A 57,671-nucleotide genomic window follows, 5' to 3' on the forward strand; every position below is an offset into this window, starting at 1 on the left:
TTGTTAGCTTTATAATAATTACCCCTCCGAAACATGTGATTATCTACTTTATAGTACTCCAATTATCACAAACGCCAAGATAACTATTGTCAAACTAACTATCAACACAATACAAACATCACCTCCAATTTCATAGCGCATTTTTACTTGAATGATTAAAGACTGAGGATAATAGGCTTTTCAAATTCAACCCATTTCGCATATCCCTTTTCACTCAAATGAACACCATCAACTGTCAATTCTTTAATCATCATTCCTTCTGAATCTGCAAACTCCTTATACAAATCAATTACGGTATAAATTCCTTTATGTTCATTTTCTTTAATCACCTTATTCACCAATACAACATCGGCATTTATATAGTCGTGATTGGTAGGTAAAACAGTTCGCACGAATATTTTAGTTTCCGGAGACTTACGTTTTATAAACTGAGAGATTTTAAGAATATTATTTCCAACATATTCTGCTGAAGGAACAATCTTATCGTATTTAAATCGTCCATCTCCTTCCTTATAATGTTTATTAAAAAGATCGTTTATCCCAAGTAAAATAAAAACTGCTTTGGGTTTAAAATACACCACCTCATCCAAACGCTTTAGTACACCATCGGTAACATCACCAGCAATTCCCCGGTTATAAATATTAGCAATTCCTATTTTTTCTGTCCAATCCCTACCTTTCTCAGTAATGCTATTTCCAATAAATACAATACCATCAAATTCTAAAGGAGCTTTCTTAAACACATTAATTCGAGCTTTATAATGTTTAATGGTCCAGTCGTTATGATATCTGGATACGACATCCTTGTTTGGATACAGTTTTAATTTATCTTCTTTAGAAAGTTGCTTTTGCGCGTTTAGGTTAATGCCAATTAAAATCAGACTTATCGAGATGATTCCCTTTTTTAATTTAGTATTCATTTTTTGATGTTTTTTTACTGAACTAATATCAAAATAGTATTTATATCAATACCACGTAATCTTGCTATAAACATATACATATTAACTACCATATTACTGTATTTATTACCTATAATCATGGAAAAACATTCAGCAAAAATAACCTATGTATATTCAAATAACTATATCTCAATCATATAGAAATTTAACCTCTATCACCAGCAAATAACCATAAGTAGCTTATACATACTTTTTATTTTAAGTAAATAATATACTTGTTTACCAAAGGAAATGAGAATTTTATCATAAAGATACATCCATCCATAGTTTTATACCGTACTATTTACTGTTGAACAACAACAAGTTTACACATATGAAACAAGGAGTGGAAATCTTTTAATTGATAAAAATGATTTTCGTAAGTGGGGACGAATTGAAAGGGTGAGTTGCATATGGCTTTTATAAAAAAATTTAAGTCCTATGAAAAAGATATTAATTGTTGACGATGCCATTGAATCAAGAATAATAATGAAAAAACTCTTGTCTAAATTTAACTTTGAAATACTCGAAGCTAAAGATGGATTAGAAGGTTGGAATATGATGATTAAAGAAAAACCTGATCTGGTACTATTGGAGCTTCACATGCCAAAGAAAGATGGTTTTGAAACACTTAACGATATTCAGGAAGAATGGCTTGATATTCCCACCATCATATTATCTGGCGATGACTCTCATAAAACCATACATTCTTGTCTTTCAAATGGAGCTGCAGCATTTATTCCAAAACCAATAGATAAAAACTTATTTTATCAGAAAATCAGTGACAGAATGGCTGAGGTTATAATCAATTATAAGTAAGATTAAAGTTCTTTTTGTATAAAAAAAACTACACTTCATTTCATACTTTACCCATCTGATAAATTCGTTAAGAATCTATTCTTATAGAATTTACTATTTTTGTGCCTCATTATATTTTACAAAAGAAAAATGGAAAGTATTGAGAATACCTGCATAAAAGTTGAAGAAGCAATTCAAAGAATTAAAGAAGGAGGAATTGTTGTTGTTACAGATGATGATAACCGGGAAAACGAAGGGGATTTTATTGCAGCTGCAGAATTGATGACTCCGGAAATGGTAAATTTCTTTGTTACGGAGGGACGAGGGCTTCTATGTGTTAGCCTTACCGCTGAAAGATGTCAAGAATTAGAATTGGATTTGATGGTATCGAACAACACCTCAACCAATGAAACTCAATTTACAGTATCAGTGGACCTTTTAGGTGATGATGTTTCTACAGGAATTTCAGCATCAGATCGTTCAAAAACCATACAGGCATTAATAGATCCGGATACAAAACCGGAACAACTTGGAAGACCAGGGCACATCTTTCCTTTAGTGGCTCATAAAGGTGGACTAACTGAGCGTAACGGACATACTGAAGCAGCTATTTTATTGCCTGTACTCGCTGGTTTAAAACCTGCCGGTGCACTAATTGAAGTTATGAATGAAGATGGTACTATGGCGCGCTACAATGATATTAAACTAATATCTGAAAAACATGATATGCCATTAATTACTATTGAGGAGATACTTTTATATTTAAAAGAAAAATCGATCAGTATTTAAGTGATTTATAAATATTTGTCCTCAGGAATTATCTGGGGACAAACTACTTCCTTCATTTGATTTTCCATCTAATTTATTGGATTATTCTTTTTTAAAAGAGACTGTATCAATAATTCAATAAATAAACCCAAAACTTTGTGAATACGGGGGAATTACACTTAAAGCATGGAGTGAATTTTTATCAATACAGCCTCTTTTAATATACTTTAAAACATAAATATCATCTTCTTCCCATCCCCTGGCCATTGCCTAATCCACGACCACGTTTGTTGCTATTACCTCTGCCTCTTCCAAGTCCGCGACCTAAGCCTCTTCCTAAAAGAGTTTCTTCCGAAGTACTATTTTCAGGATTACATTTCCCCATTTTACGACCTGTCTGAGCACCTTTACCTTCAGGGCCTGTCTTATCAAATCTTGGCATAATAACCTCCTTTTCTTATTAAAAATAAATCGTATTGAGAATATTCTCACTACAAATATAGTAAGAATATTTCCATCCAGAAAGCATAACATAGTATTTTCTAGAAAAGGAATTATCTAAATTGTTTAGGCTTCATATTAAGTAAAGCACTCTGAACAGTTTCTTGAATTCTCTTTTTTCTGGTTTCTGGCCTTTTAGCTAAAACAATCCATTGCAAAATACCTTTCCTGAATGATTTACTTAAACTCATAAAAAAGTCTTTTGATCCAGGCATATTATTAAAAGCTTGCTCTAAATCATCTGGAATATTTAAATTTTCAACACTATCAATAATTGACCATGAACCATTATCTTTAGCAATGTTAATACTCCTTACCCCTGCTTTAGTTACTAATCCTAACTTCAACAACCTCTCAATTTTTTCTTTATTGATTTTAGACCACGTACTATTATCCTTTCTCTTACAAAAATATTGTTTATACTTATCTCCATCTATAGGCCTTTTTATACCATCAATCCAACCAAAACAGAGTGCCTGATCTACTGCTTCACTCCAATTTAAATTAGGGCTAACATAACTCTTCTTATAAATGATAAGCCAAACACCATCCTTATTCTTATGATTCTTTTCTAACCAATTTCTCCAATCATCTTTATTTACAGGACAAAATTCTTCGATTTCGGTATTCATGATGTTGTCAATATTTAAAGGATAAATACTTTTAATCTTCCACAATTATAAATCTGGAAAACAACAAGCTCTTTGTTCACAAGTGTTAGTGAACATATTAACTATGGTTATTTTTAGTCAACTTATTTATTAATCCAGTAAAAATAAAACCGTGTAATGGCAACACGGAATACCAGTACAACCTTCCTAACAGGCCTTTGGGACGGAAAGTAGCCGTTTGAACCAGAACCTTATCCTTTATCTGAAACTCTAACCAGGCATCACCGGGCAGTTTCATTTCGGCAAATAACAATAGGCGCATTTCTGATTTATTGGAATAAATTACCCGCCAAAAATCCAGCGTATCACCAGCTTGAATATGATTTAAATTGGTTCTTCCTCTCCTTAATCCTACCCCACCAAATAATTTATCGATAAAACCTCTTAGTCGCCATAACCAATTGGCATAATACCAGCCAGTTTCTCCACCTATCTTCCATATATTTTCAACACACTGCAATTCATCTTTAACCTGCTTTTTTCTAATATCTTTATAACAGCCAAACTCAGGTACTTTTATATATTCTGATATTCTGTAATCCAATCGCCCACTTACGGTAGAATCCTTCCAACTGGATAATATTTCGTTTTGTTGTATTTTATAAAAAGCTCTTTCAATACATTCTTTATACGGTAAGGGATTTAGCTGAAGCAACTTATTAATTTCATTATCCTTGGCAATGACCTCTACCTTCATGCTATCGACCAATGAGGTGGCCAATTTATATGAGGTGGAAGTAATAAAATACAACCAATACGATGATAGTTTTGGCGTCATTACAGGAACTGTCCATATTTTTCTTTTTAAACCACGTACCTGGGCAAACCATAATAGCATTTCTTTGTAGGTGAGTATTTCATTACCGGCTATATCATAGTTATGATTATAGGTTTGTGTGTTTCCTAAAACACCGGTTAGTATTTTAATAACATCCGCAATTCCTATTGGCTGACATTTGGTTCTTAACCACTTGGGCGCAATCATCACAGGTAATTTTTCAACCAAATCGCGAATAATTTCAAATGAAGCACTTCCTGAACCAATAATAATACCCGCTCTTACGGTGGTCAATGCATAGTTTCCTTTACTTAACTCATGTTCTACATTTTTTCTTGATTGAAGATGCTTTGATAATGTTTCGGAATTAACAATACCACTCAGGTAAACCACTTGTTTGGCTTTGGTTTTATTCACTGCCTCCCTGAAATTTATGGCTGATTGCTGCTCAAGTTGGTTATAGTTTGTTGATGCGGACATGGAGTGAACCAAATAATAGGCAAAATCAATATCGTGAGGAATGTTTGATAAGGATTCTTTTTTCGTTAAGTCAAGTTCGATAACCTCTATTTTATTCTTTATTGACTCAGCAACATGAAATTTATTTTTATCACGAACACAACAAATTACAGCATATCCTTTTTCAACTAAAAATGGCAATAACCTTTTACCAATATATCCTGTGGCTCCTGTCAATAAAACTTTATCCATGGTTTTTGCAATTAATACAAGCGTTACCGAATGATGAAATACGATTAGTGACTAAAAGATGACCAATAGTATTGTTATGATTCGGCTTGTTAATAACAGTAGTTTAACAACTTATTACTAAGTGTTGTTTAAAGTTATAAAATCAAATTGTTTTGGCGGGGATGTGTTTAGATAAGAATTGCTATGATACTTTATTATGATCCGTTTTAGTTATTATCAATTCATTAAATAAAATTACAGGAAATAATCCCAGAAAGATTGTTGATAGTAACCAAACTACTTTTCCTTTTATTTGAAGTTGAACCATTAATTTATAAAGTTTTGATGACAATATAATATTTAACACCAGCATAAACCCATAGTTAAGATAAATATGATATGCATTGTAATTTGCACAACTCATTTAGCAAATATTACAAATAATTGTTCAATCAAATGTGCATTGCTGTATGTTTTGTTGCAGTCTGCGAACGTCCACTTTGTCCGCCAGTATAAAGCCTTAATGAGGGAACTTAACTAATAAAATACAGCAAATCTGCCATTAAATTACATAACGTGTTGGCAACTGGTATTTTAATACACTCGTCCTCTAATGGAAAAATCTTTAATATTATAAATTTTAAAATAATCACTTCCTTTTTATTGTAATAATGCAAGATTCGCTTCAACCTCTTCTAATTTTTTATCATCAAACAGTATGTATAAATCAAAAAGAATAATCCAATTATTAAGTATCGTTTCATGAAATGCTGTTTTAGTTAAGATAGATGTTTAGTTGTTTGATTTTCTATTGCATTAGATCTGCTTCGAGTTACAAAGGCTTTGCTTCCACTTACATCTTCATTGCTTCTTATTATTATTCTTTTGCTTGATGCTACATAAGGGCTGCTTCAAGATGTAATAGCTTTGCTTCTATTTACATGTCCGTTGCTTTTTATTGTTTTCCTATTGATTCTTGTTATTGTGGTATTGCTTCATGTAATTCCCTAAAATAACTTGACAGATTTGTACTTAATTATTGTTTGGGCACTGACATTTTTCTACCAATTTCTAGCCGTTATTAATTTTTCAAATTATTCATTGGATTTAATTTTTTTGCTTGTGCCTAACCAAAAGATAAACCCCTCGTCTTTATCGTTCTTACACAATATGTTTTTTCCATTTTACAAGGCGAACCAATATACACAATATTTATTGATAACGGAATAAGCAATAAGTAAGAATACCGGATATATCGTCTGGTATTATTACTTGTACTCAGTGAAGCGTCTCGCTTAGCTATTAAATAAAGGTATCTGGCCTATAATAAGTTCGTTGTATTAATTTTAAAGACAGCAAGTGGCCTGGTTTCTGACGACATAGCGTGTCCGTTGTTTAATTTCCAAGTATTAATTCTATTGTCTTTAATAATTTTACTTCAACTTCTCCATTGAACCGAGTCGAACTATCTATTTTACTTACAACTTTTTCACAGAGTTCCCATTTCTTATATGAAACACCATTTCTTGAAACTAAATCACCTGTAATAGCTATTTCATTATCTGAGCCAAATATTGAATCCATAATTTCATTAGGATAATAATACTCAATACCATTTTTGTCCCAGACCAAAATATTAGATTCGGGGATGCCATATTTTAATAATGTCTGCTTTACACTTGTGTCATGGACTTTATCCAAAACAGCAATTATTCTATTTCTGTAAGGACTTTTTTGCAAGTCTGTAAAAATGTTACCTGCAACATTCACGAGTTCTTTCATTCTGCTATCCGAATTTGCATTTAATATGCTAAATTGAGAATTTGGATACTTAGATTCTAGAACTTTTGTTAAATAGTGTTGGTCGCATTTTCCCTCAGTCAATATAATACAAGAAGGTAAAAACAATGACTCTAATCTATTACCTAATAAAAAGAAATGGATATTATTAAAGTCTGAAATCGTATCTGTTTTAGAAATGTCAATTATATCACCATCTTTTTTGATAGAATAATTATTTGAAATTTTTAATCTATCTAAAAATATTGTTGAGTGTGTAGCAAAAATGAGTCTTTTTATGTGGCCGAAATACTTTTTCCTCTGCTCTCTATCAAATAAAAAATCCGCAAGTATACCCTGAGCTTCTGGACTAATTCCTAATTCTGGTTCATCTATTAAAAATGTGTCATAATCAGTATCTAACATACACGTCACCAAAGTCGTAATTAGTCTAAAGCCACTACTGGTATATGAAATATTGTGTCCATCACAACTTATGTACTTTTGAGACATTGTATTATCCTCAACGGTATATAATATTTTCAAATCAGTCCCAAGGAGATTCTTAACAATTTCAAATAATTTATCTCTTTGCATATCAGACAACTCAGCAATTGCTTGTTGAAGGTTTATAGGCGAGTTATCAATATTTTGTTGTTGATGTTGCCACTGCTGTATAAACTGTCTCCACTTTTCATCTTTTTTGTTGCTTTTGGGAGTGTACATTCCAAGTATATGGAAATTCTGGTACCTAGCTGGTCCAAGATAGGAAGCTTGTTTACCAAAAGATTGAGTTAACGTTTTGAGAATATATGATTTTCCACAATTATTCCTACCCACAAACACACTATAGTCCGCATTTTTAATCTCTTCTATGCATTTTCTTGCTTTTTCTGTAAACGAAGTATTTGGTTTTTGGTCGTACTTATATTTCATCTTTCTAATATTAAAATTTAGTATGATCTCTCTCTTGGATTCAATGGCTAGCAAACTAACGATATACACATTATCTATATCGTTCTTATACAATCTGTTTTTTCCATTTTAAAAGGCCAACCAATATACACAATATTTATTGATAACGGAATAAGCAATAAGTAAGAATGTCTGATTACAAGTTCACAAAAAAAAGATCAATACTTATAAATGATCTTATTATTGCCTTGTTCATAGTATAAGGTTACTTCTCTATATAATATGTGATTACCCTGATATACTGTCTAACATTATCCTGTTATACTGTCTAACATTACCCTGTTATACTGTCTAACATTACCCTGTGATACCGTCTAACATTACCCTGTGATACCATCGAACATTACCCTGTTATACCGTCTGGTATTATTACTTGTATTCAGTGAAGCGTCTCGCTTAGCTGTTAAATAAAGGTATCTGGGCTGTAATAAGTTCGTTGTATTAATTTTAAAGACGGCCAGAGGCTAGGTTTCTGACGACATAGCGAGACGCTATGCCGAACATAGAGACATAACGAGACGCAATGACAAACAATGAGATAATTACCTTACCTCATTTAACAAAAATAACTTTTGGTCGATATACTACACTTTCATAGTCACTAACTTATTTATTCTTCTTTAATAGGTATTTCTTAACACTAACCTGTAAAAGCCCCTCTCTCCTATTAAAGCCCTTAATTTCTTTGCTGCAATGCTTTATTTTTGGGTAGAGATTATAAAAATGGGCTTAATTATTTAGTTACTCCTGTTTTTTATCTCGGTTAAAATAGATTTTATCAGGGTTCTTAAAATGTGGATGCCATTTGAGATTACCTCGCTATCAATAAAAATATGCTTAGATATGAAATATAGATTGACTTTATACTTTTTAGGAATTGTTTTTTCGGTGGTTGCTCAGACCAATAAACCCATAAAAACAACGTTTCAAACGGCTCATGAGTGGCGACCAACCATTGATGTACGTGCCGATGCAGCCATGATATATGGAGTGAATGGTAATCCTACTGATACTGCGAATTACGTATCCTTTGAAAACAGGGTTAAATCGTGGGCCGATAAAGGTTACGAAACGCATTTTATGACCGGTATTGCATGGGGCGAATACCAGGATTACTTTACCGGCAAGTGGGATGGTAAAACACATTTTGATGAAGGACAAGTTCAGCAAAATGGCGATACCATATGGCACGGACCTATGGTTCCTTACATTGTGCCTACTCCAAACTTTTTAAAGTACATTAAAGAGGCGCATATTAAACGTGTTTTAGATGCCGGCATTAGTACAATATTTTTAGAAGAGCCTGAGTTTTGGGCTTTTGGTGGATACAGCGAAGCATTTAAAAAAGAGTGGGCTAACTTTTACGGTTTCAACTGGAAACCTCAGCACGAATCGCCTGAAAACACCTATTTATCGAACAAGTTAAAATACCATTTATATTACAACGCCCTTAACGAGGTATTTACTTACGCCAAAGAATACGGAAAAAGCATTGGGTTAGATGTAAAATGTTATGTTCCTACCCATTCCTTAATTAACTATACCCAATGGCAAATTGTTAGTCCCGAAGCCAGTCTGGCATCTTTATCTTGTGTAGATGGCTATATTGCACAGGTATGGACCGGAACATCCCGTACGCCTAACTATTATAATGGCAATAGAAAAGAACGTGTGTTTGAAACTGCTTTTTTAGAGTATGGCTCAATGGAGTCAATGACTGCTCCATCGGGAAGAAAAATTTACTTTTTAACGGATCCTATTGAAGACAGAGCCAGAGACTGGAGTGATTATATTAAAAACTATGAGGCTACTTTTGCAGCTCAGTTATTATACCCCGGCATAAATAATTACGAGGTGATGCCATGGCCAACACGTATTTACGAGGGTTCGTTTAAAACAAGTGCCGATAGTGATAAACTTGAAAAGATTCCTGGATCATTTGCCACACAAATGCAGGTAATGATTAATGCCTTAAACCATATACCTAAAACAGAACAAAAGCTAAGTGGCTCCCAGGGAATTGGTGTTTTAATGAGTAATTCTATGATGTTTCAGCGTTTCCCAACTTTTAAAAGTTACGATGATCCGCAATTGTCAAGCTTTTTCGGACAAACATTGCCTTTATTAAAACGTGGAATTCCGGTTAAAACAGTACATATTGAAAATGTATCGTTCCCTGAAACATGGAAAGATCTGCAAATATTAGTCATGTCATATTCAAATATGAAACCTATGGAAGCTAAGGCTCATGACCATATTGCGCAATGGGTAAAAGATGGTGGTGTATTGGTATATTGTGGTTCAGATAATGATCCTTACCAACAAATACCAGAATGGTGGAATACTGAAGGAAATAACTTTAAAGCACCATCGGAAGATCTTTTTAGCAAGCTAGGAATTAAAGATCCTTATAACGCAGGTATATACCAGTACGGACAAGGAAAAGTTTGTATTATAAAACAGGATCCTAAACACTTTGTACTAAAACAGGATCAGGATACTGAATATTTAAATACCATAAAAGAGCTATACTTTTCAAAAACAAATAAAGAGTTAGCATTTAAAAACAACTTTTCGTTAAGAAGAGGACCATATGAAATTATATCGGTATTGGATGAAAATAATAGCGAAACGCCTTACGCTGTAAAAGGCAAAGTGATTGATCTTTTTAATCCTGAAATTCCGATTTTAGATCATAAAGAGGTATTGCCGGGCGAACAATCATTTTTATATCATATCGATAATAGTATTGAAAACTTAAAACCGCAGGTTTTGGTTTCTGCTTCGAGAATTTATAACGAAACATTAGAAAAGAAAAAATACTCTTTTGTTGCCAGGAGTCCGATAAACACTACTAATGTTATGCGAATCAGTCTCCCAGAAAAGATAAAAAGGATTCAGGTGAAAGATGCAAAAGGTTTGCCTGTGGAATATTTTGCCAAGTGGGATAAGAACAGCAAAACATTGTTCTTAACTTTTGAAAACAACCCGGAAGGGGTAAGTGTTAGTTTAAAATGGTAATTACAAATAAATATACAATTCGATGAGAATCATATTTTATATCACAATTTTAACTTCTGTTCTTTTTGTTTCCTGTAAGCAGGCTGAAGAAGTAAAAGAGGTTTCTGTTATTCCGCAACCTACAAGCTTAAATTATAGCAATGGTGAATTTGAGTTTAGTAAAGAAACTCAACTCATCACTGATCATACAGAAGATTTTGAAAACGAGATTGCTTTTTTTCAAACTGTTGCAAAAGCTTCAGTGGGTAGTTCTTTATCGGCAACAGAAGGTCAAAGCAAAATATATTTGATAAAATCTGACGAGATTACTGTTCCTGAATCATACAGCATTCAAATCAATTCAAATGAAATTAAACTAATAGCCGGCGATCAAAAGGGTATCTTTTATGCCATTGAAACATTACGTCAAATCATTTCGACTTCGGCAATTACTAAATCTACTGAAGAAACCATTTTACTACCTCAGCTACGCATTCAGGATCAGCCTAAATACAGTTGGAGGGGTATGCATTTAGATGTTTCGCGTCATTTCTTTTCTATTGATTTTCTTAAAAAATATGTTGATGTACTGGCTTATTATAAAATCAATAAGCTACATCTGCATTTAACTGATGATCAAGGATGGAGACTGGAAATAAAAAAATATCCGCTACTTACAGAACAAGGTGCCTGGCGTACTTTTAATGCACAGGATTCTGTATGTATGAAGATGGCAAAAGAAGATCCTTTATATGCCATTGATACCACTCATATCATTCAAAAAAATGGCAAAACCTTATACGGTGGTTTTTATACTCAGGATCAGATGAAAGCCTTTGTAAAGTATGCTTCTAAACGACATGTTGAAATCATTCCTGAAATTGATATGCCGGGTCATATGATGGCTGCCATTAACATCTATCCTAATTTAAGTGCAACAGGAAAATCATCGTGGGGCAAATTATTTTCTACACCGCTGAGTCCCGTAAAAGAAGAAGTTTACACATTTATTGAAAATATTCTGGATGAAGTAATACAGGTATTTAGTTCAGATTACGTACATATTGGTGCCGACGAGGTTGAAAAATCATCATGGATGGAATCAGCACAATGTCAGGCCTTCATGAAAAAGAATGGATTTACTACCGACAAACAACTGCAAGGTTATTTTGTAAACAGAGTAGCAGATTATTTAAAAAGCAAAAACAAAAAAGTAATTGTTTGGGATGATGCTTTGGAGGATGATATTGATTCTACATTAAATGTAATGTACTGGCGAAACTGGATAGGTGGTGTTCCGGAGAAGGTTGCTGCAAATGGCAATCAGATGATTATGGTACCGGGTGATCCCTTGTATTTTTCGAGAATGAGCACGCCTTTATACAATATCTACAATATGAATTTATTGGGAGATAAATATCCTGCAGACAAGATGAATCTGATTAAAGGAATACAAGCTTGCGTATGGTCTGAACGAGTGGGTTCTTATAAAGTAGTTGAAGCACTTGTTTTCCCTAAGTTACTGGCTTTATCAGAAAGAGCATGGTCGAGCGATCAGGTACTTGATTGGGAAGATTTTAAAGTGAAGGTTAAAAATCATATTCCTATCCTTGATAATATGAATGTAAACTATCATTACAAGCCAACTAAAGAGCTCACTCCTATTATGGAAGTGGATACTTTAAATAACAGAATAGGACTTTCATTTATTAGCGAACTAAGTAATCCTACCATTTATTACACCACTGACGGAACGGTTCCTACTAATGAATCAAAACTTTATAAGGGTAAATTTTATATTGAAGGAAACGCAAAAATCTGTGCGGCTGTTTTCACCAACAATCAACCAGAACAACCTTATCTTGAAAAGGAACTGGATTATCATTTAGCTATTGGAAAAGCTGTAAGCTATAACACTCCCTGGAATAAGGCCTATCCTGCAGCAGATACCGGTTCATTAACCGATGGTTACAGAGGAGGAAAAAGTTATGGCGATGGAAAATGGCAAGGCTTTACCACTGATTTAGATGTGGTCATTGATTTAGGTGAAGTAAAACCGATCAATAGTGTTACGGCTAATTTTATGCAAATTACAGGTCCTGGTGTTTATATGCCTGAAAGTTTTGAAGTAAGCATTTCTACTGATGGAAAAACCTATATGAGTATTGGTAAAGATATTAATGATGTTTCTAAAGACGAAAAGGAACTAACATTTAAAAAGTTTACTTGTAAGGCAGATGCTGTAGAAGCACGCTTTTTAAGAGTTGTGGCTAAAAACAAACAACAGGCTTTTATTTTTACGGATGAAATTGTTGTAAACTAAATAAAATAAGACAGGATTTACAGGATTAACAGGATGTTTTATTTCTAAATTGAAATACGAAATCTTCATAATGTAATTCTAACCTGTTAATCTTGTTAATCCTGTCTAAAAACATTAAAGCAAAAAAAGACTCTAAAAGCGATAAAATTATCGCTTCCAGAGTCTTTTATTCATAAAACTAGGATCTATATCTTATCTATTACGATAAGAATTTCTTTCTTAAGTCTTCAACCTGCTCATCATTAATTGGGAATAACTTTCCTAGTGGAGCACCCATCACCAATGATTTAGCACTAAATTCAGCAACTTCCAGTCTATCAAAAGTCTGAAGTAATTTATCTCCTGTTACAATAAATGAATCATTAGCCACAAGAACTGAAGGTACAGATTCACTTAATAATTTAGGAATAGTATCATTACCTGTAAAGTGAGTTCCAAAATCTAAACAAGGAACATCCTGTAAGAAAATCCAGCTTTCAGGGATGGTTCTAACATCAAATTTAACTCCTGTTGTTCCGTAAGCCATCAAGTAAGGAGGCTGAGTAAGAATAATAGAGTTAATATGAGGATTCATCTCATAAATTTTTTGATGTAAAGAAACAGAACGGCTAGGTGTTTTTCCTGGTTCTGCTTTTCCACCTTTCATTTGTACAATATCTTCAGGCGTAATATCCCAACGAGCCACATCAGGAGGCGTAATTAAGAAATCATTGTCTTTCCATCTTACAGACACAGTACCATATGAGCTAATCATTAAGCCCTGATCACAAGCACGTCTTACAATGTCACAGATATTCTGACGAATTTCTCTTTCTTCCGGAGGGTATGAACCTTCATCATTACGATCAATATCGTAAGGAACCTGATCCTGAAACTCTTTAATTTGTGCATCAGTAAGAAATACCGGCTCACCAATTGTTTTAGCGTTGATGATTGTTCTTGCACAAAACTCTAAAGTTTCAAAACGAGTATAAGCATCCATCATATCAGTACCACCTAGTACAGTACCGTGGTTTTCCATGATGATAGCCATTGTTTTAGTTCCTTTAAACTGAGCTGCAATTTTATCACCTAGCTCTTCACTACCTGGCATTCCATAAGGAGCATAACCTATTTCTCCGCAAATATCTTTAGCCTGAGGGATAATATTTGTGTTAGGAATATCTCTTACAATACTAAAAGACACCAATGCTGGTGGATGCGCGTGAATAACAGCTGTTATCTCAGGACGTACATCATAGATCGCTTTGTGAAAAGGAAATTCAGAAGATGGCTTGTGATTACCAATGATTGTTCCATCCTTTTTAACACAAATAATGTCTTTTTCAGTAAGAGTTCCCTTATCAATAGCTGAGGGAGTAACCCAAATGTCGCCGTTTTCATCTTTAATAGAAATATTACCACCAGAAGTAGTAGTCATTCCATTTTTATAAATACGACTGATAACCTTTGTAATCTGCACTCTTGGGTGCATTAATTTTACATCAAGTTGTTTCATAAGTTATTTATTTCAAAAATCCAAAAGTACAAAATTATAATGCCGATTTAAAAATATTAATGGTATCTTCTAAAGTTACTTGCTTAGGATTACCTCCTGCACAAACATCTGCCAAAGCATTTTTAGCCATTAATTCAAAATCGTCTTCTTTTACGCCCAATTCCTTTAATCCTGAAGGTATACCTACATCGGCAGATAACTTTTTAATCGCAGCAATAGCAGCCTTGTTAGCCTCTTCTGTGCTCATACCAGTAGTATCAACGCCTAAAGCTTCAGCAACAGCTCTGAATTTATCACCACAAACAGGTGCATTAAACTCTTCAACATGTGGAAGTAAAATAGCATTACATACGCCATGAGGTAAATCGTAAGTACCGCCTAATTGGTGAGCCATTGAGTGTACATATCCTAAACCACAGTTTGAAAATGCTTGTCCTGCAATAAATTGTCCCCAGGCCATTTTAGTACGAGCCTCAAGGTTTTGCCCATCATTTACTGCATCTCTTAAACTACTACCAATTAATTCAATAGCTTTTAAAGCTAAAGTATCTGACCATTCAAATGCGCCAACTGTAACATAAGCCTCAACTGCATGAGTTAAAGCATCCATACCTGTAGCTGCAGTTAAAGCGGCTGGTTTGTTAAGCATTAAAACACTATCGTTAACTGCGATATCAACCAAACAGTTTTTATCAACCATTACCATTTTAACCTTACGCTTTTCGTCAGTAATAACGTAATTAATGGTAATTTCACTAGCAGTACCGGCTGTTGTATTAATAGCAATAATTGGTAAAGATTTCTTTTTTGAAACATGAATTCCTTCATAATCTTCAATAGAACCACCGTTTGTTGCTAAAATACCAATAGCCTTACCACAATCCTGAGGAGAACCTCCTCCTAAAGTAATAATGCAATCACATCCATTTTCTTTCAGTAAAGCCAAACCTTCGTTAACGTTGCTAACAGTTGGGTTTTGTTTTACACCACTATAAATGACATAATCTAAACCTGCCCCTTTCAATACATCTTCTACTTTTTCAGCTACACCTAGCTTAACCAACACATCATCGGTTACAAATAAAGCTTTGCTAAAACCTCTTGTGGCTAAATCTTCTTTTAATTCTGCCAACGCATTAGGTCCTACAAGACTAAGGGGTGGTAAATAAATTCGTCTACAAGTATCCATTTCTAATTTTTTGAGTTTATATATTTATTTTGACTGTAATTCAATTTTATCCATGTCAAAACCTTCTAAATTTTCGGCAATAACCAATGCAGCCCCTAAAGCACTGGCATTATCAATTTCAGAATTAACCACATTCTTGTCGCTAAAGTATTCCTGAAGCAGTGTTACAAAAATCTGGTTACGCGCAAATCCTCCGGTTACGTAAAATGTTTTAGAAGTATCGTTTTGAGGAATAATTAAATGAAGCGACTTGATACAAAGTTCTGTTAATTCAATAACCATGCGTGCATAGGCCTCGTCAAAAGAAGCGAATACAGATAAATCAACCTGAGCTACTCCCTCTTCAAATTTCTCTATTCCCAATGGGAAGAATTTCATATCTGAACCATAAGATTCCTTGGCTTTTTTAACCAATTCTGCATTGTAAGGAATCGTTCTGAAATACTTTGGATCAACTTTAAAGAAATCATTCAGCTTATCTTTCCACACTTCATGAAAATGCCCCATAAACAAACGCGACGATTTTACCTGACGCTTTTGTGGCGTTAAAAAGCATAAACAATCATTTTTAAGCTGATCACTGGTTAAAGGTTCATTGTTAAATGGATTCATACTGATACACCAGGTACCAGTTGATATCAATATAAATTCTTCTTTTGATTTTTGTAAATAAGGTACCAACGATGCCGAGCTGTCATGAATACCCACTCCTGTTTTAATGGTTTGTCCGGCAATATCTGCATCAAAAACAGTATCATTGGTTACCGGTTCCGGTAAATTAATCCCTTCATCTTTAATCCATGAGTGGTAATTCATCTGATCAAAATCCCACATAAAAGTATGACAACCAATAGATGTAGGCTCTGATGTTACTTTACCGGTTAATACATAAGACAAATACTGAGGGAAGTGAATGATATCCTTAGCCTGATTAAAGATTTCCTGTTTTTCTTTCTTTAACCAAAGCATCTGAATACCTGAGTTTAATAACAAGCCTAATGATGGACTGGCTGTTTTACGGCAAAACTCTTCAACCCCACCATTATTGTTAAACAATCCTTCCTGAATTTCAGGATCAACTTCCTTCAGGTAATTATATATCGGAGTTAATATTTCTCCTTTGTCATCTAAAAAGGCTAGCGATGCCCCATAAGTAGAAAAGTTAATGCCTTGAATATCATATTTCCCTTCTTCAACAATTGTTTTTAATGTATCATCCATCCATTGTTGAATTAAAGCAATGTCGTCACACTCAAAACCATCCTCATCAGTTGATGTTGGAAATTTTTCTTCAAATTGATAAGCTATGCTGAACAGCTGATCAAAAAGCAATATTTTTTTGTTTGTTTTACCGATATCAAATACTGCTATAACTTTAACTTTATCCATCTTATTAATTATTATATCTTATTTTATATTATTCTTCTTCAGCTATTGGGTATACTAATTTGCTTTAGACATTTGTCGTCTGTAATTTTCTACTTCCCAATTGTCAATAAAATCTATTTGTCTGGCTGTCATTGGTCTTGGACCACCAAACGATTCACTCAAATAACTCACCTTCATCATATCTTTAAAAACATCCATCACTATTTGAGCAGATTTTAAACTTTCTTCCACTGCAACAATGCCAACTCCCTTAAAAACAATTACTTTAGGATTGTAACCATTATTGATTTTAAAAGCAGCTACTTGATCTGATAAATTAGAATGCTCTATAACAAACAGGTATTTTGATTTACAGTACACAATATTATCAGGTGTAAACGGAACATTTACTTTTTCAAAACTTTGCTCATTGGCAATAAAAGTTTTTGTTAAATCACTTGAATCAAATACAGTTGCCATACGTTGCAACTCATCGCATGATTCAATACTTTTTTTAATATCCGCTGGAATAATTTCTTTTTGTTCTTGTGTTGATTGCGGATATTGTTTTATTTTTTGATTTAACTTATTTTCTATCTCAGTATAAATCTGATTAATTTCGTCGGTTGTTTCAGCTCCCACAAAAACACCGTGGTTCTCTAAAAAAATAATTTGTGGTTCCTTACCTTTCTCCGTTCTGTATTTTTGAAGCGCTAAATCCACTTCTTTAAACAAAATATAACCCGGATCGGTATATGGAACATAAACCACTTCATCTCCAAACAAATCATTTATAACCTCTTTGGAATTATTGGCACACAACACACCATTAACCAGTGTTGGGTGCGTATGCATAATAAATGCATATCGAATAATTTCATGCATACTAGCTTCAACAGAAGGTCGTTTACCTTCTGGAAACAGGATCGCATTGTGTAGATCTTCTTTTACCTCTTGTTCTCTGGCCGAAACGTTTTCGCTATATTTTTTACCTGATATGATTTGCATTTTTTCACGATCCAAACATACAAATCCATCTTCCTCAATATTGCCCATAGATGTTCCACTGGCTTTCACCCACATTTTTTCATCATTTTTAAATGAGCTGTTTCCTCCCCCGGCTATAATATATTCAGGATTCTGACCATACCTTTGCGATAATTTAACGAGTTGATTTAGATTATTTTCCATTGACTTGACTTTTTAATTATACTGTAGATTTTAAGGGAATTTTATAATAAAAAGTAATCGATTTAAAAAAAAGATGATCAGCTAATAACTACTGATCATCTTTAATAAAACTACATTAACGCTTTGTTTAAACCTGATTAATGAGCTTCTGCTACTTCTGCTACTTTAGCACCATCTCTTTTGGATAGAACATCCTTTTCGTAAGCCTGAACCTCTGCGATATATTCTTCACCAACCGGAACACCTTCTTGTAAACAATAGTAATCCCAAATTGCAGAGAAAGGTTTTGTTTTCAACTCTTCAAGAAGAGCCAGACGCTCAAAATTCTGTCCTTTTTCTTCGTAACTTATTAATGTAGAAGTTGGCTCTAACATAGCAATCATAAATGCTTTTTGTGCAGCACGGGTACCAATAACATAAGCACCAATACGATTGATAGAAGCATCGAAGAAATCAAGACCAACATTAACACGACTCATAAAATCGTTACGAACAATTTCAGAAGCAATTAACTGAATTTCTTCATTTAATGTTACAACGTGGTCAGAATCCCAACGTACAGGACGAGTTACATGTAATAATACCTCATCAACAAACTGAAGACATGAAGAAATCTTATCACCTACAACTTCTGTTGGATGGAAGTGACCATTATCCAAACAAATCATTTTGTTGTTTTTGATAGCATATCCAAGGTAGTAATCGTGAGATCCTACAGTCATAGTTTCAGCACCAATACCAAAAACTTTACTTTCTACAGCATCCTTCATATACTCTTTAGGGAACTCTTTAGCAAAACCTTCGTCTAAAGACTTAGTTAACTGAGCTCTCATTCCATTACGATCAACAGGAGTATCTTTTGATCCATCAGGAATCCATGTATTCAATACACAAGGAGTACCTAATTGCTTACCAATTTCAGCTGCAATTTCACGAGAACGCTTAAGGTGCTCAACCCAAAATTTACGAATTTCTTCATCTTTTGATGATAAAGTAAATCCAGTATCTGCTTTAGGGTGAGAAAAGAATGTTCCGTTAAAATCCATTCCAATACCTTGTTTTTTACACCAGTCAATCCAGCCCTGAAACTGATTAACTGTGATTGCATCACGATCAACCATACCTTCAGAAAAGTCTCCGTATAAAGCATGAACATTTACACGTTGTTTACCTGGAAGAATAGACATAACCTTTTCAAGGTCATCCATAATTTCTTTAATATTTCTAGCTTTTCCAGGATAATTTCCTGTAGCCTGAATACCTCCTGAAAGCTGACCATCTGGATTCTCAGTTCCTGAAACATCATCTGTTTGCCAACAATGTAAACTGATAGCAAGTTGTTCCATTTTCTTTAAAACAGCATCTGTATCTACACCTAATGCAGCGTATTGTTCTTTAGCAATTTCGTAAGCCTTTGTAATTAATTCTTTATTAGCCATAATCTTTTAGTTTAACGGATTTTAAGTAGAGGTCTCACCAAATTATGGGCAGTTAATTACACGGCAAGACCTCAGTATGTTTATTGTTAATTATTTTATAAGACTCTAATTAAAAGTTGATAACGAATGTGGAGAAGATAAGTACTACTAATCCAACAATAAGTACAGTCCAGGTTTTTGCTCCTACTCCTTTCCATTCTCGTAAAATGATACCCCAAACATTACTGAAAGTAACATTCAGCGACATTAGGATACTCCATGAGAACACCATGATTACACTTCCTTCTTCGAAGAAGCTTTTACCAACTCCTAATCCAAAGAATTGCGAGTACCACAATCCCCCTGCTAATGCACAAAATAAAATGTTGTTTATAAATATATTTGCCGGTACTGAGGTATAATCACTAAGTGTTTTATTTTTTACATTTTGAGCTAAGCAGTAAACTGCATTGGTTAAAAATCCTCCTGCAGTAACTAAAAATGTTGCGGGTAAAGTCACGTATAAACTTTTAGCTCCCATTGCCGCTGCAGCATCTGCAATTGGTTTCCCTGCAGCTAAACCTAAGCTGAAACATGCACTCATTACACCAGCTAGTAATGCTACTAATAAACCTTTACCTAAAGCAAAATCTTTTACTGCAGCTCTACGTTCTTCTTCTGTCATATTCTTAGCACGAAGACTACCTGCATAACCAATAATTGCAATACCTGCCAATGCTATACTTACAGCAATTAATAAAACCAAACCTTTTCCGGTAAACAAATCCTGACCTTCCATTAAGGCTGGTATAATTGTACCAAAAGCAGAACATGTACCTAATGAAATGGATTGACCAAGTGCCACACCCAGATAACGCATACTTAAACCAAAAGTTAAACCTCCAACTCCCCATAGTACACCATATCCCATGGTTTTCCAGATTGCACCATCACCACTCATTAAAATTTCACCTAACGAGTGCCCTTCAGGAACTGCTAAAAAGGCACCAAGCAAAGGAAATACCAACCAGGCAAACACACCTTGTGATAGCCAAAAACTTTCCCATGCCCAATTTTTAATTTTATTAATAGGAACATATGAGCTCGATTGCCCAAAGCTTCCTAATGCAATTATTACTAATCCGATTATAAAATTCATACTAAGTAAATTGAAAGATTTTTTTTGTTTATTTAACTTCTGATTATATTTTTAGACAAAAATAGACGGAAGAAAACATGCCATCAATACACAAATTGGCGTTTTATTTGCACTTTTTGGACCAACAATGAAGGACTTTTTTAAATACACTACCGTAAGTGATGAAGATAAAGATTGGGGCTTATATTTAAATGTAGCTGGTAAAGCAACCATCCCTGCCAATATTCAATATCCATTAAAAAATCATCCGAGCGGTTACTTTTTTACATGGAAGAATGGCAGAACGCTAAATGAATATCAGATTAACTATATTACAGAAGGAACTGGTATACTTGAAAATAAAAAAGGAAAATTTCAGGTTAAACCGGGAACTTTAATGATTACTCGTAAAGATGAATGGCACAGATACCGACCCAATAAATCTGATGGATGGGTTGAGAATTACATTGGCTTTGATGGCTTGCTTGCCAACCATTATTTACAAAAAAACCAGGTTTTACATGGTCAATCTGTTATACATTGTGGCGTAAGAGAAGATATAATTGACACCTATTATAAAATATTTGAGCTCATTCAAAATGAAGACCCTGGAAACCAACACATCGCTTCCGGATTAATAATCAAACTACTAGGCTATATTGTAGCTTGGCAAAAACAAAAAGATTTCTCTGGTAAACCAATTGAAAAATTGATACAGCATGCGCGATTTTATATGCGTGAACACATTGAAGATGAAATTGATCTAAAAAAACTTGCGGAGCAAAACTGTGTAGGTTATTCCTATTTTAGAAAGATGTTTAAAAAATACACAGGTATTGCTCCACACCAATATCATATTGATTTAAAAATAATGCGCGCTAAGGAACTGATTCTTACTACAGACAAGAGTTTAAAAGAGATCAGCTACGAATTAAAATTTCAATCCATACATTACTTTAGCCGTCTATTTAAAAAGAAATTGGGTATCCCTCCTTCAGAATTAAGATCTAGTATAAAATAATAACATATCTAAACATTATTTTTTACTTTTTACATTTTTTAACATTAAAGTGTGTGCGCACACACTTTAATGTGCTTATCTTTGTTCCACTTAATTACCATAAAAGTCATATTTAGAAAATTATAAACATACTATGAAAGCATTAAACAATGAAACTGTTCAGGCTCGCAAGACCTATCCTGTAAAAATTCTTCAATTCGGTGAAGGAAACTTTTTACGTGCATTTGTTGATTGGATGATTCAACAAGCAAACAACAAAATTGACTACAACGCCGGTGTTGTAATTGTACAACCTTTGGCTAATGGTTTGGTTGAAATGCTTAAAAAGCAAGATTGCATGTATCACGTTTCTTTACAAGGTATTAAAGATGGTAAACCTGTAGAAGAAACAGAATTGATAGAATGTGTAATGGATGCAGTGAATCCTTATGCTGAATATGCTAAATATGAAGAGTATTTCCTATCAGAAGATTTAGAGATTGTTATTTCAAACACAACAGAAGCTGGTATTAGCAGAATTGATGATGAAGATATCAATGCTTTACCTCCTAAATCTTACCCTGGAAAAATGACTGCTCTTTTATATAAGAGATATAAAAAATATGCGGGTGCTGCAGACAAAGGTTTAAGTGTAATCTGCTGCGAATTAATCGATAAAAACGCAGATATTCTTAAAGAAATAGTTCTGGAACTAGCTGAACAAAATAATTTAGAGGCTGATTTTATCAATTGGTTAAACTCAGCATGTACTTTCAGTAGTACATTAGTTGACCGTATTGTTCCTGGTTTCCCTAAAGATAACATCAAAGAGATTCAGGCTGAATTAGGTTATGAAGATAACTTGGTTGTTGTTGGTGAGTACTTCCACTTATGGGCTATTGAAGCTGGTGAAAATGTTCGTAGCAAATTCCCAATGGATAGTGCTGGTTTAAATGTGGTTTGGTTAGACGACATGAAAGCTTTCCGCGACAAAAAAGTAAGAGTATTAAATGGTTCTCACACAGCTTTAGTACCTGTTGGTTTATTATGTGGTCACGAAACTGTAAAAGAAGCATTTGATGACGAAACTGTTTCTACTTATATCAAAAGCATGGTAGCTGAAGAGGTATTACCTAATATTGAAGGTGATAAAGAAAAATTAGTTGCTTTTGCAGATGAGATTTTAGAGCGTTTCTTTAATCCTTATATCCGTCACTTCTTAAAGGATATCTCATTAAACTCTTTATCTAAATGGGTAACCAGAGATTTCCCAACAGTAAAAGATACTGTTGCAAGTACAGGTAAACTTCCTAAAAAAGTAACTTTCTCACTTGCTGCATTACTTGTATTATATAAACCAGGTAATCCAATCGGTTTCGAAGCTAAAGACACTCCTGAATTATTAGAAATCATTAACTCAGTATGGGCTTCTGATTCTTCTGTTGAAGAAAAAGTACAGTCAATCTTAAGTAATGATAAGATTTGGGGAATTAACCTTGATGAAGTTCCTGGTTTCTCTGCTGCAGTTGCAGGTTATGTTAACAATATTCTTGACAACTCTATTCAATCAGCTTTAGCTGAAATTCTTAAATAACATTTTATAGGACAGGATAGCTTTGCACCATACTGATGCTTAGCTATCCTGCATGGTTTTTAGAGAAATTTGAGATACATCAACTTCTCTAATTTTATTGAATTCACAGCAATAAAACACAATTATTATGAAGCATTTACATATTCAACCAGGCGATAATGTTATAGTTGCACTGGAACCAGTGAGTGCAGGCACCAGCTTTGAGTTTGAAGGAAACACTATTACAGTGGCTTCTGATATTCCTCAGGCACATAAAATTGCCATTGCCCCTATCAAAAAAGGTGAGCAAATTAAAAAATACGGCAGCTCAATTGGTGTAGCTCAGGAAGATATTGAAGTAGGTATGCATGTTCATGTTCACAATATCAAAACTGGTCTTGGTGACATACTTGAATACTGCTATGAACCAGTAGAACCAGATGTAAAAGTAACATTAGAAGAAAAATTTTTTGAAGGTTACGAACGTGCAAATGGAGAAGTTGGTATCAGAAACGAACTTTGGATTATTCCTACAGTAGGCTGTGTTAATGGAGTATCTGAATCTATAGCAAAAAAGTTTACAGAGAAATGTATGAAATCCGGTTTGTTCTTTGATGAATTGGATTATTTCGATGGAATCTATACTTTCCCGCATAACTATGGTTGTTCACAAATGGGCGATGACCATGTGAATACCCGCGAAACACTACAAAACATTGCACGTCACCCAAATGCAGGAGCTGTTCTTGTGGTGGGTCTTGGTTGTGAAAACAATCAGGTGAGTGCCTTCAGAGAAACGCTGGGTGAATACGACCCATCAAGGATTAAGTTTATCACTACTCAGGATCTTAAGGATGAAATCATTTCAGGAGTTGATGTTGTTTCTGAACTTTTTGATGCAATGAAAGAAGACCGCAGAACAAAACAACCTTTGTCTAAATTAAGATTAGGATTAGAATGCGGTGGTTCTGATGGTTTTAGTGGTATTACTGCAAATCCAATGTTAGGTAGAGTTTCTGATTATGTGATTCACTATGGTGGTACAAGCGTATTAACTGAAGTACCTGAAATGTTTGGTGCAGAAACAATTCTGATGAATCGCTGTGAAACCAAAGAAGTTTTCCAAAAGACTGTTGACATGGTTAATGACTTTAAGAATTATTATAAGCGTCATAACCAGGTTATCTACGAAAATCCTTCTCCAGGTAACAAAAATGGTGGTATCACAACGCTTGAAGATAAATCATTAGGTTGTACCATGAAGGCCGGAAACAGCAAAGTTAAGGATGTGCTTAAACATACAGAACGTATTAAAACATCGGGCTTAAACTTAATCAGTGCCCCAGGTAACGACCTTGTTGCAACCACAACTTTAGGAATGTGTGGCTGTCAGATGGTACTATTTACAACCGGACGAGGAACTCCGTTTGGAGGATTTATACCTACAATAAAAGTAGCTACTAACACACAGCTTGCCGAAAGAAAACAAAACTGGATTGATTTTAATGCAGGAAGACTTGTTGATGGTGTAAGCATGGATGACTTAAGTAAAGAGTTTATTGATTTGCTTTTAGAAATTGCCAGCGGCAAAAAAACTAAAAACGAAATCAATGGTTACCGTGAAATAGCAATCTTTAAAAGCGGAGTTACGCTGTAATCAAGAAATAATAAACCAATTACACAATAAAATACTGGTGTAATTGGTTTTATTTGTAATTCTAATAATCGAAAAAACATACATAATGAAAACTTTTATTGATAAAGACTTTATCTTATCAAACGAAACTGCAAAAAAACTGTATCACGAGTACGCAGAAAATCTACCAATTATTGACTATCACTGTCATATTTCACCACAGCAAATTGCCGACGACGTTAAATTTGAAAATATTACTCAAATTTGGTTATACGGTGACCATTACAAGTGGAGAGCAATGCGTACCAACGGTATTCCTGAAAATGAAATTACAGGAGATGTAAGCGATTGGGATAAGTTTTACAATTGGGCAAAAACAGTTCCTTTTACACTTCGTAACCCTCTTTACCACTGGACTCACCTTGAATTAAAGAAACCATTTGGTGTTGAAGAAATCTTAGATGAGAAATCAGCAAAATCAATCTGGGAAGCTTGTAATGCAAAACTTCAAACTCCTGAATTTTCTTGTAAAGGTTTAATTAAACAAGCTAATGTAGAGATCATCTGTACTACTGACGATCCTGTTGATTCATTAGAGTATCATAAAAAAATTAAAGATTCTGGTTTCGAGACTAAAGTACTTCCTACTTGGAGAGCCGATAAAACTATGGCTATCGATAACCTGAATGACTTTAACGCTTACATGAATACCTTAGCTGAAGTTTCCGGTGTAGCAATTGAATCTTATGATGACTTCTTAAAAGCATTACAAATCCGTCAGGATTTCTTTGCTGAAATGGGATGTAAACTTTCTGACCACGGTTTAGATCGTTTCTTCTGTGATGAATATACTATTGATGAAATTAAAGCAATTTTTGCCAAAGCAAGAAAAGGTGAAGCTTTAACATCAGTGGAAATAAACAAATATAAATCGGCTGTATTGTATCAATTAGCAGTTATGGATCACGCAAAAGGCTGGACTCAACAATTCCACATTGGTGCTATTCGTAACAACAACACCTTTATGTATAACAAATTAGGTGCTGACACAGGTTTTGACTCAATTGGTGATGATTTAGTTGCAAGGGATATGTCTAAATTCTTAAACAGTCTTGCTACCGAAGAAAAACTAACTAAAACAATTCTTTACAACTTAAATCCTTCTCATAACGAAGTTTACGCTACTATGTTAGGTAATTTCCAGGATGGTAGTGTTGCAGGTAAAATCCAGTGGGGTTCAGGTTGGTGGTTCCTTGACCAAAAAGATGGTATGGAAAAACAAATGAACGCACTTTCTATGTTAGGATTATTAAGTCGTTTTGTTGGTATGCTTACTGATTCAAGAAGTTTCTTAAGTTACAGCCGTCATGAGTATTTCCGTCGTATCCTTTGTAACCTGTTAGGTGAAGATGTAGAAAAAGGATTAATTCCTAATGATATGGAATTATTAAAAACATATGTTGAAAATATTTGCTACTATAACGCAAAGAACTATTTCAACTTTTAATTGACACTTCGCTAAAATCAATTGTTTTAGCGAAATATAATTACACTAGCTGATCAAATTTAGCGTCGGTAACATTATTGTTACTGACGCTAATTATATATTAACCTGAATTGAATGATATTTTGGAAGGTTTCTAACTGATAAGTGTAAATAATTCAATTCAAATGAAACGAACCATGAGAATAATAATTTTTCTGGTGAGTTACATATGGCAATAAAAAGACCAATTACAGGCACTGGAATAAACCATGTAAATCTGAATATCCAAATTTATTTCAGCGTTCCATCGGCCATTGGAAAATAAATTTATAAAGATGAAAATAAGAATAGTTGATATTGCCAAACAAGCAGGTGTTTCTGCGGGTACTGTTGACAGGATTATTCATCAAAGGGGTAAATTCTCTGAGAAAGCATACGAAAAGGTTCAAAAAGCAATCAAAGAACTTGGGTATGCACCTGATATTTTAGCTCGAAATCTTGCTTTAAAAAGAGAACTGCAAATAGCATGTCTCCTACCCGATCCTAATGATGTAAAATATTGGACTCGTCCCATGGCTGGTATTGACAAAGCTATTTCTGAGTTGTCGTCTTTTAAGGTAAATATCCATAAAATTACGTTTTCGTTAAGAGCCCTAGATTTTAAGGAAGCTTTTAATAAAATATTAGATTTAAATCCGGATGGCGTTGTTTACGTTCCGATGTTTCTGGAAGAATCCAAAATATTTGCCGATCAGCTTCATGATAGAAATATTCCCTTTGTACAAATGAATATTCATCATGCAGAAGCAAATCCTTTATCTTTTATTGGACAAGATCCTGTTGCAGCAGGAAAAGTTGCTGCTTCCCTATGTAATTTAGCCTTCAATAAAGAAGATGAAATTCTAGTTGTATATGTTTCTAAGGGAAAACAGGAATATTCGCATATTAATGATAGAATTGAGGGATTCCTTAATTTTTTCAGAGAAAAAAATATTTCCACTGATAGAATTAAACATCTTCAGTTAAAAGTAGATAAAGACAATGTGGATTACGAAGCATCACTTTGTAATTATTTGAAAAAATCTCCAAACACTAAAATTATCTACGTGCCAAATTCAAGAATACATTTAATTGCAGATATTCTGGAAGAAAATAACATTAAAGACCTGATGCTTATTGGGTTTGACACACTGGAACAAAACATTAAGTACCTTCAGAAAGGTGTTATTGACTTTTTAATTGCACAACAATCCAAAAGTCAGGGATATAATGCAGCCATTATACTTTTTAATTATTTGTTCCGAAAAGAAAATGTAAAAAGCATGAATTATTTACCAGTAGATATCCTGAATAAGGAGAATATTAACTTTTATGAAGGATTACTGGAATAAATATTGTTAACCTATCAAATCACTCAAATAAAATAATTAGCATGAAATCATTAATACTCACTTTCACACTACTCGTTGTTGTAATATTGCCATCAATTGCTCAAAACTTAACCGATGCAAGTTTATTTTTAAGAAAAGACTCTGTTTATACAAATGAAATTCAAGAAGAGTCTGGCGATCTATATAGATCAATTGGTCACCATGGGCCAGCTGTAGAAAATGAGTGGCTAGCCTTACGATTATATTTTAATAATAAAGCTGCTGCCATTGATGTTTATAACAAACAAAAGCCAGGTTTAGAGCTTAAATCTGCAAAATGGTACCCAAGTGCCGAAGAACAAAAAAAAGGATTAGGTGCTGATTATTATAAAGTAGGCGGTACGTTAGGATTAGGAGGAGTAAGACTTTGGGATGGGGAAAATGTTGTATTGTTAGCGCCCGTATCTAATCGTATTGTAAGAGTTAAAAAAGAAGGAAGTATTTCACAGATGGAAATGCTATCAAAAGATGTACCTTACAAAGGAAAAAAAGTGGATATCCTGGTAAGAGTTACGGCCTATTCCGGAATCAGAGAAATGAGAGTTGAAGCTTTTGCTTTAACTGACGAAGATGTGCAATTTGTTACTGGTGTAAACTATCACGAAGGACAAAAAGTAGATAAAGCTGCAAATTATGTTATCTCGTGGGGTTATCATCCTGAAGATGTAGCTGCCGAAAAAATTAAAGTTGGTGCTGCTATTGTTATAAATCCTGATAACTACTCAAAGACTCTTGATGATGGTAAACAACAACTATTTATTACAAAACCAACCAAATATACCAGCCATTGGGTAACTTCTACAATTGAAAAAGATAAAGAATTAGGAACCTTTAAGGCTTTTCAAAAATATGTTAGTTCAATAAAATAAACATTTAATTTAAATACTATTTTAAAGAGGCTTAATGCCTCTTTTTTTGTTTCTATTAATCATGGAATTTTAACACAATAAATTTTAATCATCAATCAAATGTTGTTTATCATGCTATTCAATACATTCGTCAAATAGTTTTCAACAGCCTGTTAATAACATTTTCACATATACAGAAACCTTAATATTTATTTTACCGTATCTCTCCGTAATCTAAACAACACATTTAACTTAATTAATATGAAGAGGTTTCACGATATTAAAATCGGATTGCGGTTAGGCGTTATAGTAACATCCCTGGTAGTTGTTATTTTAGTTATTTTAGGTGTTTCCATTATTAAATTGGAGATTAATACCAGTGAATCTGAGACGAACGAACGGATGCAGGAGCATGTAAAGGACTTAAATTTACTCATTTCTCAAAATATTTCATCCAATCAACAAAACGTTCGAATAGGAATTAATACTGCCGATCAGTTTATTAAAAATCTTGGTAAAATTAAAATTAGTGCAAAGACAATAGCTTTGTCTGCCACTAATCAATTAACCAACGAATCCCGAAAAATTGAAGTACCAGAGTGGACTGTTCAGGGAGAACAAATTCAAAACAGCACTCGCTTTGTGGATGAAATCAAAGATTTAGTAGGGGGAACCGCAACCATCTTTCAAAAAATAGATGATGGTTTTCTTCGAATTTCAACTAATGTAATAGACAAAAATGGAGAAAGAGCGGTTGGTACATACATTCCTAATTCATCACCTGTAGTTAAATCTATAATGGAAGGTAATACTTATGTTGGAAGAGCATTTGTTGTAGATGATTATTACTTAACTGCATACAAACCTCTAATAATAGACGGTACAATACAGGGAATTATTTATGTTGGGGTGAAAGAAAAAAACATGGATAAGTTAAAAGCTATATTTAATGATAAAATATTTTTTGACTCAGGTTACCCTTATATCGTTACCAATGATGGTACTTTAATAATCCATCCTAAAGATGAAGGGAAAAGTATTGCAAACGAAGATTTCTTCTTAAAAATGAAAAATGCAAAAGAAGAAAAAGGTTTAATTACTTATCAATATGGAGGTAAAAAGAAATATCAATACTTTAGACATCTGGATGAAATACAATCATATATAGCAGTTACAGTTTATGAAGATGAATTATTTGCCAGTGTTTACTATATCAGAAATATCATTATTGTAGCATTAATAATAAGTATTTTGATATTAGGTGTGCTTATTTACTTTATTGCAAAAGATATTTCAAATAGCCTTGAAAAAGCTGTGTATATCTCAGAATCTATTGCAGAAGGAAACTTAACCAGTAAACTGGAGATTGATCAGAAAGATGAAATTGGGCAATTAGCATCAGCTCTAAATAAAATGATTGATGGCTTAAGAGATATTGTAACCAATATAAAAACCGGAGCTGACCGAATTGGAGTTGCCAGTCAGCAGCTCAGTGGATCATCACAACAACTATCGCAAGGTGCCAATGAACAAGCCAGTTCCATTGAAGAAGTCAGTTCTACTATGGAAGAAATTTCAGCAAGTATTCAGCAAAACTCTGATAATGCGACAGAAACCTCAAAAGTATCAGAAGAGGCTACCAGAGATTCAAATAAAGTGAACTCACAAGCTCAAGATGCAAATAAAGCAATGAAAACTATCTCTGAAAAAATATCTATCATCAACGACATTGCAATGAAAACTAATATTCTGGCACTAAATGCTTCAGTTGAAGCAGCCAGAGCAGGTGAACAAGGACGAGGTTTTGCTGTAGTTGCAGGAGAAGTAAGAAAACTTGCTGAACAAAGTAAAATTGCTGCAGATGAAATTAATGCACTAACTAAGGAAGGATTAAGTCTCTCAAACACAACCGGCCAGTTAATGAACGAAATTATACCAAAAATTAACACCACATCCATGTTGGTTCAGGAGATTGCTGCTGCCAGTCAGGAACAAAACAATGGTTCACATCAGGTGAACAGTGCAATTCAGCAATTAAACGATATAACCCAAGAAAATGCTGCTGCAAGTGAAGAATTAGCATCAAGCGCTGAAATGCTTGCCGAACAAGCCGAGCACTTAAAAAGTGCGATTGCATTCTTTACTCTAAATTAAACACACAATAACAACATACAAACATGTAAAAAAGGAGGTTGAATTATAATAATTCAACCTCCTTTTATTTACCATTACTTATTAAACCATTCAATCATCTTCATATATTTTTAACAAACATATAGTTAACTGAGAATTTGAACATTTAGGTTATAAATTAAAAGCCACTTTAATAAATATCTAAAAATCAACTACCATACACCTCATATTCAAACCAATACAACACTACAAAATAAAATAGATTGCAAATATTTGTTTTTATTAAATGATTTTAACTATTTTTAATATAGATTCATTTACAACAACCACCTACATCTCATTAAGCTGATATACAGGCAGTAAATGCGTCCCACACACCTATTCTTAATTGAATAACAATTGTGTTTTATTAGTTAACCCTAACAATAAAATAGGTGTATTTTATATTCACACAGTTAAAATCTTACGATATGGAAGCAATTAAATCGACTGTTGATTTAACCCAATATGGGATCAAGACAAACCATGAAGTAATTTATAATCCATCTTACGAATTACTCTTTTCTGAAGAAATAAACCAAAACCTAAAAGGTTTTGAAAAAGGCACTCTAACAAAGTTTGATGCCATCAATGTAATGACAGGTAGATTCACAGGGCGCTCTCCAAAAGACAAATATATTGTTTATGATGATATTACAAAGGATTCAATTTGGTGGACTTCTGATAAAGCACCAAATGACAACAGACCGCTATCTCCTGAAACCTGGCAAACGCTAAAAGAGCAAGTTATTGATGATCTATCGCACAATAAACTATTTGTGACAGATACATTTTGTGGTGCAAACAAAGATACTCAGCTTAGAGTAAGATTTATAACAGAAGTTGCCTGGCAGGCACATTTTGTAAAAAATATGTTTATCCGCCCAACAAACGAACAATTGGAATCGTATGGCGAACCTGATTTTGTTGTTCTTAACGCCTCTAAATTCACAAATCCTAACTGGCAAGAACAAAGAATGCATTCTGAGGTGTTTACAGTATTTAATTTAACAGAAAGAATTCAACTGATTGGCGGTACATGGTACGGAGGCGAAATGAAAAAAGGAATTTTTGCCATGATGAATTATTTTCTTCCTTTAAAAGGTATTGCAGCTATGCACTGCTCAGCAAACAAAGGTAGCAATGATGATGTGGCAATTTTCTTTGGACTTTCAGGAACCGGTAAAACAACCTTATCAACTGATCCTAAAAGAGCATTAATTGGAGACGATGAACATGGCTGGGATGATGATGGCGTATTTAATTTTGAGGGTGGTTGTTATGCAAAAACCATAAACCTGGATAAAGACAGTGAACCCGATATTTATCATGCCATCAAACGAAATGCTTTATTGGAAAACGTTACTGTTTTACCTGATGGATCTGTTGATTTTACAGATAAGTCAGTAACAGAAAATACCAGAGTCTCCTATCCTATTTACCATATCAACAATATAGTAAAACCTATATCAAAAGCTGGACATGCCAATAAAGTTATATTTTTAACTGCAGATGCATTTGGGGTTATGCCTCCTGTTTCAAAACTTAATCCAGATCAAACTCAATACCATTTCTTATCAGGTTTTACAGCTAAACTTGCAGGTACTGAATTAGGAGTTACAGAACCTGTCCCAACATTTTCTGCTTGTTTTGGCGAGGCCTTTTTATCACTTCATCCAACCAAATATGGAAAAGAACTGGTAAAGAAAATGCAAGAACATAATGCACAGGCTTATCTTGTTAACACTGGCTGGAATGGGACTGGAAAACGAATATCGATCAAAGATACCAGGGCTATTATTGATGCAATTTTAGACGGATCAATAGAAAAGGCTGAAACAAAAACAATTCCTATTTTTAATCTGGAAGTTCCAACATTTCTACATGATGTAGATCCTGCTATAATGGATCCAAGGGATACTTATAGAAATCCTGAAGAATGGACTCATAAAGCAAAAGATCTGGCTCACTTATTTATTAATAACTTTAAAAAATATACAGATACTGATTTAGGAAAACAATTAGAACAGGCTGGACCCGAATTATAATAAAATAATAAAGGAGACTCACTTATGAGTCTCCTTTCCTGTATATTATTTAAATAAAAACATCATTCGCCTCTGTCCATCAGGCATTCCGATGATATTATTAATATAGTCCTCCTTAAAGTTCATCGATCCTTTTTGAATAAATCCTTTACCCCAGGGCATATTAGCGCCCCAAGATCCTGATCTTACTGTTTTTGAGAAATTCTCAACTACCACAATAGTATGAACTCCAACAGTTATTACACATGATTTATATGCTTTTGCTTCTTCTAAAGAACTTCCCATATTTTCTTTGGTAACTACAATTGATTTAGCTGCCTGTTCAAATGCTAGTTTATTGATGCTTGAAATTGGCGAACTTTCATTCAGATCTGATATTTCTAATGAAATAACACCATCTGTTAAATCCTTAATTAATTCGGCCTTATTTTCCTGAGCATTAACAATTCCTATTGTCAACAAAATCAAAAGACCTGTAAATAATAATTTCATTTGTATATAATTTTAAAATGTTCTCAAATTTAATTTTAAGGCTATCAAAAACCCAACAGTACAATTCTCTAATACTACCTTTAATCATCTGATATATGACCCTGATCTACTTTATTACGCAGTTAGTCATCAAATGTTACATCATACACTTTAAGTTATAGTTAATTAAAAATAAACATCATATATAAAAACACCTGGGTTATAATACTAATCAAGTTATCGTTCTATTATAGTTGAACGAAATAATCCATTAAACCTGATAAAAATGTACTTCATCAAAAACAAAAGTACACACATAAAATACATTGTTTGATTATTTGTAACATATAGGAAACTATCTCTTTCTTTGTCCATTAAATAATTAATGTTATCACTTAAATTATAATTAGCATAATATGAAAAATATTAATTTCATTATTCTATTTCTCATTAGCACATTTGCATTTTTTAGTTGTCAACAGGACTCTATAATCGTAGATGAGCAGGTGCAGGAATTTAAAGAAGTTGGGAATCTTTTAATTAATACAAACAACGATAATCTGGCATCAAGAATAAATTACAAGGATGAGATTATTCCTATTGTTGAAACAAATTCTTCGTCTCTTCTTAAAAGCGCTGGCGATTTTCAAGATATCGATCTTACTAAGAATTATGTATTTAAATTAAAAGCAGAAGTTGCTTCTCCTGTTTATAATGACAATACATTACAAGCTTCTCATGTTAAGATTCATGACAATTACGCTTTTGTTACGTATAACACTCAAGGGGCCAAATGGCTTGGTGGAATTGAAATCTTTGACGTTACAGATGAAAAGAACCCTGTGATTATTTCAAGTGCTATACTTGACAATATGGATGTTAGCGCCATTGATTATTATGATGGAAAAATATACATTGTTGGAGCTAGAGGTGATTATATGGAGGCAGGATATGTATCTCCTGCATTTCTGGAGGTGATCTCTTTAACAGAAACAATGGCCTTTGAAGAAGTTGATGCAATTATTGATCTTCCATCCTATGCAGGAACTGATATTAAGGTGGTTGATGGCCGTATTTACGCAACCTGTGGATCGGATGGTGGCCTAACTGTATTTGATACAGAATATAATTTGATCAGTTCAGAGGAACTAACAGATGTACGTTCAGTAGATGCTAATTCTGATAAACTATACGTATTGCAAGGGCAAGAAGGACGTGTAAATGTATTTGGACTTTCTGATGCTGTATATCAGGACACCTACAATGTTGGTGGAGCAAATACTCCGGAGTCTAAATCAGAGATAGCAGTAACAGATGATTATATCTTCACTGCTTTAAATGAAGGTGGACTTTCTATGCTTAATTTGGATGGTAGTTTAAAACAAAATTTACCAAGACCAGAAACTCCAGAAGGATCATTAGACGAAAACAATGTAACAAACAGTGTGTCTATTAATAATGATCTGGTTTTAATAGGAAACGGTGAGTCAGGTGTTCATATTGGTGGACTAATTAAAGAAAATAATGACAATATAAGTATGCTTGGTGCAATGAAGTTTAACGATTACCAATCTACTAACTTTGTTGAATCTAAAGACAACCTTATTTTTGTAGCGACTGGATTAGGTGGTTTAAAAATTATAGGTATTAGTATTGACGAGGGTGTACCTGATGATGTTGAACCAACAAAACCTTGTACAACACTAATGGATAAAATATCTAAACTATTTCCAGAGAGTAAAGATGCCAGAGTATTACACGAAGATCTATTTAGCGAAACTGCTCAATTAAGTATACGTGTTACCAAAGAAACTCCTGTTTATGTATCTTTTATTAATGAGGGAGCTAGTTGGAAAAATACTTTTGGTTACTATACATATAATGAAAATAATCCGCCACAATCAATTGATGATTTAGAAACACATATTGTTTTTCCCAACGTATCTAAGGTTAATGAAGGAGGTGGCTTAGACTTTGGTGACCGTGTTCAATTGGGCGATAGTAGTTTTCCGGCTGGTACCGTAATTGGCTTTTATATTGTTGCTAGAGGCTGGAAAAATGGCTTAACTGTAGATGGTGACTATACACACTATACAGACAGAATTTTTAATATTAATCAAAGACAGCAATCTACCTTATTTTTAAGTAGTGACTGCGATGATATTGTATTAACCTTTGAAGATGTTAAAGTTGATCTCAATTCTTGTGATCATGATTACAATGACATCATTCTAACCATTAAAGACACTAAAGACATGAGTGTTCCTAATACAAAGTTAGACATCTCTGGTTTACCAAGAAAATAGATAAATTTCATTTCTAAGTATTTAGAACAAAAAAAGTCAGGTAGTTATGTAATTACCTGACTTTTCTTTTTATCAGAGAATGAATCTCTAAACTATAATATGCAAAACTATTTTACTGTTACTTGCAATGGATTTTGAATCTTTTGAGCAAAATCTGCTAAATAAGCTTCCCAGGATTCTTTACCTGAAAATTGTTTACTTTCGCTCCATGCAAAACCTGCATAATACTCTACTTTTCCATCAATAACTTTAAGATGTAATAATACATTACTATGATCTTTTACATCTGAATCAATGCGAGTATAACCGGCATAGTATTTAGGATCAATTACTATTGCATTTCCTAATTCGTTTCCGAAATAAGGTGCATAATAATCTGCAAAAACAGCAGTTGAATCCACAGTCAGTTCACCATCATTCTCATGTAAAGTAATACCTGTTGTTAAAAATTCAGATCCCTTAACGTCAACTGTAATTTTAGTCAGGTTAGAACCCAAATCAATAGAAATAGTTTTTTGCTCCTGAACCTCAACATCATCTGTTCCATAAGGATCGTAATCCAATACAAATTTTGTTTTGATTGGACCATTTAACAACACATGTGAATCAGTAAAGTTAACAGATTGAACAAGAGAATCTTTTACCATAACTCCAGTTCCTCCAGCACCTAATCCCGGACCAACATGATAATTATCCAAACCTTCACCTCTGTCATTATGGTAATACATAGGATCTTCAAGATAACCCTTGTACCATTTATCAATAACAGAATAGTCCACTTTTTTTAACCAACAATCCAAACCTCCGGAGATACCTCCACCAGGTTTACCTTCCTCTGCCAGTTTCTTTAAAGCAGGTCCGTACATTCTAAACGCCACTTTATCATTTTCCCATGTAAAGTCATCATAACGTTCAGGAACAAAGCGACCAAATGTTTTAACTTCTGTTGATGGTAATGTTGTAGCACCTACTTTAACTGTATAATCTTTAGATTCTCCAGCCTTTAAATCAGCTTGAAATAAAATCGCTTCAAAAGTTTTATCTGAATTTTCATCAACTAACTGACTGCGAATTTCTGAACCTGTTGCGTTATCAATTACAATAAACTGATCTGAGGTAGAAGCTAATGCTCCAAGATCTACTTTCACCGTTTCTGCACCTCTATCAATTTTTAAAGGATTAGTAACAGAGACAGTTAAAGAATTCTGGCTGCCAGAGCAAGCACTAAACGCAGCCAGAAAAAATATCATATAAGAAAAATTAAAAATCTTTTTCATCGAGAATTAGATTTCATTTTCTCCTTTAACATAACCAAAGTTGGCCAAAATACCTCCATCTACATAAAGAATGTGACCATTAACAAAGTCTGCAGCTTTTGAAGAAAGGAATAAACATGCATTACCCACATCTTCTGGCTCTCCCCAACGTCCTGCAGGAGTACGAGTCATCACTAAGTCATTAAATGGATGTCCGTTAACACGGATAGGAGCAGTTTGAGAAGTAGCAATATAACCAGGACCGATTCCGTTAATTTGAACGTTATATTTAGCCCATTCACAAGTCATGTTTTCAGTTAAAAGTTTTAATCCACCTTTAGCTGCTGCATAAGCAGAAACATTTTGACGACCATAAACACTCATCATTGAACACATGTTAATGATTTTTCCCTGACGACGCTCAATCATTCCAGGAGCAATACGCTTAGCCACAATAAGAGGTGCAACCAAGTCAACATCAATCACTTGTTCAAAATCTTTAATTGGCATATCTAAAATAGGTACACGCTTAATAATACCTGCGTTATTTACCAAAATATCAATAGGTCCAACTTCTTTTTCAATGATGCTAACACCTTTATCAACTTCTTCTTCGCTACAAACATTAAAGTTTACAGTAAAAACATCGATACCGTCTTTAGCATATTCTTCTTTAGCTTCGGCTAATTTTTCATCGTTTAAGTCGTTAACGCAAAGTTTAGCACCAGCTTTAGCTAACATTTTACCGCAAGCCATACCAATACCATGAGTTCCTCCTGTTACAAGAGCTACTTTACCTGTAAGGTCAAATAATTCGTTTATCATAATTTGGATATTTATTTTATTATTACTCTTTTATATTCACCTCATCATGCATAAAGTATGATGAGGATTGTTGTTTTATGCTTATTTCAATTCGTTTGGTTGACGAACATCCATATCACCATAATCTAAGTTTTCACCTGCCATACCCCAAATAAAGATATAGTTTGAAGTACCTGCTGCACTGTGAATACTCCAAGATGGAGAAAGAACTGCTTCTTCATTTTTCATCCAAATGTGACGAGTCTCATCTGGCTGTCCCATAAAGTGACATACAGCTTGGCTCTCTGGAACTTCAAAATAGAAATAAGCCTCCATTCTACGGTTATGTGTGTGAGCTGGCATTGTATTCCAAACACTTCCTGGTTGTAAAGCTGTCATACCCATTTGTAACTGACAAGTAGGCACTACTTCCTTAACGATTAACTGGTTAATTTGACGCTCGTTAGAAGTTTCTAAAGAACCTAATTGTAAAACATTAGCATCTCCAAGAGTTACATGTTTTGAAGGGAAAGCTTTATGAGCTGGAGCTGAGTTTATATATAAATGAGCTGGTTTTGATGCTTCAACTGATTCAAATACTACATCTTTAACACCTTGACCTAAATATAAAGCCTCTTTATATTTTAATTCGTAAACCACACCATCAGCAGTAATTTTTGCATCACCACCAACGTTAATAATTCCCATTTCGCGACGAGCTAAAAAGTACTCAGCTTTTAACTCCTCATAAGTATCCAATTTAATTGGCTTGTCAGTAGGTACAGCACCACCTACAATATATCTGTCGTAAAAAGAATATACCAGGTTAATTTCACCAGGAACCATTACTTTTTCAATTAAAAACTCTTTTCTGATACGAGTTGTATCATAACTTTTTACATCCTCAGGATGTACTGCATAACGTACTTCTAAACTCATGTCTATTACTTTTAAAAGTTAATATTTATTTTTTTTGATGATTCTCTTTCTTTAAACTCAACAGGTACAACACGCTCAATATTATGCAAAACGCCATTGATGGCATCTATCATTTCCTGAGCGGCGATTCGGCCCACTTCACGTCCGTCTTGTTCAATTGATGATAAAGATGGATGTAACATTTCTGCAAATGGTTCATTTCCAAAACCTACCAATCCAAATTTTCCGGGGAATTCAGCTTTAAGATCTTTCAAACCTTCAAACACACCGAAAGCAGAATAATCACCCGCACAAAAAACGGCATCAATTTCCTTTTCTTTGAGCACCTGTTGAATCGTCTCCAATCCTGAATCCCGTGTTATGATATCTTCCATAATAAGAGATTCATCCACTTCTCCAAATGCCTCAGCAATGGCTTTTTTGTATCCAATTATACGTTCACCATATACATTAATCATTTTATTTCCGGAAAAATGGGCAATATTTTTATACCCTGATTGTATTAAATGTCTGGTAGCTAAATAAGCTCCTGTTATGTTATCATTGACAATCTTAGGTCCTTTCAAATTTTTACAAACCCTATCAAACTGAACTAGTGGAACATTTGCATCAACAACACCCTGTAGGTGTTCAAAGCTATTGGTTTCAACAGATAGGGAGATGATGATCCCTCCTACCCTGTTTCGCATTAATGAATGAACTGCCTTAACTTCTGCCTCCAATTCCTCATGACTCTGCATAATCAAAAGACTATATCCGGCAGGATTTAAGATTTCTTCTACCCCACTAATGATATTACTAAAGAAATGACGATTGATTCTTGGAACAATCATTCCAATTAAATCAGATTTTCCTTTTCGTAACGATGATGCCATTAAATTAGGCTGATATCCCATTTCCTGGGCCATTCTCTTCACCTTATCTCTGGTAGCCTGACTTACTCTTTGATTATCAGCCAGAGCTCTTGAAATAGTTGAAGGAGTAACGCCTAATTTTTTAGCAATATCATTAATTGTAACCTTCTTCATTCAATTAATTTTTGACAAAAATACAAACGATTGCACATAAATACAAACGATTGCGCATTTTTAAGAAATTAAATTTTTAATAAAGTTATTGAATGAATTAACAGAAGATCACTAAATATCTTATATAATTAATTACCTGATCATTACAAAAACAAAACCTCCAATAAAATCAAATATGACTTTAATGGAGGTTTCAATATTCTTAGATACTTATCTTCTAAAACGAACTATTTTGCTTTTAAAGTTATTGTACCACTATTTAAGCCTTTAGCTGATACTTTCAAAACAATATCGCCCGGTTCGTTTTGTGCCTGTACCAACACCACCAATTTACCACTAAAGGTTTTCATGGTAGGCAAATGAAATAGTTCCAATGATGTGGCATCTCCATTACAAGCCGCTCTGTACATTCCTTTACCGGAAACTTTAAAATGCAATTGATTAGTTGCATTTGAACACAGATTTCCGTCTTTATCAACTACTGATGCCGTAACATAACTTAAATCATTGCCATCAGCTGAAATAATAGTTCGATCTGCATCTAACTGAATATGGTCAGGAGCCCCCGCTGTTTTTATTTCCTTTTCTGCAACTGAATTTCCGTTATCATCATAAGCGACAACTTTAATGGTTCCGGGTTCATATTTTACATCCATCCACATCAAACGATACCTGTTCTGTTTGGTTTTATTACTCTTCTCCTGAATACCCTGGCTCTTACCATTTACAAACAACTCAGCCTTATTATAATTGGTATAAACAAATACAGGAGTTACTTCCCCTTCTCTGCCTTCCCAATTCCAATGAGGCAGAATATGTAAAGTTTCATCATTAGTATTCCATCGGCTGCGATACCAATAAAATCGATCTTTTTTTAATCCTCCTAAATCACATATTCCAAAATAAGAACTTCGAGAAGGCCATTGCGTATCATAAGGCGTAGGTTCTCCCAGATAGTCGAAACCAGTCCATACAAACTCTCCTATAACCCAATCTTTATCATCCTGTAAAACAGCATCATCATCTGGTAAGTTACTCCAGCTACAAAACTCAAAATCATATGAAGAACACTGTCCATCTTCATACATTGTATTACTTTTGATCTCCACCGGAAATTTATAAACCCCTCTGGAACTAACTGTTGAGGCAGTTTCTGATCCCAAAACAAAACCCTGTGGGAAACGATCATAGGCTTCTTCGTATAAATGTACACGGTAGTTTAACCCCGGAATATCCATAATAGCACCAAAACCACTCTCCATCACAGCCTTAACCTGATCCATTCCAACAGTTACCGGACGAGTTGGATCCTCTCTATGGAAAATATCCTGTAACATTTTGGCTCTTTTCACACCTAAACTTCCATATTGATCCGGAACTTCATTCCCACTACTCCACATTACAATACATGGATGATTTCTTGTGGCTCTTACTAAGTTTACCACATCTTTTTCAGCCCATTCGTTAAAATATAGGTTATAACCATTTTTCACTTTTGATTTTGCCCACTCATCAAAACTTTCTGCAAGAAATAGAAATCCCATTTCATCACATAGCTCCAATTGTTCATGAGATGGCATATTGTGAGAAGAACGAATGGCATTACATCCCATATCTTTTAAGATCGTCAATTGTCGTTTCAATGCTGCTTTATTCACTGCTGCTCCTAATGGACCTAAATCATGATGCAGACATACTCCTTTAAACTTAGTTGTTTTACCATTTAATTGAAATCCTTTATCTGCACTATATTCAATGGTTCTAATACCAAACTTGATAGTTTGACTATCTTTTACCTGACCGTTTTGATATAATTTTAACTCAGCAGTATATAATACCGGTTTTTCAGGACTCCACAATTGAGGATTACTAACTGCAATATTTTGCTCTATTTGCTGACCAAACTTTTCATTTTGTGTTTGTTTGGCCACCACTTCGCCTTTACTGTTTTTAATAACTGTTTCTGCAAAAACATTATCACCTGTAACTTCAGTTTTAATATTGACTTTGGCCACTTCACTATTTACAAATGGTGTGGTGATAAAAGTTCCCCACTGATTAAAACTAATTTCGTCTTTAACTATAATCTGAACCTTTCTGTATAAACCCGCTCCAGGATACCATCTACTTGCTTTTTCTTTATTTTCTAAACGAACCGCAATAGTATTATCTCCCTGAGGATTGATGTATTCAGAAATATCGAAATAGAAATAACTATATCCGTATGGACGATAACCTACTTTTTTACCATTTAAATAAACCTGAGCATTACTCATGGCTCCATCAAAAACCAACAGTGCTTTTTTGCCTTGACTAAACTCTGGTAATGAAAAACTAGTTCGATACCATCCTATACCTATATGAGGTAGTGCGCCGGTACGACCATATTTTTCTGTTGCTGCCTTTTCTTTATTCTGAACAATACGAACAGTTTGCTTGTCGATTTCCTTATCAAAAGGGCCGTAAATGGCCCAATCATGAGGAACTGATACTTCTTCCCATTTTTTATCATTAAAATCTATACGCTCTGCTCCTTCAAAATCGCCTTTACTAAATTTCCAATGATTGGATAAGGTAAGTACGGAACGTATTCCATCCTGACCAAAACCACAAACACAAACTGAAAAAATAATACTCAATAATACTAGCTTCTTCATATAATTATAATCTTCTTTATTTACTTCTATTTTACCATACCATACATTAATGCATAATAAATAATCGAGAGATTATTATAAACCAACCTCTCGATAAATTAAGTATGTTACTTGAATAACAAAGATTAAAATTTAATGCAAAATTAGATATGTCTGAGTGTACTATTTGTATTCATTTTAGTACATATATTTGTTCAAATTAACTCTAATCTTTCAAAATTAAAGCAAGCAAAAGGGCTCGTTCAATTAAGCTATGACGAATAATTCGCTCATTTTCAGAAGGAAGAAATTCACCTACGGGTCCTAATCCATCAATTTTTGCCATATCCTTTTTTATGTGACAAATATCGGCCGAACTCCAACGATGTTCATGTGTAATGCGAACATCAATTTGTTTTGCTATGGAAGAAATATGCTTATATAATTCTTTTGTTTTATCTGATTCTAACATAGCATTACGTTTTATGCCTCCCTCAAATTGTATTTGAAAAATTTTATTGCGCTTTTGTGTAGTCAGAATCTTTTTAATCTTTTGTTCAATATCATCTAATATTTCAGGTGAGTTGTGACGAACACTTATGCCCGCAGAACCATAAGCATATCTTTTAAAAATATTACTCTTAAACTGAATATCATATGGTGCAATAATATTGTTGGCATCATTTCTTGAAATATCAGCAATTGCAGCAAGGGTTTTATTAAAATTCATAGCAGTACTTGAAACATGCTCCGGACTATCTTTTTGTATCAATTTTGTTTCGAAATGATATAAGGCAGAACCTGATCTGGATAGAATTAAACCACCTTTACGAGAACTACCACTTAACGAAATAACACTTTTGGCAAGATCTGCTTTTTGCTGAATAAGTGCCTTAGAATACCTGCCATCAATAGAAGAATCTGTAATTAACAAGATACCTATTTTCAATTTCTTAATGTTTCGGGTAAATTTTAAAGCTTGCAATGCAGAAATCAATATAGCGATACCTCCCTTGTTTTCCCATATCCCTGTACCTTCAAGATATTGCTCATGCTCATTATAGTTTTCGTGTTGAGCCAATTTTACTCGGTTATCAATGGGTTGCAATAACAAATAGTCAACCTCCTTACTAAATGAATTGGAAAAGTAAATAATATTACCCACCTCAAGTTGGGGATGAATTTCCTGTACAAATCCAAGTTGACTCAGCTCACTGCTAATAATTCCAGAACAATAATTTACACCCTCAACATTCCTTACATAAGTATCAGTATCTACTAAAGTCTTTAGAAACTTTTCGGTATGTTGTTGTCTGGTTTTGATGAACGTACGCATACGGGAAATCAAAGAAACCTTTGGCTTTTCATTAGAATCTACATCAGTCAGAATGGTATTAGAAAAATACCTTACAGAAGCAACATCCAGCATTTTATTTACCAAATTATCGAAATTATAACCAGCCACTCTGGCTGCTGCTGAATATGAGCCTGTTTCTCCAAGACTGGCCATGGAATTAATTTCCAACAAATAAATATTATCGTCCTCATCTAAGCGAATATCCACACGGGCAAAATCTCTTAAATTTAGAGCATGAAAGGCTTCCGCAGATAGTTTTTGCATTTTATCAGCCAATTCATCTGAGATCATTGCCGGACAAATTTTCTTTTTGGGCTTATGCTTTTTATCATCCACTGTTTGAATAGCATCAGGATCACCTTCTAAATCAATTTCTAAAACCGGAAATGTTTCAACCGGAGAATTTCCTATTAATCCCACACAAAATTCACGACCACGAATAAATTGTTCAACCAAAGCCTGCTGATCAAATTCTGTAATGATAAAATGTACTGCCTCTCTTAGATCTTCAACATTGTAAACAACCTTTAATCCAAAGGAAACACTTTCCATTTTAGGTTTTACTATAACAGGAAAAACCACGGAATTCATATCCTCCTCAGGCGAATTAAAAACCCAAAAATCAGGTGTAGGCAAATTATTGTTCTTCCATATTATTTTAGTTAAAACTTTATCTAAAGCCAATGCATGCCCGGATGGAGAAGAACCCACGTAAGGTAAACCAAGCATTTCTAACATTGAAGGTATATGTGTATAGCGGCTTTCTCCCTGAATACCATATGCCATATTAAAAATCATCCCCATCTGTTCACCTTCATTGACCCTGGGCATAAAATTTTCAAGACGTTCAATAATTTGTTTATTTCCATCTAGTATGGCAACATTATGCCCAGCTTTTTCAAGACTTTGAGCGACTTTTTTTACAGTTTTCTCACTATAAAACTCCTTATTTTGCATACCAAAGGTGTTAATTACACCATCAATATCCTTATTATAAATAAGTGCAACTTTCATTATTCTTAAATTTATAATTATTTAATACTTAAACCGCTATTACCTAAATTTACGACACTATTTCCTTATAAAAAAGGCATACTTGTACCATTCTTATCATAAGGAATAACTATTCAATTTCTATTTTTTTTTAGGATTACACTACTACATATGAAAGAAATACACTATCGGGAATAAGTAAAATCAATAAAACTAATTAGTGGCTAAAAGCTTTGTTATACTTATTCAGAGTATTTTAAAATCATCTCATTACAACAAATACATTATTGTAAAACATGTATACTTATTAACGGCGGCAAATATAGAAAAAAGCTAATTGTGGGCACCCGATATTTATTAACAGGAATAGTTATAAAGAAAAATTAAAATCTCACTATCTAATTACTTTCCAAATTAAGTATCCGACTAAATGAATTAATTATTGTCACAAAAAAAGGCCTATATAAATAACTTATATAAGCCTTGTTGAAATTACTGTATAATTTTTATTACTTTGGTTCCCAATAACATCTTTTAGGAGAGACTATTTGACTTTCCTTTTTAAGTTTGGTCATTGCTTTATCTACCTCTTTTCTTTCCAAACCAGTTAATTCAACTACTTTACCTGCATTTAAAGGTTCTCCTGCTTTTTTCATTGCATCAAGAACTTGTTCTGTTGCCTCCATCTAAATATATTTTAATTAAGTATTATAAAACTTAAATATAGTATATAAATTGAAATTGCTTTTCTATATCGGAAATAAATTACTCAAACTATGATGGGTAAATTATAACATGCCATATGAAATGAATATGCATAAAAAAAGAATCCCAACCTATATCCTCACCCCCCGTAATAGGAGAATATAGTTGAGATTCTTAATGATCTAAAAAGATCAAAATCAATATATTATTGAATTTGTATTTAAACTTGTGAGGACTTAGTCCTTTAACTAAACAACAAATAAATATCTATTACCCTAGTAATATCTAAAAGCGCTATTGTAAAAATTGAAATTCCTATTACAAAGTAAAAAATCTTGGCTCCACTATGTCCAAACAAGCGAATCACTCTATTTAACTTCTTGCTTTTATATAAAAAATCCCATTCTAAATATGCTCCGAGAATACAGTATATCGCTAAAACAATCAAAACAATTTGTGCTAGTGATTCCTTATTCATTTACTATATTTATTCTGTTCTTTAATTCTGTTCAACCATATATCATTTGTATTGAACACAACAAAATTGTCGTTTTAATACAATTCTTCAAAAATCATTTTATAATCGTAACCATTCGTTTTATAACCGCAAAACTCACTTCTTTCTGAATAATTTATTTCCATTAATATCTCTTATAATATTATCTTAGTGGAATAACAAAAACACAAATTTTACACATGATTCATACCATAGAAAATAATTTTTTAACAGTAGAAATCACACATAAAGGCGCAGAGATTTGTAGCATCAAATCAAAAAAAACAAACCAGGAATTTATGTGGGATGCCAATCCTGATATTTGGGGAAGTCATGCACCTGTTTTGTTTCCAATTATTGGAATGCTAAAAGATGAGCACTATCAATATAAAGGAAAAACATACAATATTCCCAAACATGGATTTATTAGAAACAATGAATTATTAAAAGTAGAACAACAATCGCAAGATTCAATCACATTGAAATATGCATATGATGATGAATCTCTTAAAATGTACCCCTTTAAATTCATATTTCATATTAATTTTATGCTCGTTGACAATACATTACACGTAAATCATAAAGTTGAAAACATAGGTGACGAGGAAATGCTATTTTCATTGGGTGGACATCCTGGTTTTAAATGCCCTCTTAAAGAAAATGAATCATACACAGACTACTATATAGAGTTTGAACATGAGGAAACAGCACCAAACTGGACATTGGCCTCTAATGGTTTATTAAGTGGAAAATCTGAACCTTTGCTAAGTAATACCTCCATTTTACCTTTACATGAGAGTTTATTTGACAATGATGCCTTAATACTAAAGAATTTAAAATCCCGCAAGGCAAGCTTAAAAAATAAAAACAATAACACGGTTTTATCTGTATCGTATCCTGATTTTAATTATTTAGGAATATGGGCAAAACCGGCTGCACCATTTGTTTGTATTGAGCCCTGGCTGGGAATAACTGATGCAGACGCTACAGATGGTCAGTTTGAATCTAAGGAAGGCATTCTAAAACTTCTGCCAAAGGATAGCTTTACAGCAAATTTCAACATCTCTATTGAGGAAGAGTAAGCTCTTAAAATGTAATTGTAGCCGTTTTTAGTACATAAATTTAAACACGCTGCTACAATTACATTTCCTTCGTTTATAAATTAATAAACTACACTTATGAAGTAGTTGTGGAATTGTATATAAGTTCTTGTATACTCGCTGTTAAATAACAATTAACAATATTTTGTATCTATGAAGAACACCGCACAACTATGGGTTTTGACGTTGATTATTTTTTTAATACCAAACAATTTTTTCGCTCAATCAGAATCAGACCAACTCTTACAAAATATACCCAAAGATAGTCTCACATTTGTAGTATATGGAAATACGGCAAATATGCCTGAGGAAGTAAAAGAAAAACTTCATGAGTCCTTGCCTGAAGTTTGTAAAGGTATTACTGATGAAAGTGAAAAATTCTGCATCTACTCTCATAAACATGAATTGTACGATGCATATACCTTAAAATTTAATCTTGACCAAAACAAAACCCAGCTTAATCCGGACAGCTTGCTAAACCTATTTGGTTTTACGGTTAAAGACTTACAATTACCATTTATTAAATTAGACGGAGGGAACTTTAAAAAGGGGCTTTTCTATATTAACAATTCAGATTTTGTATTAAGGATATACACACAAATTTTACCAGTTGATGAACAAGTAAAAGCAGAATACAAGAAATTATCAGAGGATTTAAAATTTGCCAATTACGATGAAAGAAATATTCTATGGGAAAGAATAGATAGTTTAATGAAAAAGGATTCTATTCCATCAGCTCAGTTTTTTGATCATTTGTTAGAGAAAGAAAAATCTACCATTGCAAGTAGTATAAAAACAGAAACGTTAGATTTTCAATCCGTATTCAATACTGATATCAGCAAAAGTGCTGCATTATTATATTTAAACGCAAAGAAAATACGTGAAATCCCATTTCATATTTATAATATATTTAAAACAGATATTCATGATATAAATGATTTGACTACCAAAATTGCAGGATTTTCCGGTTATTATGAAGACATATGGGTAAATATAAAAACTCAGGAGGAAAAATTAAATATTACCACAATTGCATCACTTCCTAAAAAGCAAAAATTACATCACAATCTGGATAAAGAACTTTGTTTATACCTTCCTGCTCAAGAGACAAATGGTATATGCATATTTAATATGGAACCTGCAGCTTTAAAGAACTCTCTAATTGAATATTTTAATTACCCGGATTATAACGAAAAAAAACAATTATCCAGCAAATTAGCCATTTGGGCACTTGATGATGATGTTTTAAATAGCATGGGCAATGGATTTATAACCTTGTTGGATGATCATATTGACAAACGCCATATTCCTGATTTTAAGATGGCTTTAAAAATGAAAAATAAAGAAAGCGGTCGTCAATTATTAAGTATTTTAGCCAATGATGCCAAGGCCATTAGTAAAATTAAGGACAACTGTTATCTGGTTACTTACGAAGAACTATATGAAAAGAAAAAAGTCCATTTAGTTATAGACGATGATATTTGGATTTTAGGGACTCAATCCGTTGATGAACTAAAAACCAGAATTAATACTGATCAGTTTAACGATTTATATCCTCAGTTAAATAACAAATCTATTTCTCAATATTTATATATAGACCCCGAGATTTTGTCCTCATCAAGAACTGATTTGGAATTTATAGAAAGCAAAACAAACTTCATTGGTAAAAACCTGGTTAAAACAGAAACCAGCTTAATCATCAATGATTAATTAATGATTTTCAATAAGCGTTAGCAAATGCAGAATAATATCTTAGAACTGATCCAATTCTGCATTTGCTTTAGTTCCTTACAGATTTAACTTTTTCATAATTTCTGCTCTTTTTCGAGTTGATATTAAAGCCATAAATCCTTTGGTTAAAACCAGATCCGAATTTGCATCTATTTTTTTTACATGATTCAAATTAACCAGATACTTTTGATGTGACCGGGCAAAATGATAGTTTTTTAAAACATCTTCATAATGCCTTAAATTTCGGCTGGTGAGTATTTTTCTTTCTATAGTGTAGATTGTAGTATATGCTCCTTCAGCTTCTAACATAATCATGTCATCAGCATTTAAGTAAAAAGTGTTATCGCTGGTTCTTATAACAATTTTCTTTTTTAATTCTTCTTGTTGCTTTTCTATTTCTTTAAGCGCTAAATGTTCTTTTTCTTTAGATACTTTATGAAGTGCTTTTTCAACAGCATTCTTTAATTCTTCAGGATCTAAAGGTTTCAATAAATAATCTACAGGACTAATTTTAATCGCATCAATGGCATATTTAGTATAACTCGTGATAAAAATGACCTGAAAATCCAATTCCGAATATAGCTTTAGCTTTTCAACGCTGGCACCATCTTCCAGTTCAATATCAAAAAAGGCCAGGTCAATTTCATTAGAATTAAAAAATGCCTCAGCTGCTTCAAAACTCGAAAATTCACCAACCACCTTAATGTTTGAAAAAAGCAGGTTCAGCATTTTCTGTAACACCTCACGAGCATTAAACTCATCCTCTACAATTACAACTTTATACATGATCCATTAATGTTAAAATGTAACTTACTCTTGTTCCACCATCTGCTAAATCTTCGATGCTAAATGTATTTTCATCCCCCGATTGAAAAAGTGCTAAACGACTTTTTAAAATATCTAACGCATGATCCTTGTCATCCTTTTCTTTAGGATGATACCCCACTCCATTATCAATTACTTCAAACTTTACTCTACAACAACCAACCTGAGCAATTTTTATGTGTATGAATCCTTTTCTTTTTAAATTTTTAAACCCATGATGAATGGCATTTTCAACCAAAGGTTGCAAAACAAGAGGAGGCACATAAGTATCTTTGATCCGTAAATGCTCATCTGTTTCAATCTGATAGCTAAATTTATCTCCAAAACGCATTTTCTGTGTTTCAATATAATCTTCAAGCGCTTTAATATCTTCCTCCATAGTTATTCTGTCAACACTTGCAACATTCAATGTTTGTCGGATAAGCCTTGCAAATCGGGCTACATAAGATGCTGTTACTAATTGATCTTCTTTTAAAACAGAATTTTGAATCGCGGTTAATGCATTATATACAAAGTGCGGATTCATTTGAGTTCTCAATACCGCATCTTTCAATTGCTTATTTTCCTGATCACTTTTTAGTGTCAAATACTTATTCCGTTGTCGCAAGAAATAAAAAAGCCCCACCACTATTATGGCAAAGATTAAAAAAACAGTCTGTGTAAGAAACTGTTTCTTTTCTATAATAAGGCGTTTTTCTTGTTCGTCATGAAGTTTCAAATGCTGTTCCTGTTCAGCTTTTCTTGCATGAAATAATTTTCGTTGATTCAGCAACATTTGTTGAAAATCCTTTTCCTGCATTATTTGCATATCATGTATAATGCTATCATATAATGAAAAATAGTAAGCTGCATCCCCTACTTGTCCTGTATTCAACATATGCATCATCTGATTGCGGTATACATCAAGAATCTCTGCTGCTTTATCTTTTTGTCCTATAGCTTCAAGTTGATCATAATATTCATCTGCAATTTTATCGTTACCCAGTTGCCGGTTTAAGCGGGCTAAATTGGCAATTGCCGAATTCCATTTATAAGTATACTTTAATTTTAGTAAAGCTGCTTCCTCATAATAAAACAACGCTTGCTTCAGAAATTCTTGTTTATTGTTTTTGTTATACAAACCCTCATAACACATCCCCATATTATTATATGATTCTGCAATAGCTGGTTCGTTACTTTTATTCAAACTTAACTCTAAGGATTTATTATTATAAAGCAGGGCTTTATTAAATTGTTCCTGATCTTTATACAATACAGCTAGATTATTATACAACCTTGACATCGCAAATGTATCTTTCCAGCTCTCATAAACACCAGTTATTTTTTCCAGATAATAAAAAGCACTATCCGTATTTCCCTCAGAATAAAATAAATGCGCAAAGTATTCCGACACTTTATATTTATAGATCGTATCCTTATTATTCTGGATGATTTCTTTTACGCGAAATAACTGATTCCCAGCATTAGTAAACTCTTTTAATTCGGAATATATACTTGAGATATTTAATCGGGTTTTAACTTCCCAGAGGTAACCATCCTCAGGTGTAAAAAGCTCAATAGCTTTGGTATAATAGCCTAAGGCTTTATCTAAGTTCCCATTAAATGTGTTTGTATTTCCTTTTAATGTAATTAACCGCGCACTATCAAACCTGGTACATTTATCTGAAGTTAAATACCTATCCAATAAATGCTCAACCGAATCCGTAGGCATAGAGTTCATGCTATCGGCAATTGCATAGTAAGTAGCATTATTTATTAGCTGAGCGTTTAAATAACCAAAACAAAAAATAAAAAGAAACACTATTTTTAAAAACCGAATCATCATGCACAAAACAATATAAAAAACCCATGTTTAACAAGCTTTGGGGATCTCTATAAAAACTAAAAAATGAAATTGTTGCAAGATAAAAATTTAAATCAAATGAAATCTGAACATCTATAATCTAATACAAATAGAACTGATAAATAATCATTTAAAATCTTAACTTAACGATTCGCTGTGAATGCAAGTTAAAAGATATATTTACTGCATCTATAGAGAACCTCTTTTATCAAAAACAAATAATAGAATGTCGTACTGTACCTATATCAATAGCATTGCTTCCGAAGACAAAAAGGCCTTACATAAAAACTACCATGATTATCATTATGGTTTTCCTCTTCATGATGACGATGAGTTATTTGGCAGATTAATTATGGAAATTAACCAGGCTGGCTTAAGCTGGGAAACTATACTTAAAAAAGAAGATAACTTCAGGAAAGCATATGATCACTTTAACATTAAAACCATAGCTAATTATACTGAAGAAGACAGGATGCGATTATTAAATGATGCTGGTATTATTCGCAATAAGCTAAAAGTAAATGCAGCGATTGAAAATGCCAAAAGTATATTGAAACTTCAGGAAGAATATGGCTCTTTTGAAAAATGGTTAGAACATCATCATCCTAAAACAAAAGAGGAATGGGTTAAGATTTTTAAAAAGAACTTTAAGTTTACTGGTGGTGAAATTGTAAATGAATTTTTAATGAGTATTGGCTTTTTGCCAGGAGCTCATGATGAAGATTGTCGTATTCATAAAGAAATTCTGAAGCAAAATCCCAAATGGCAGTCTGATATTTAAAATAGCTTGTAGGCAACACCTATTTACACAAAAACAACTAATATTTCCTCAACACCTCTAATTCTACAGGGGTGTTAATTATTTTACAACAAAAACCAAACATCTTCCACTAACTAATATTAGGTATTAGTTAACACATTTAAGTTAATTTTTTCTCTTTAAAATTTCAAATCCAGATCTTATCGACAATAAAATACCAACTTTTAGGTATTTAGGATATTTTCATCTGAATTTACATTAGCCTATTAAATTAAAATCTGATAGGTATGTATTTTAAAAACATTAGAAATTGCGTTATACTGCTTTCTCTTTCTTTACTTCTTGTTGAATGCTCAAAAGATGAAAAAATTAACTACAAACTTGATGGACAATCTGCGGGAGGTGAAACAACCGTTTTTCTCAGTAATAGTCAAGCTTTTGGGACACCTGCACCAAACTTATCTCCCGAACATCTCGAAATGCATCTAGAAGGAGATAAAGCATTTGAAGCCATCTTTGTTTCTAGCCCTGCCCCTACACATGGTGGTTTAGGGCCAATTTTCAATAATTCGTCTTGTAATGCCTGTCATCCTTCTGATGCACGGGCTTCTGTCCCTACAAACATTAACGAGTTAAGTGGCTTCTTTTTTAGAATCAGTGTTGAAGGTACTGATGAACATGGAGGTCCGAAACCCGTCCCCGGATTTGGCACTCAGCTTCAGCACCAATCTTTATTTGGCTATGAACCCGAAGCCAAAATGGAAAGAAAATACCAAACTAAAGAAATTGTATTGAGCGATGGTTTAAAAGTGCAGCTTCAAAGACCTGCCTATTCTATAATAGATCCCTATATAGAATTACCTGAAAATGTTTTAATATCACCAAGAATAGGAATGCCGGTCTTTGGTTTAGGATTGCTTGAAAGCATACCTGAAAAAGATATAATAGCAAATGCAGATGAGTTTGATAGAGATCAGGACGGAGTGTCTGGCAAACCCAATTATGTTTGGGATGCGGTTACCGAAACGGTGCAACTTGGACGCTTTGGATGGAAAGCCGGTGCGGCTAATATATTGGCTCAATCTGCTGGTGCATATAGTGGTGATATGGGATTAACGACAAGTATTTTTCCGGTTGAATCATCCTATGGACAATCAAATGGAAACACAGAAAATGGCATTATTGAAGTATCTGATGATGAATTAAATGCAGTCACTTTCTATTGTCAGACTTTAGGGGTTCCTGCAGCCAGAAACCTGGATAAAGAACAGGTAATTGAAGGAAGTAAAATATTCGAAAAAATAGGATGCGCCAAATGTCATATCCCCTCTTTTATTACAGGAAACAATCCCAACATTCCTGAAATATCAAATCAAAAAATTTATCCTTATACAGATATGCTTCTGCATGATATGGGTGAAGATCTGGCCGACAACAGAACTGAATACCTGGCTTCGGGTACAGAGTGGAAAACCAGACCTTTATGGGGAGTTGGTCTAACCAATGTAACCAGCGGACATACCAGCTTTTTACATGACGGAAGAGCCAGGAATATTATGGAAGCCATTCTATGGCATGGCGGGGAAGCTGAGAACTCAAAAAATGATTTTATTGAATTAGCAACTGAGGAAAGAGAAGCTTTACTGGCTTTTGTGAATGCATTATAAATGTGAGATTGACTCCCAAAGTGCTTTTATTAAATTATTCTGAATTCCTCCACCTTTTCTTCCAAAAATATTCCCATTTTTTTTAATTATCATAACATATGCATCCCTACTATTAGGGATGCTTATAGTTTACCCATCTTTTGGGATTGTACTCTGCCCTAAATATCGATTGTTTTGTAATGTAGTTTCTGACTCTTGATGATGAGAAACATTGAAACAGAAACAAACATTATCGTTATCATATGAAACGAGCCAAGAGAATCTTAAGATCGACAAAATCAAAAAATTCTCAAACATGAAGTTGACTCAATTGGCAAGTTTTATCTGGCATTAAATAATAAAATATAAACAGATGAAATCTTATCTTAAACTTTTTACCTATTTTTTTATGTTTAGTCTGTATACACTTAATGCATACGGACAAGAAAAATTTACAAAATACAGATTTGGCGGATATGGAGAAATCCTGTTTCAAAGAATGGATTACAGTGCCGATCGATATAGTAATCCCTCGGGAGCTGAGTCTGAAAAAAGAGCTTCAATTACCTTACCCCGAATTGTATTTACATTCGATTACAAATTTTCTGATGATCTGATTCTTGGATCTGAAATCGAATTCGAATATGGAGGAACTGGTTCTGCTCTGGAATTGGAGTATGAAGAAGCTGGTGAATATGAGATGGAAGTTGAAAAAGCAGGAGAAGTAGTTCTTGAACAACTTCATCTGACCAAAATCTTCAATCCTTATTTACGTGCTACAATAGGTCATATGATTATTCCGGTAGGAATTACAAATCGTCAGCATGAATCGATCATGTATTTTGGTACAGTTCGCCCCGAAAGCGAAACATCAATAATACCGTTAACATGGCACGAAACAGGTATTGCACTTCATAGCAATTACAAAAGATGGAAGGCTTCCTTATACCTGGTAAATGGACTGGATGCTAACGGTTTTTCTTCTGCCTATTGGATTCGGGATGCCAAACAGGGCATATTTGAAAACGTCAAAATGACAGATCCTGCTTTTGTATATCGGGTTGAGAATAAATCTATCCGAAATTTAAGATTAAGCACATCCGGATATATTGGAAACAGTACAGGAAACACTCAAAAGCCTGAAAAGATGAAGGATTTAGATGGACGAGTAACCATCTTTTCCGGTGATTTAGAATATAACAACACCAAGTTAATTGTAAGAGCAAATGCTATTTATGGCGACTTAAGTGACTCTTATGAAATTTCTACTATCAATAAAAACGTTTCAAAAAACATTCAATACCAAAGAACCAATGTTGCAAAAAATGCATTAGCCTACGGTGCTGAATGCGGATATGTTTTCAGAACAAATAAGTCAGGATCTAAAATCATTCCTTTTTTGATATATGAATACTACAACTCAATGGAAGATACTGCTGGCGACATGTTTGCTGATGCCCGATTTAAAAGAGATATTATAACTGCCGGATTTAATTATTACTTAAACCCTCAGGTAGCCTTCAAAGCTGATTACAGCCATCGCAGAATTGCCATGGGCAACTACAATTCAGAAAATACCATTGGATTGGCATTGGTTTATACCGGCTGGTTCCTTCAAAAATAAAAACTTAAAACAATCACAACTACTTATTAATAATTATATAAAACCTATAAATATGAAAAAGTTATATTGGATTTTTGCGCTGAGCATTATTTTATTTAACGCTTGTTCTGATGATGATGGAGGAAGTAACATTGATGATACAGAAAGCTACGATTACGCAACATTATTAGCTGATTATGTAGACTATACCGTGGTTCCAACCTATGCTGATATGAAAGATAAATCGATTCTGCTATTGGATGCAACAGAGGCTTTTCTTGAAAGTAATAGTCAAACGGATATTAATTTAGCTTGTGAATACTGGAAACAAACCCGTAAGCCTTGGGAATGTAGTGAGTCATTTTTATTTGGACCTGCAGCCAGTAAAAGTTTGGATCCTTTGATTGATTCATGGCCTTTAGATCAAAATCAGCTGGATCAGGTATTAAGTAGCAATCAAACCATTACTGCAGATTATGTACGAAATGCACTGGGAGCAGTACTAAGAGGTTTCCATACTATTGAATATTTATTGTTTCGCGATGGAGCTCCTAGAAATGCTGGAGATGTAACAGACAGAGAAAAAGAATATCTGGTAGCAGTAACAGAAGTATTACGCGATGATTGTATAACACTTTGGGCTTCATGGGCAGGAGTTACAGAAGGATCTGTTGAGGCCGAAATACTTACAAATATTGAAGTAGAAATAGATACTCCTTATGCTGAAGTGATTAAAAATGCAGGTAAAGCAGGAAGTGTATATTTATCTCAAACAGATGCTGTTGACGAAATTCTGTTAGGAATTATTGGAATTGCTGATGAAGTTGCCAATGCAAAAATTGCGGATCCATATAGCAGTAAAGATGTTCTAGAGGTAGAATCATGGTTTAGCTGGAATTCTCTTACCGATTTTCAGAATAACATCCATAGTATTAAAAATTCTTACATGGGTGGATATGATGGCGGAACCAGCAAATCTTCTGTTTCTGATATTGTTAAGGCTCAAAATGCCACTTTGGACACACAGGTAAAAACATTAATCAATGATGCCATTACCGCCATTGCAGATATCCCTGAACCATTCAGAAACAATTTAGATAATGAGGAAAAAATTAGTACTGCTATAAATGCAGTAAACGCTATTGTTGATGTTATGGAGGATGATGTACGTCCTTTATTTGTTGACTAAAAATATATTTTCCGTTACAACCAGTGCGTTATTGCGAATAAAAGCAAAACGCCTGGTTAGTTTATCACTGCTTCATGCCACTTAACATATCTCACACTAGACAACAATACCTGTGAGATCATATGTTTGATTTTGTACTTAAACCCAGCTAAAACATACAAATTGAACAAACTATTACTTTTATTATCCATTATATTTTCTGTATCACTGATTTCGTGTGAGAAAACAGAAAATGAAATAATTTACACACCCGGAGGACGAGTAGCGTATCCGGAAGAATTGTCAGCAGGAAATTCAACAGTATTTGTAACATCCAGTACTGCTTATGATACGCCTGCCAATTGGGTTACAAACGATTTAGCCTCTTGGTTTTTAGAAGGTGATGCGCTATACGACAATCCCAGAGTATCTGATGGTAATCTGGTAAACGGAGGACTAGGTCCTGTTTACGCGGGATATTCCTGTGCCAGCTGTCATAACGATGCAGGAAGAACTGTATCCACTTTATTTACTGATGGAGGAACCGGAAAATACGGCTTTTCATCATTTCTAACCTTTATGAGAACTCCCAATGGACAATACCACAGAGAATATGGCAGGGTTTTACACGATCAGGCTGTGTACGGATCTGAGCCAGAAGGAAAATTAAGGGTCAATTATACAGAACAGAATTATACCTTTCCTGATGGAGAAACCTATAGCTTAATTACTCCTCACTATGAAATTTATGACTGGTATGCAGATTCCATTCCTGCTGAGCAACTTGA

42 protein-coding genes (1 of these 42 only partly in view) are annotated in these 57,671 nt (G+C 33.7%); 20 read left to right on the forward strand and 22 right to left on the reverse strand.

Annotated elements, in window-relative coordinates; all coding sequences use genetic code 11:
* Positions 1-155: 155 nt before the first annotated feature.
* Positions 156-920 (reverse strand): GDSL-type esterase/lipase family protein, encoded by a 765-nt coding sequence (locus OM075_RS02340; RefSeq protein ID WP_301188855.1) that lies wholly within the window; start codon positions 918-920, stop codon positions 156-158.
* A gap of 459 nt (positions 921-1,379) precedes the next feature.
* Here OM075_RS02340 and OM075_RS02345 point away from each other — a divergent pair, with 459 nt between their 5' ends.
* Both OM075_RS02345 and ribB read left to right on the forward strand, forming a co-directional pair.
* Positions 1,380-1,757, forward strand: a complete 378-nt coding sequence (locus OM075_RS02345; protein WP_301188856.1) for a response regulator — start codon at positions 1,380-1,382, stop codon at positions 1,755-1,757.
* Positions 1,758-1,886: 129 nt separating this feature from the next.
* The gene (ribB, locus tag OM075_RS02350) at positions 1,887-2,525 is read left to right on the forward strand and encodes a 3,4-dihydroxy-2-butanone-4-phosphate synthase (RefSeq protein WP_301188857.1); all 639 of its coding nucleotides are present in this window, start codon (positions 1,887-1,889) and stop codon (positions 2,523-2,525) included.
* 220 nt (positions 2,526-2,745) lie between these two features.
* Here the strand turns inward: ribB and OM075_RS02355 are convergent, their stop codons facing one another.
* The 4 genes from OM075_RS02355 to OM075_RS02370 form a co-directional block, all read right to left on the reverse strand.
* Positions 2,746-2,946, reverse strand: coding sequence for a DUF5320 family protein (locus tag OM075_RS02355; RefSeq protein WP_301188858.1), 201 nt, complete (start codon positions 2,944-2,946; stop codon positions 2,746-2,748).
* 112 nt (positions 2,947-3,058) lie between these two features.
* Positions 3,059-3,637, reverse strand: coding sequence for a YdeI/OmpD-associated family protein (locus OM075_RS02360; protein WP_301188859.1), 579 nt, complete (start codon positions 3,635-3,637; stop codon positions 3,059-3,061).
* Between the two features lie 97 nt (positions 3,638-3,734).
* Positions 3,735-5,165: an SDR family oxidoreductase gene (locus OM075_RS02365; RefSeq protein WP_301188860.1), complete on the reverse strand. Its 1,431-nt coding sequence runs from the start codon at positions 5,163-5,165 to the stop codon at positions 3,735-3,737.
* A 1,374-nt stretch (positions 5,166-6,539) separates the two neighbouring features.
* Positions 6,540-7,859 (reverse strand): ATP-dependent nuclease, encoded by a 1,320-nt coding sequence (locus OM075_RS02370; protein WP_301188861.1) that lies wholly within the window; start codon positions 7,857-7,859, stop codon positions 6,540-6,542.
* Between the two features lie 882 nt (positions 7,860-8,741).
* On the opposite strand from OM075_RS02370, the gene OM075_RS02375 reads away from it, so the two are divergent.
* The gene (locus OM075_RS02375) at positions 8,742-10,919 is read left to right on the forward strand and encodes a hypothetical protein (protein ID WP_301188862.1); all 2,178 of its coding nucleotides are present in this window, start codon (positions 8,742-8,744) and stop codon (positions 10,917-10,919) included.
* 22 nt (positions 10,920-10,941) lie between these two features.
* A complete protein-coding gene (locus OM075_RS02380) occupies positions 10,942-13,221 on the forward strand; it encodes a glycoside hydrolase family 20 protein (RefSeq protein WP_301188863.1) in 2,280 nt (759 codons plus the stop codon).
* 199 nt (positions 13,222-13,420) lie between these two features.
* Here the strand turns inward: OM075_RS02380 and OM075_RS02385 are convergent, their stop codons facing one another.
* From OM075_RS02385 to rhaT, 6 genes are all read right to left on the reverse strand, one after another.
* Positions 13,421-14,719, reverse strand: coding sequence for a class II aldolase/adducin family protein (locus tag OM075_RS02385; protein WP_301188864.1), 1,299 nt, complete (start codon positions 14,717-14,719; stop codon positions 13,421-13,423).
* Between the two features lie 34 nt (positions 14,720-14,753).
* Positions 14,754-15,908, reverse strand: coding sequence for an iron-containing alcohol dehydrogenase (locus OM075_RS02390; RefSeq protein WP_301188865.1), 1,155 nt, complete (start codon positions 15,906-15,908; stop codon positions 14,754-14,756).
* A 24-nt stretch (positions 15,909-15,932) separates the two neighbouring features.
* Entirely contained in the window at positions 15,933-17,297 is a 1,365-nt protein-coding gene (locus OM075_RS02395) for an FGGY-family carbohydrate kinase (RefSeq protein ID WP_301188866.1), read from the reverse strand.
* 54 nt (positions 17,298-17,351) lie between these two features.
* A complete protein-coding gene (locus tag OM075_RS02400; RefSeq protein ID WP_301188867.1) occupies positions 17,352-18,467 on the reverse strand; it encodes a class II aldolase/adducin family protein in 1,116 nt (371 codons plus the stop codon).
* Between the two features lie 137 nt (positions 18,468-18,604).
* Positions 18,605-19,906 carry an L-rhamnose isomerase gene (locus tag OM075_RS02405; RefSeq protein WP_301188868.1) on the reverse strand — a complete coding sequence of 434 codons (1,302 nt, stop codon included), beginning with the start codon at positions 19,904-19,906 and terminating at the stop codon, positions 18,605-18,607.
* Positions 19,907-20,015: 109 nt separating this feature from the next.
* Entirely contained in the window at positions 20,016-21,044 is a 1,029-nt protein-coding gene (gene rhaT, locus OM075_RS02410; protein WP_301188869.1) for an L-rhamnose/proton symporter RhaT, read from the reverse strand.
* A 127-nt stretch (positions 21,045-21,171) separates the two neighbouring features.
* On the opposite strand from rhaT, the gene OM075_RS02415 reads away from it, so the two are divergent.
* From OM075_RS02415 to pckA, 8 genes are all read left to right on the forward strand, one after another.
* A complete protein-coding gene (locus OM075_RS02415; RefSeq protein WP_301188870.1) occupies positions 21,172-22,044 on the forward strand; it encodes an AraC family transcriptional regulator in 873 nt (290 codons plus the stop codon).
* A 133-nt stretch (positions 22,045-22,177) separates the two neighbouring features.
* A complete protein-coding gene (locus OM075_RS02420) occupies positions 22,178-23,617 on the forward strand; it encodes a tagaturonate reductase (protein ID WP_301188871.1) in 1,440 nt (479 codons plus the stop codon).
* A gap of 127 nt (positions 23,618-23,744) precedes the next feature.
* Positions 23,745-25,253, forward strand: a complete 1,509-nt coding sequence (locus tag OM075_RS02425) for a UxaA family hydrolase (RefSeq protein WP_301188872.1) — start codon at positions 23,745-23,747, stop codon at positions 25,251-25,253.
* 85 nt (positions 25,254-25,338) lie between these two features.
* Positions 25,339-26,739: a glucuronate isomerase gene (gene uxaC, locus OM075_RS02430; RefSeq protein WP_301188873.1), complete on the forward strand. Its 1,401-nt coding sequence runs from the start codon at positions 25,339-25,341 to the stop codon at positions 26,737-26,739.
* A gap of 314 nt (positions 26,740-27,053) precedes the next feature.
* Complete coding sequence (locus OM075_RS02435) at positions 27,054-28,109, forward strand: LacI family DNA-binding transcriptional regulator (protein WP_301188874.1); 1,056 nt, start codon at positions 27,054-27,056, stop codon at positions 28,107-28,109.
* A 41-nt stretch (positions 28,110-28,150) separates the two neighbouring features.
* A complete protein-coding gene (locus OM075_RS02440) occupies positions 28,151-29,017 on the forward strand; it encodes a DUF4861 family protein (protein WP_301188875.1) in 867 nt (288 codons plus the stop codon).
* 240 nt (positions 29,018-29,257) lie between these two features.
* Positions 29,258-31,150, forward strand: coding sequence for a methyl-accepting chemotaxis protein (locus tag OM075_RS02445; protein ID WP_301188876.1), 1,893 nt, complete (start codon positions 29,258-29,260; stop codon positions 31,148-31,150).
* 449 nt (positions 31,151-31,599) lie between these two features.
* Positions 31,600-33,216, forward strand: coding sequence for a phosphoenolpyruvate carboxykinase (ATP) (gene pckA, locus OM075_RS02450; RefSeq protein WP_301188877.1), 1,617 nt, complete (start codon positions 31,600-31,602; stop codon positions 33,214-33,216).
* A gap of 45 nt (positions 33,217-33,261) precedes the next feature.
* Here the strand turns inward: pckA and OM075_RS02455 are convergent, their stop codons facing one another.
* The gene (locus OM075_RS02455) at positions 33,262-33,708 is read right to left on the reverse strand and encodes a hypothetical protein (RefSeq protein WP_301188878.1); all 447 of its coding nucleotides are present in this window, start codon (positions 33,706-33,708) and stop codon (positions 33,262-33,264) included.
* Positions 33,709-34,103: 395 nt separating this feature from the next.
* Between OM075_RS02455 and OM075_RS02460 the strand changes: the two genes are divergently transcribed.
* Entirely contained in the window at positions 34,104-35,993 is a 1,890-nt protein-coding gene (locus tag OM075_RS02460; protein WP_301188879.1) for a DUF4114 domain-containing protein, read from the forward strand.
* A 107-nt stretch (positions 35,994-36,100) separates the two neighbouring features.
* Here OM075_RS02460 and OM075_RS02465 read toward each other — a convergent pair whose 3' ends face one another.
* The 8 genes from OM075_RS02465 to OM075_RS02500 form a co-directional block, all read right to left on the reverse strand.
* Positions 36,101-37,270 carry a BT3233 family polysaccharide utilization protein gene (locus OM075_RS02465; RefSeq protein ID WP_301188880.1) on the reverse strand — a complete coding sequence of 390 codons (1,170 nt, stop codon included), beginning with the start codon at positions 37,268-37,270 and terminating at the stop codon, positions 36,101-36,103.
* A gap of 6 nt (positions 37,271-37,276) precedes the next feature.
* Positions 37,277-38,074, reverse strand: coding sequence for a gluconate 5-dehydrogenase (locus OM075_RS02470; RefSeq protein WP_301188881.1), 798 nt, complete (start codon positions 38,072-38,074; stop codon positions 37,277-37,279).
* 81 nt (positions 38,075-38,155) lie between these two features.
* Positions 38,156-38,992 (reverse strand): 5-dehydro-4-deoxy-D-glucuronate isomerase, encoded by an 837-nt coding sequence (kduI, locus tag OM075_RS02475; RefSeq protein ID WP_301188882.1) that lies wholly within the window; start codon positions 38,990-38,992, stop codon positions 38,156-38,158.
* A gap of 11 nt (positions 38,993-39,003) precedes the next feature.
* Complete coding sequence (locus tag OM075_RS02480) at positions 39,004-40,020, reverse strand: LacI family DNA-binding transcriptional regulator (protein WP_301188883.1); 1,017 nt, start codon at positions 40,018-40,020, stop codon at positions 39,004-39,006.
* A gap of 227 nt (positions 40,021-40,247) precedes the next feature.
* On the reverse strand, positions 40,248-42,677 hold the full coding sequence (locus OM075_RS02485; RefSeq protein WP_301188884.1) for a glycoside hydrolase family 2 TIM barrel-domain containing protein: 2,430 nt from the start codon (positions 42,675-42,677) through the stop codon (positions 40,248-40,250).
* Positions 42,678-42,882: 205 nt separating this feature from the next.
* A complete protein-coding gene (locus OM075_RS02490; protein ID WP_301188885.1) occupies positions 42,883-45,027 on the reverse strand; it encodes an ATP-grasp domain-containing protein in 2,145 nt (714 codons plus the stop codon).
* Positions 45,028-45,515: 488 nt separating this feature from the next.
* Complete coding sequence (locus OM075_RS02495) at positions 45,516-45,692, reverse strand: hypothetical protein (protein ID WP_301188886.1); 177 nt, start codon at positions 45,690-45,692, stop codon at positions 45,516-45,518.
* 263 nt (positions 45,693-45,955) lie between these two features.
* Positions 45,956-46,189 carry an Imm17 family immunity protein gene (locus tag OM075_RS02500; RefSeq protein WP_301188887.1) on the reverse strand — a complete coding sequence of 78 codons (234 nt, stop codon included), beginning with the start codon at positions 46,187-46,189 and terminating at the stop codon, positions 45,956-45,958.
* A gap of 218 nt (positions 46,190-46,407) precedes the next feature.
* Here OM075_RS02500 and OM075_RS02505 point away from each other — a divergent pair, with 218 nt between their 5' ends.
* Both OM075_RS02505 and OM075_RS02510 read left to right on the forward strand, forming a co-directional pair.
* Entirely contained in the window at positions 46,408-47,289 is an 882-nt protein-coding gene (locus OM075_RS02505; protein WP_301188888.1) for an aldose 1-epimerase family protein, read from the forward strand.
* A 171-nt stretch (positions 47,290-47,460) separates the two neighbouring features.
* Entirely contained in the window at positions 47,461-49,017 is a 1,557-nt protein-coding gene (locus OM075_RS02510) for a hypothetical protein (RefSeq protein WP_301188889.1), read from the forward strand.
* Positions 49,018-49,095: 78 nt separating this feature from the next.
* On the opposite strand, the gene OM075_RS02515 is transcribed toward OM075_RS02510, so the two are convergent.
* Both OM075_RS02515 and OM075_RS02520 read right to left on the reverse strand, forming a co-directional pair.
* Positions 49,096-49,824: a LytR/AlgR family response regulator transcription factor gene (locus OM075_RS02515; RefSeq protein WP_301188890.1), complete on the reverse strand. Its 729-nt coding sequence runs from the start codon at positions 49,822-49,824 to the stop codon at positions 49,096-49,098.
* A complete protein-coding gene (locus OM075_RS02520; RefSeq protein WP_301188891.1) occupies positions 49,817-51,688 on the reverse strand; it encodes a tetratricopeptide repeat-containing sensor histidine kinase in 1,872 nt (623 codons plus the stop codon). Before OM075_RS02520 ends, OM075_RS02515 begins: the two co-directional genes overlap by 8 nt.
* Positions 51,689-51,932: 244 nt before the next feature.
* Between OM075_RS02520 and OM075_RS02525 the strand changes: the two genes are divergently transcribed.
* From OM075_RS02525 to OM075_RS02545, 5 genes are all read left to right on the forward strand, one after another.
* Positions 51,933-52,487, forward strand: a complete 555-nt coding sequence (locus OM075_RS02525; RefSeq protein WP_301188892.1) for a DNA-3-methyladenine glycosylase I — start codon at positions 51,933-51,935, stop codon at positions 52,485-52,487.
* A 266-nt stretch (positions 52,488-52,753) separates the two neighbouring features.
* Positions 52,754-54,133: a di-heme oxidoreductase family protein gene (locus OM075_RS02530; RefSeq protein ID WP_301188893.1), complete on the forward strand. Its 1,380-nt coding sequence runs from the start codon at positions 52,754-52,756 to the stop codon at positions 54,131-54,133.
* A 352-nt stretch (positions 54,134-54,485) separates the two neighbouring features.
* Positions 54,486-55,736 carry a hypothetical protein gene (locus OM075_RS02535; protein WP_301188894.1) on the forward strand — a complete coding sequence of 417 codons (1,251 nt, stop codon included), beginning with the start codon at positions 54,486-54,488 and terminating at the stop codon, positions 55,734-55,736.
* A gap of 52 nt (positions 55,737-55,788) precedes the next feature.
* Positions 55,789-56,904, forward strand: coding sequence for an imelysin family protein (locus OM075_RS02540; protein WP_301188895.1), 1,116 nt, complete (start codon positions 55,789-55,791; stop codon positions 56,902-56,904).
* Positions 56,905-57,066: 162 nt separating this feature from the next.
* A protein-coding gene (locus tag OM075_RS02545) for a di-heme oxidoredictase family protein (protein ID WP_301188896.1) crosses the window boundary here: on the forward strand, positions 57,067-57,671 show its 5' portion. Its footprint extends 796 nt past the window's final position; only the first 605 of its 1,401 coding nucleotides appear in the window; the start codon lies at positions 57,067-57,069; its stop codon lies off the right edge, out of view.

The sequence above is a fragment of the Plebeiibacterium sediminum genome, from assembly GCF_026013605.1.
In the GTDB taxonomy this organism is placed as follows: Bacteria; Bacteroidota; Bacteroidia; order Bacteroidales; family Marinilabiliaceae; genus Saccharicrinis; species Saccharicrinis sediminus.

Coding starts and splice junctions, on each gene's coding strand:
- kduI (WP_301188882.1), bottom strand. CDS start 38,992: ATGAGTTTAGAAGTACGTTATGCAGTACATCCTGAGGATGTAAAAAGT.
- OM075_RS02460 (WP_301188879.1), top strand. CDS start 34,104: ATGAAAAATATTAATTTCATTATTCTATTTCTCATTAGCACATTTGCA.
- OM075_RS02525 (WP_301188892.1), top strand. CDS start 51,933: ATGTCGTACTGTACCTATATCAATAGCATTGCTTCCGAAGACAAAAAG.
- OM075_RS02495 (WP_301188886.1), bottom strand. CDS start 45,692: ATGGAGGCAACAGAACAAGTTCTTGATGCAATGAAAAAAGCAGGAGAA.
- OM075_RS02340 (WP_301188855.1), bottom strand. CDS start 920: ATGAATACTAAATTAAAAAAGGGAATCATCTCGATAAGTCTGATTTTA.
- OM075_RS02425 (WP_301188872.1), top strand. CDS start 23,745: ATGAAGCATTTACATATTCAACCAGGCGATAATGTTATAGTTGCACTG.
- OM075_RS02365 (WP_301188860.1), bottom strand. CDS start 5,165: ATGGATAAAGTTTTATTGACAGGAGCCACAGGATATATTGGTAAAAGG.
- OM075_RS02355 (WP_301188858.1), bottom strand. CDS start 2,946: ATGCCAAGATTTGATAAGACAGGCCCTGAAGGTAAAGGTGCTCAGACA.
- OM075_RS02515 (WP_301188890.1), bottom strand. CDS start 49,824: ATGTATAAAGTTGTAATTGTAGAGGATGAGTTTAATGCTCGTGAGGTG.
- OM075_RS02530 (WP_301188893.1), top strand. CDS start 52,754: ATGTATTTTAAAAACATTAGAAATTGCGTTATACTGCTTTCTCTTTCT.
- OM075_RS02415 (WP_301188870.1), top strand. CDS start 21,172: ATGAAGGACTTTTTTAAATACACTACCGTAAGTGATGAAGATAAAGAT.
- OM075_RS02480 (WP_301188883.1), bottom strand. CDS start 40,020: ATGAAGAAGGTTACAATTAATGATATTGCTAAAAAATTAGGCGTTACT.
- OM075_RS02520 (WP_301188891.1), bottom strand. CDS start 51,688: ATGATGATTCGGTTTTTAAAAATAGTGTTTCTTTTTATTTTTTGTTTT.
- OM075_RS02540 (WP_301188895.1), top strand. CDS start 55,789: ATGAAAAAGTTATATTGGATTTTTGCGCTGAGCATTATTTTATTTAAC.
- OM075_RS02390 (WP_301188865.1), bottom strand. CDS start 15,908: ATGGATACTTGTAGACGAATTTATTTACCACCCCTTAGTCTTGTAGGA.
- OM075_RS02360 (WP_301188859.1), bottom strand. CDS start 3,637: ATGAATACCGAAATCGAAGAATTTTGTCCTGTAAATAAAGATGATTGG.
- OM075_RS02370 (WP_301188861.1), bottom strand. CDS start 7,859: ATGAAATATAAGTACGACCAAAAACCAAATACTTCGTTTACAGAAAAA.
- OM075_RS02400 (WP_301188867.1), bottom strand. CDS start 18,467: ATGGAAAATAATCTAAATCAACTCGTTAAATTATCGCAAAGGTATGGT.
- uxaC (WP_301188873.1), top strand. CDS start 25,339: ATGAAAACTTTTATTGATAAAGACTTTATCTTATCAAACGAAACTGCA.
- rhaT (WP_301188869.1), bottom strand. CDS start 21,044: ATGAATTTTATAATCGGATTAGTAATAATTGCATTAGGAAGCTTTGGG.
- OM075_RS02375 (WP_301188862.1), top strand. CDS start 8,742: ATGAAATATAGATTGACTTTATACTTTTTAGGAATTGTTTTTTCGGTG.
- OM075_RS02470 (WP_301188881.1), bottom strand. CDS start 38,074: ATGATAAACGAATTATTTGACCTTACAGGTAAAGTAGCTCTTGTAACA.
- OM075_RS02455 (WP_301188878.1), bottom strand. CDS start 33,708: ATGAAATTATTATTTACAGGTCTTTTGATTTTGTTGACAATAGGAATT.
- ribB (WP_301188857.1), top strand. CDS start 1,887: ATGGAAAGTATTGAGAATACCTGCATAAAAGTTGAAGAAGCAATTCAA.
- OM075_RS02440 (WP_301188875.1), top strand. CDS start 28,151: ATGAAATCATTAATACTCACTTTCACACTACTCGTTGTTGTAATATTG.
- OM075_RS02385 (WP_301188864.1), bottom strand. CDS start 14,719: ATGAAACAACTTGATGTAAAATTAATGCACCCAAGAGTGCAGATTACA.
- OM075_RS02505 (WP_301188888.1), top strand. CDS start 46,408: ATGATTCATACCATAGAAAATAATTTTTTAACAGTAGAAATCACACAT.
- OM075_RS02490 (WP_301188885.1), bottom strand. CDS start 45,027: ATGAAAGTTGCACTTATTTATAATAAGGATATTGATGGTGTAATTAAC.
- OM075_RS02345 (WP_301188856.1), top strand. CDS start 1,380: ATGAAAAAGATATTAATTGTTGACGATGCCATTGAATCAAGAATAATA.
- OM075_RS02485 (WP_301188884.1), bottom strand. CDS start 42,677: ATGAAGAAGCTAGTATTATTGAGTATTATTTTTTCAGTTTGTGTTTGT.
- OM075_RS02380 (WP_301188863.1), top strand. CDS start 10,942: ATGAGAATCATATTTTATATCACAATTTTAACTTCTGTTCTTTTTGTT.
- OM075_RS02510 (WP_301188889.1), top strand. CDS start 47,461: ATGAAGAACACCGCACAACTATGGGTTTTGACGTTGATTATTTTTTTA.
- OM075_RS02420 (WP_301188871.1), top strand. CDS start 22,178: ATGAAAGCATTAAACAATGAAACTGTTCAGGCTCGCAAGACCTATCCT.
- OM075_RS02500 (WP_301188887.1), bottom strand. CDS start 46,189: ATGAATAAGGAATCACTAGCACAAATTGTTTTGATTGTTTTAGCGATA.
- OM075_RS02465 (WP_301188880.1), bottom strand. CDS start 37,270: ATGAAAAAGATTTTTAATTTTTCTTATATGATATTTTTTCTGGCTGCG.
- pckA (WP_301188877.1), top strand. CDS start 31,600: ATGGAAGCAATTAAATCGACTGTTGATTTAACCCAATATGGGATCAAG.
- OM075_RS02395 (WP_301188866.1), bottom strand. CDS start 17,297: ATGGATAAAGTTAAAGTTATAGCAGTATTTGATATCGGTAAAACAAAC.
- OM075_RS02405 (WP_301188868.1), bottom strand. CDS start 19,906: ATGGCTAATAAAGAATTAATTACAAAGGCTTACGAAATTGCTAAAGAA.
- OM075_RS02535 (WP_301188894.1), top strand. CDS start 54,486: ATGAAATCTTATCTTAAACTTTTTACCTATTTTTTTATGTTTAGTCTG.
- OM075_RS02435 (WP_301188874.1), top strand. CDS start 27,054: ATGAAAATAAGAATAGTTGATATTGCCAAACAAGCAGGTGTTTCTGCG.
- OM075_RS02445 (WP_301188876.1), top strand. CDS start 29,258: ATGAAGAGGTTTCACGATATTAAAATCGGATTGCGGTTAGGCGTTATA.